Below are 57,671 nucleotides of genomic sequence, written 5' to 3'. Positions count from 1 at the left end.
GGAATACATTCGCGATGAAAAACAGAAGATTGAGCTGTACAAAAAGATTCGTGCGGTTACCACATTGCAGGAAGTAACTGATTTGGAAGAAGAAATTGAGGACCGTTTTGGAGATTTGCCCGAACCGGTACAAAATTTACTGCGTGTTGCCAGAATACGTGCTTATGCGATTCGGTACGGAGTAGAGACGATTGAGCAAAAAGGTACAGAGATTTCCTTAAAATTGCACCCGGAACAGAATGAAAAGATTGACGGGCAAAAACTTTTCCGGATTGCACAGGAATTTCCAGGAAAGATCCGCCTTTCTTCCGGTCAGCGGATTGGAGTCACCTTCAAGATTAAAGGAATGTCTTCCCGGGCCGCGCTAGAAATGGTTGAACAATTTCTGATAAAATATGAAGTGGTTCCAAAACGGAAAGGAGCAGTTCAAAATGCGGCGATGGAATAGAATGGTAGCAGGGGTTCTGGCAATATTTTTAATAGGTTCCGTGGTTATAACAGCTTGTAATGCCAAAAACGAAGAAAATGAAGCAAAGCAGGAATCTCCACCGCAAGGGCAAACATTTAAGCCATTCAGCACAACCAGCAAAAAAGTGGTAGCCGAATATAAGGGTGGAAAGATTACTGAAGGGGATCTTCATCTGTATATGAATATCTACAGCTTTCTTGATCCACAGTTTGCCATGATCGTGTCTGACCCCAGTCTCAAAGAAAAAAGCAATGAGATGAAAACGCAGCTCGCCCAGGAATTGGCAGGACAACTCTATATTGCAGATAAACTCGGCGGAGAAGAGAAGTATCGAAAACAAGCGGATCAGACCATGGTGGAAATCGAGAAGCAACTTAAAGCTGCTCCGCCTGCCGATGGAGGCAACCCTCCAAAGAATTTGGATGAAGCGATTAAGGGTAAAGGTTTTACCAAAGATCAGTTGCGTAATTTTTTTATCCGGACCAGCCAGTTGAACAGCTACTTTGAACAGAAGCTGAAAGATAAGCAATTTGATTATGTAAAAGTGAATCATATCCTTGTTGCGGTGAACGAAGGTGAAGCACAACCGGGTCAGCCTAAACGAACCGATGCAGAAGCAAAAAAACGCGCTGATGAAGTGAAGAAAAAACTGGAAACGGGCGGTGATTTTGCGAAACTGGCGAAAGAATATTCTGATGACCCCGGTTCCAAAGATAAAGGCGGTTTGATTGAAGGGTCACTGGAGGAAGGATTTTTTGTTCCGCAATTTACCAATGCCGCTAAAACCCTGCCCCTGGGTAAGATCAGTGACCCCGTTAAAACAGACTATGGCTATCATGTCATGAAAGTGATTGAACGGAAAAAACAAGCGATTGATAAAGCGCCGGAAGACGTGAAACAAGAATTGAAGAATAGGAGAAGTACGGAGATTTTTGAGCAGCTTGTGAAAAATGAACTTCAATTTAAGTCTTTCCTGCCGGCCCCAAAGCCCGAGAAAAAGTGATAAATTCTGGATGAAAGCAGAGCAACCACGCTCTGCTTTTTTATGTATCAGCAACCGCATAATATTTTGGCAGCAGAACAATACTATGGGCGTTAGGACATAAAGCACCAGGGCCTGATTGAAAAATTATATGAAAGAGAGGCAGTACCTAATATGAAAGCAACCGGCATTGTGCGTCGGATCGACGATCTCGGACGTGTTGTCATTCCAAAAGAGATTCGCCGGACGCTTCGCATCCGGGAGGGGGATCCGCTTGAGATCTTTGTCGATCGCGATGGTGAAGTTATCTTAAAAAAATATTCTCCCATTGGGGAACTAGGGGATTTTGCACAGGAATATGCAGAAGCGCTATACGAAAACCTGCAACATATAACTTTGATCTGTGACCGGGACGGTGTGATTGCTGTCGCAGGTGCCTCAAAAAAAGAGTATTTAGACAAGCCGATCGGTGAACTGGTTGAATCCTGTATGGATCAGCGGCGCACTCATGTAGAAACGGCTCCCGGCAACGCCGAGATTATCAAAGGTGCGCCGGAAGAATATCAATCGTATGTGATCGTACCCATCAATGCCGGAGGGGATCCGATCGGTGCTGTTATTATCCTCTCCAAAAAAGCCGGAGTAAAAATGGGTGATACGGAGATCAAGCTGGCCAGTACAGCTGCCGCCTTCCTTGGGAAACAGATGGAACAGTGAGGATTGAAAGCAGGTAAAAAGCCTGCTTTTTCTTTGCCAATTTCAAACACTCTTGTATAATGAAAAGCAATGTGGTGTTTGAAAGAGGGAAAATAATGGCACAAATGCAACAATCCTTTATCAAGGGAGCCGCTATTTTAGGCCTGGCTGCTTTCTTAAGTAAAATCTTAGGAGCTGTCTATCGGATTCCTTATCAAAATATCACGGGAAATGAAGGGATGTATGTATACCAACAGGTCTATCCTCTCTACAGCGCCCTGTTAATCCTGGCTACCGCCGGTTTCCCGATCGCGGTGTCCAAACTGGTTTCCGAGAAAGTTGCGGAAGGAGATTCTGCGGGGGCTGTGAAGGTTTTCCGCGTTGCCTCAATCACGCTGTTTTTAACCGGTTTTTTTGCGTTTATCATCCTGTTTTTTGGTGCCGGGCAAGTAGCGGAATGGATGGGAAGCCGAAAATTATTGACCCTGCCGATCCAATCGGTTTCTTTTGCTTTGCTTATTGTTCCCGTCGTGTCTTCCATCCGGGGTTATTTTCAAGGACAGCAGAATATGATTCCCACCGCCGTTTCACAGATTGTGGAACAGATGATCCGCGTGACAACAATTTTAGCTTTATCCTGGTATTTTATCGAAATGAATTACGGATTTGTGTATGCAGGTGCGGGAGCAGTCTTTGGCGCATTTACAGGAGCGGCCGGCTCACTTATCATACTGCTGCTTTTCTGGCGGAAAAACAATCAGCTTATGATGCCGTCACCGGCTCCCCTGAAGGGACAAACTCTTATAAAAACATCCTTCTTTGCAAAGTCGGAGTCAACAAAGCAAATTATTGTTAAAATACTAACCCTTTCCCTTCCAATTTGTATAGGTTCACTGGTTCTGCCTCTTTATTCGCTGGTTGATTCCTTTACAGTGGCTAACCTGCTGGTTGAGAATCATTGGACAACGGCTGCGGCGATTGAAGCCAAAGGTATTTATGATCGGGGACAACCTTTGATCCAATTTGCTGCCTTTTTTGCGACTGCCATCTCGCTGTCTATCGTTCCCGCTATTGCTGAAGCGAAAGCAAAAGGAAATGAGAAAGAGGCGAATGAAAGGGCTGCTCTGGCCTTGAGGTTAACCTGGATGATCGGGCTTCCCGCCTCGGTGGGACTTGCTGTGATCGCTTTACCTGCCAATGTAATGTTATTTAAAGATGCCGCCGGTTCGGATGCTCTGGCCATTCTTGCTTTTACGACCGTCTTTTCCACACTTGGCGTCACTTCAGCCGGCATTCTGCAGGGAGCTGGTTTGGTTTATGTGCCGGCCCGCAATTTATTCATCGGGGTTGTGGTCAAATGTCTGCTTAACTTATGGTTGATTCCCATCTGGGATATTCAGGGTGCAGCAATTGCAACGGTCGTCTCTTACGCGGCAGCCACTCTGCTTAACCTGGTCGCCCTGCGTTCAGTCTTGGCCGACTTTTTAGGAAATGGTGGAATCATCGGAAAAGTGTTTTTGGCCGTAGGCTGGATGGCTGTTGCCACCTATGCCACGATGGTGACGGTCCAGTCGCTGGGATCGGACTATCTTTCATACCGGTTGGCGATGACCGTTACCTCTCTCGCATCTGTAGCTGTAGGAGCACTGGTCTACTTCTGGTCTTTGTGCCGGCTGGGGCTGCTGACGCGGTCTGACCTGGAAAAAGTGCCGAAACTAAGAAAAAAGTTGCTGCCATTTTTAGATAAATGGCGTTTACTTCGTTCATAAAGGTGGGAAAACATGAGAGGGAAAATCTTTGTGGTTGGCCTTGGCTTTGGTGATGAACAGTCACTCCCTCTGGGAACCTTAAATCTCCTGGAGACGGGTGAGCGTGTGTGGCTTAGAACGGAGAAGCACCCGGTTGTCAGCTGGTTGAAGCAAAAAGGGATTGACTTCCGGTCTTTTGACCGGGTATACGAAGCACATGATGAGTTTTCAGCGGTTTATCGTGCTATCGCCGAAAAGCTGTTTGATATGGCGCGTACTTCTTCACCAGTCATCTATGCGGTACCGGGGCATCCCATGGTCGCCGAAAAAACGGTCCGGATTCTGCTCGCCGAAGGACCGGAACGGGGAATCAAGATTGAAGTCCGCGGCGGAGGCAGTTTTCTCGATGCCTCTTTTGCCCGGTTGGAAATTGATCCGATTGAAGGATTTCAGTTGGTCGATGGGAATGAACTGGATCCGGAACAAATCAACCCCCGTGTCCATGTTTTGGTGGGACAAGTATATGACCGTCTGGTAGCTTCCGATGTAAAGCTGGCTCTGATGGAAACATATCCCGACGAACACAGGGTTCAAATTGCCACGGCACTTGGTGTGGAAGGATTGGAACAGATCAAAACGGTTCCTTTATTTGAACTGGATCGAACTGACGATTTTACCGACCTCACCTCTGTTTATGTTCCCCCTCTTAAAGATGGAAAAGGGCTGTACCGCCGTTTTGACTTTCTGACCGGGATCATTGAACATCTGCGGAGTCCGGAAGGATGTCCCTGGGATCGAAAGCAAACTCATGAAAGCTTGCGGCCCTACTTGATTGAAGAGGCATACGAGTTTTTGGATGCCGTTGCCGGTCAGGATGCAGAGGGGATGGCTGATGAACTGGGAGATGTTTTGCTTCAGGTGATGTTACATGCACAAATCGCGAAAGAAGAGGGAACCTTTGATATTTACGAAGTGATTGGACGACTGTCGGATAAAATGATTCGCCGGCATCCTCATGTATTTGGAGATCAGGCGGCGGAAACGGCCGAAGATGTCAAGCGCAACTGGGAACAAATCAAAAAGCAGGAGCGGTCCGGGGAAGAAATGAAATCCCTTCTTGACGGTATTCCGAATCATTTACCTGCCTTGCTCAAATCTTACGAACTGCAAAAGAAAGCGGCCAAAGCAGGCTTTGATTGGGAGAAGAAAGAAGATGTACTCAGGAAAGTCCATGAAGAGTTAAAAGAGCTGATCGAGGCCGATACCGCCGAGGAGCAGGAGGAGGAATTGGGGGACTTGTTATTTGTCCTGGGTTCCCTTGCCCGCTTTTTCAATGTTCACCCGGAATTGGCCTTGTTGGGCGCTTGCCGAAAATTTGAGTGCCGCTTTCGGTATATTGAAAAACAGGCGCAACAACTGGGCAAACAGTTAGAGGACCTGACGATGGAACAGCTGGATGCCTGGTGGGATGAAGCTAAACAATCAGAAGGGTAATCATTTTCTAAAGAGAATGATCGGGGAATTTGCAGGACTTTTCCCTGCCACCCCGAATTTTTATTCGAGTTGACAAATGCAGGAAGGGAGAAGCAGGAAATGAGGCTGGATAAATTCCTGAAAATATCAAGGCTGGTGAAGAGACGCACTCTGGCGAAAGAAGTATGCGACCAGGGAAGAGTGACCATCAACGGAAAAGTGGCCAAAGCGGGAAGCGTTGTCGCTGTCGGGGATGAGCTCTCGATCCGCTTTGGCCATAAGGTGGTTACTGCCCGAGTGGAAAAGATTCAGGAAACGGTGAAAAAAGAGGATGCCAAAGATATGTTTACGATATTAAAAGAAGAGAAAGCGGGCGATCCGGAAGACGGCTCCCTCAGTTCTAATTTCTAACCTTTGTCCATATCATGTACCAAGAGAGGGGGTACATGCTGTGGTCGAAGAAACATTGGGTACAAGCCAGCATGAGATCGTGATGACCAATCGGAATACCATGGAGGTGTCCGGGGTGGTCAATGTTGAAAGTTTTGACAGTGAGGAATTTTTACTTCAGACCGATTACGGATATCTCGGGATCCGTGGACAGGAATTGCACATAAAAAATCTGGACTTAGATCAAGGGCGTGTCTCCATTGAGGGTCATTTTATGGATATCAGCTATCTGGATGTCCATATGCCCCGGACGGAAAAAAGGAATAGCTTCTTTGGAAGGTTATTTAAGTGACGCTTTATACTCAGTGGACAACGATGGCTCTCATGTTCAGCTCGGGATTGTTGCTTGGGGTCATTTTAGATACGTACCGGGTGTTAAAGGCCCGCTTTCGTCTGAGGGGATGGGTCGTCTCTCTCATTGATCTTCTTTATTGGACGGTCTCGGCAGGTCTGGTTTTTAGTCTGCTCATGTGGAGTAACTGGGGGCAGCTTCGGTTTTACATATTTGTAGCGGTGTGCATGGGATTTTTTCTCTACTATCACTGGGTGAGCAAGCAAATGATTCGCTTGATTCAACTGATCATTAAGGTGATAGAAAAACTGGTTCACTGGACCCTTCTTGCTTTACGCGCGCTCATATGGATTCCCCTTGTTACTCTGTGGGCATTTCTTGAAAATATGTTTCAATTCCTGTTTAAAATACTCCTGATCCTTGCAAAAGCGTTTTTGAAATGTTTAGCCCCGCTTGAATGGATCGCACGCCCTTTCAAGAAATATATCCAAAAAGGTACCGGACCTTTTATACAAAAGTTTCACCAAATCTGTCGTCGTTGGAAGACGTGGTTGTTTAAGAACAGAGAAAAGGGTGAATAACATGCCTGTTCAACGTTCTGCGGATAAGATTCTCGCTTTTAACCATCCGGGTGCAAACCGTCAATCCCGGTCATCTCCTTCGTCAAAGCAGGTCAAAAAATCACGTCAACCCAGAAACCAACTTCATCCGTCCGTTCGCCGCCGCCGTTTGCTCTGGCTCGGCGGGATGATTCTCTTCATCTGTTGGGCGGTTGTCCAGCTAGTCGTTCAAGAGTGGAGGATCTGGAAAAAAGAGGATCAACTTACTGCCAAACAGGAAGAGCTGAAAATTGTTCAAGCGGAAACGAAGGAACTTGAAACAGTGATCAAAAAGCTGAGAGACGAAGATTATTTGCTTGAGTTAGCCCATAAGCTGGGATACAGCAAGCCGGATGAGGAAGTATATACCACTAGGGAAAATTAATTGCAAATAACCTCTGTGCCAAGGAAGCCGGAGGTTATTTTTGCAGGGAAAACATCGCAGTGGGGAGAATGTAGTTATATCCTCTTAAAGAGGGCCACCCCCCTGTTGTCACCAGGAAATCTCACAAATCCAAAGGAGGGATCGTGGTGAATCGCAATCGATGGCTGGTATTGATGATGATCTTTCTCTTCACTTTCAGTTTTATAGGCTATAATTTTGCAAACGGTGAAACCGCTCATTATCCTAAGAAAAAACCCCGTGTCATGACCGGTTTGGAAGTGCTGCTGCAAAATCCGGACCAGCTGAAAGGGAAACGTGTGGGATTAATCACCAACCCGACCGGAATCACCAGTGACTATCAACATGCTCTGGATGCGATGTTAGAGAAAGGAATTCAAGTGACGCAAGTGTTCGGACCGGAACACGGAGTACGCGGAACGGAACAGGCGGGGGAATTACCTGGTACTCTCATTGATCCCAAGACGGGATTGCCGCTTGTTAATCTTTATGGAAAACAACCGGCCGACATGGTTCCTCTCTTTAAAGATGTCGATGTACTTGTTTTTGATATTCAAGATGTGGGAACCCGCTTTTATACTTACATCTACACGATGGCATATGCCATGGAAGCAGCCGCTATCGCCGATAAACCCTTTATCGTGCTCGACCGCCCCAATCCGATCGGCGGGGTAAAGGTAGAAGGGCCTGTGCTGGAGGAAGAGTACAGCTCGTTTGTGGGGTTGTTCCCGATTCCGCAACGCCACGGAATGACTGTTGGAGAATTGGCCAAACTGTTTAATGAAGAGTTTTTTCCGAAAGCAGGCAAGAAGAAAGCAGAATTGCAAGTTGTCAAGGTCAAAGGCTGGGTTCGCCACCAGATGTTTGAGGAAACAGGCCTCCCGTGGGTATTGCCTTCCCCGAATATGCCCACCCCTGATACAGCTAAAGTATACCCGGGAACGGGTTTGATTGAAGCGACCAACCTGTCGGAGGGAAGAGGGACAACACGGCCTTTTGAACTGATCGGGGCTCCCTATATTGAGGGATGGAAACTGGCTGAAGAACTAAACAAAGCTGGCCTGCCCGGTGTTTCTTTCCGTGAAGCTTATTTTACTCCGACATTTTCCAAGTACCAAAACACGGCTGTCGGGGGGATTCAGGTTTACGTTGAGGAACCGGACAAGTTTGACCCCATTTTGACCGGGCTTACCATCATTGAAAAGACAAAAAAGCTATATCCTGACAAATTTGCATGGCGGGAATCCAAGGAGCCTTACTGGATGGATAAATTAACAGGAACGGACCGGGTGAGAAAGCAAATCGACCAGGGCCTTTCCGCGAAAGAAATTGTCCGGGGATGGTCTCAGGAACTGAAGGAATTCTTGGCCTTGCGCAAGAAATATCTCCTCTACCCATCACGGGGAATCCCTCGATAAAAAACTTTTATTTCATCGCTTGACATCGCTGCGGATAGCCTATATAATAGGTTTTGTTCGCAGCGACGGCGGTGAAATGGCAACAATAAAGCGGGGTGGAGCAGTCGGTAGCTCGTCGGGCTCATAACCCGAAGGTCGCAGGTTCAAGTCCTGCCCCCGCAACCAGTGAAATGAGGCGGCGTAGCTCAGCTGGCTAGAGCGTACGGTTCATACCCGTAAGGTCGGGGGTTCGAGGCCCTCCGCCGCTACCAAACGGAGAGAGGAGAAGGCGAAGGACAGCCCTCGTCACAGGGCGGATAATCGCCTTTTTTTTATGGAATTTCCCTGAGAAGAGCACATAACGAAAAGCATCGGGGGAATGTGGGAGTGGTTGTGTGGATGTCGTCATTAAAAAAATTAAATTTACAACAATAAATAAGACATATACCGAATTGGTACGTGATTGGCGTGGACGACACTGCTTCGCTACTCAGTATGCCAACCCTGACGGGAAGAGGATTTTCCTTACCTACTATTTTGTGCGGAAAGGGTATACCATTTCCAAGGTATTTGCCCGGTCCGGGGAATTCCTCTATTACTATTGTGATGTCATGGAGATGCACCAGGTTGGGCGTTTGCGTTATGTGATGATTGACCTGCTGTTTGACCTGATTATCGACCCGGACGGCCATTATCATCTGATCGATGTGGATGAGTTTGCCGATTCCGTGGAAAAAGGACAAATCAAACGCCGGCAACAAGTTCATGCCCTGCGGACGCTGGATCAAATGATTCGCCTTCAGACCGAGCGCAAGCTGATCCCCTCTTTTATTCATGAAGCCAAGATGTATCCTCTACCTGACTAGTTTTTCCGGTCAGAGCCATTCCCGGTTCGACATCCACTGGATAATCAGCTGTTGTGTCTTTAGAAGTTTTGTCGATGCAGTTGCATTTCTGATGAAAAACGACATGGGTAGACGTGAATTGAGCGTGCCCCCTCCAATTAAGAGGGGGCACGTTTGTTTGTATACCAGCACCCCGCCTTCGTATTCACGGCAAAAAGCCAATTTGAAAAAATGTCGTAAAATTTTTTTTCCTGTTCAGCCAATCTGACAAACTTTCTGCCTTGCTGCCCGCTATAATGAGTGCCACAAAAGAAAAATGGGGTGGCAAGGATGCAATTAGGTACGCAAAAAATGAAAAATTGGTTCATTCGTCCGCTGGAAAAATGGCTGGGATGGGATCGGAGCCGCCAAAAACGATGGATGTACCGGTTTGTCCATATGTGGAACCTACCTGTGCTGGTGATTGGGTTCTTACTGGGCCGGGCGACGATCCTTGATACTGTCTCTCCGTTTGCAATCGCCTATCTGGCTGTAGCCTTTCATTTGGCCCGAAAGCAGTGGCCGGTGGTGATCATTTCTTTGATCGCAGGTGCCGCCAGTCTGGATATGATGCATATGATGAAAGTGTCCGGAAGTCTTGTTATATTGCTCATGATTCAAAAATTAGCCGGGTGGATGGGTAAGGGTCAATTGAACTACACCCCTTTTGTGGTAGGCATCAGCAGTGCCGGGAGCCAACTGGTCCGCTTATGGATCGATGGCTGGACCCTGTACAAAGGAATGGTCGCCGGGGTAGATGTTTTACTGAGCTTTATTCTCACTTTTATCTTCCTTCATTCCCTGTCGCTATTTACAGTTAAGAAAAAACGGATTGGTATCAGGCATGAGGAAGTGGTCTGCCTGGTCATTCTCATCGGCTCGGTGATGACGGGAATGATGGGGTGGGAAATATGGGATTTATCTGTTATTCATATTTTTTCCCGCTATCTGATCCTCGTTTTGTCCCTGGTAGGGGGCGCGATGCTCGGTTCATCCATGGGTGTTGTTACAGGGATGATTCTTTCTCTCTCCAATACAAAAGCCATGTTGCAGATCAGCCTGCTCGCTTTCGCCGGTTTGCTTGCCGGACTTTTTAAAGAAGGACGGCGGGTGGGAGTTGCGCTTGGTTTTATGCTGGGCTCTGCCATCTTAACTCTATATGATGGCGGAACTCCGGCGATGTGGTTGTCTTTACAGGAATCTGTCATTGCTCTGCTCCTCTTTTTGCTGACTCCGGAGCAAGTTTTTAAAGCTGTCTCGCGTTTTGTGCCCGGGACATTGGAAAACCAGGCTGCCCATCAGGATTATATCCGGCGGTTGCGAGATGTCACCGCGGCCAAGGTAGAACAATTTACAGAGCTGTTTCAAGAGCTGGCATTCAGTTTTCGCGAAGATACCAGCAAACAGCGAAGAGAGGATGAGGATCAGGTTCATCATTTTATCTCTGAAGTGATGAATCAATCCTGTCTTGGATGCAGCAGATACCAACATTGTTGGGAGCAAAATGTGGTAAATACCTATCAGGGAATCACCCATTTAATGGCTCTGGTAGAAACAGAGGGTACAGCGGCTCCGGTCCGGGTTCCGCCATCCTGGGCAAGCTACTGTATTCGTAGCGAAAAAGTAATGGAAACAATTCAGGAACAATATTCTTTCTATGAACAAAGTATGTTCTGGAAGGAGAAGATGAAAGAATCACGCCGGCTTGTTTCTGATCAATTAACCGGCCTGGCCGAAGTGATGTCAAAACTGTCGGGTGATATCCGTCACGAAACTCAGGTGTTAACTGCCCAGGAAGACCAGATTCATGAAGCGTTGGAAGAATTGGGACTGTCCATTCAACGGGTTGATATTATCAATCTGGAAGAAGGGAAAGTAGAGCTGGAAGTGACGATGCCACACAGGGACGGCCTGGATGAATGTAAAAAGCTGGTCGCTCCGTTGCTTACTGAAATCCTGGGCGAACCGATTGCTGTGTACCGCAAAGAAGTAAAAGGCCGCTCTACGGGTGCCGTTATTACTCTGGGTTCGGCACAGCGCTACGAATTAAAAACAGGAGCAGCTACAGCCGCAAAGGGCGGGGGATTTGTTTCCGGAGACAGTTATTGTTATATGAATCTGGGCACAGGTAAATATGCGGTTGCTTTGAGTGACGGGATGGGAAATGGGCAGCGCGCTCAGGAGGAGAGCCATGCAGCTCTAAAACTGTTAGGGCGCCTCTTGCAGGCAGGGATGAGCGAAGAAAGGGCAGTCGATACGGTTAATTCCATTCTCAGCCTGCGTTCAACAGATGAAATGTTTGCGACTATCGATCTGGCGATGGTAGACCTTAATACCGCAGAGGGACGGTTTATGAAGATCGGATCGACCCCCGGTTTTATCAAGCGCGGGAAAGATGTATTCACATTAACTGCCTCCAATCCTCCGATCGGAATTTTGAATGAAATTGAAATTGAACCGATTGAAATGAAATTGCAACCGGGTGATCTCATTATTATGGTCTCAGACGGCATTTATGACTCTCCCCGCCACGCTTTTAACAAAGATGCTTTTATGTGCCGTTTGATTGGCGAAATTGACACGAAAGATCCCCAGGACTTTGCCGATTGTCTTTTAGAAAAAGCGGTCCGTTATCACGGGGGCAGGATTGATGATGACATGACGGTGGTTGTCTCCAAGATTGAGCGCCATTCTCCGGAATGGTCAACCATTCGCCTGCCGGGAATGCGCCGGATCGAACGTTCACAAGCCATTGTTTGAGACTCCGCAAGCTTGAAAAGCGTGGGATTCTTGGGTAGTTAGCACACTCAATCCATTTCTGCTTTGTGCAACTCCCAAGCTAAGGGCTGTCTCATCAGCCCATCCCATGCAGTTCTACAACTCATGTTGCATGTACCCACAACGGCGGAACGCCTGCTACCAGCGTTCTAGTTCTTTTTCACTCACTCTCATGATTTTACCCAGTGGGAGAGATTTGTTCGCCACTAGAACCGACATTTGCTGTAAAGAAAGTTTGCTTCTCATCCGAAAAAGGAATAAGATGAGAAAAAGAAAATTCCTGAATTGTCTCAGGGAGTTCTTCTGTTTTTTTTACCTGTCGAAGGGAAGAAATCAAGTGTTTCTCGAACTGCTCAAACAAGAAATTGAACAGCATCAACTGCTCAAACAAGGCGAAACAGTGCTGGTAGGGGTTTCGGGGGGACCCGACTCCATCGCTTTGCTACATGGGCTCCACCAACTAAGTCCCGACTATGGGTGGAGCCTTTTTGTCATTCACGTTAACCATCAACTGCGCGGCAAAGAGAGTGATGAGGATGCCCATTATGTGGAAGATTGTTGTGAAAAGTGGAATATTCCCTGCCGGATTGAAAGAGTGGATGTCTCTGGTGTTATCGCCGCCGGGGGAGGAAATAAGCAAGCGACAGCCAGAAGGTTGCGTTATGAAGCCTTTCAAAATGCCGCGGAAAGCTTTAACGCAGATAAGTTAGCTTTAGCCCATCATGCTGATGACCAGGCAGAAACCATTCTGATGCGATTCATTCGCGGCACGGGAGTGGCCGGGTTAAAGGGAATGGATCGGGTGAGAAGTTGGAACGGCATTCAGCTAATTCGGCCCCTCCTCGGCATCTCGAGACAGGAAATTGAAAGTTATTGTGCCGAGAGAGACCTTCATCCGCGGTTCGACCAGAGCAATCTTTCTCTTACATATACGCGAAACCAGGTTCGCCTGCAGTTGATTCCAATGCTCACCACTTATAATCCACAAGTGAAAGAGGCTATATTACAGTTGAGTGAAGTGGTTCGTGAAGAAGAAAAAGTGTGGGATCAACTGGTACAGGATGCCTTTAAGGAAATTCTGGTAAAGAAGAGCGATTCAAGTATAACGCTTGATGTGTCAAGTTTTCTTCACTTCCCGGTTGCTTTACAAAGAAGGATAGTTAAACTAATATTAAGTTGTCTTTTGAGACAAGGAACAAGTGAGGCGACGCTTGACTCAATCGAACAAGTGAGAAAGGTTTCTATACATAAAAACCCTTCGGTCTCGATTGATCTTCCCGGGAGAATCAAAGTTGAACGGGAGTACCAGCTTCTTCGGATCAAGGTTTTAGGTCGGGCAAATGGACAGAAGCAAGAAAAAGCAGGTGCTGAGCCCGTTGTTCTTTCAGTCCCGGGAGTGACTTCACTTCCCGGTTTTGTGGGTAGAATAGAGATAATTGTTTCCGATCAGCCTATCCATTCTTTGCAGCCTTGCCGGGACTGGACCGTATTTGATGCGGAGAAAATCCGGCCGCCGTTGTTGGTTCGTTCACGCAGGCCGGGAGACCGCATGACATGCTATGGTCTGAACGGGACAAAAAAGCTGAAAAACTTGTTCATTGACGCGAAGATACCGAGGCAGTCCCGGGACTCTTATCCCATTGTGACTGCGGATGAAGATATTATTTGGGTTCCGGGTGTACGGCGTTCCAATAAGGCTATTGTTACACCAGAGACAAAGCATTTTCTGTACTGCTTATGGTATACAGATTGACTCCGGTTCACTCTGTTTACGATATGGGAACATGTATTTAGGAGGTTGCAAATGTATCAAGATATACAAGAAATCCTGATTTCGGAGGAGGAAATTGAAGCAAAAGCAGCCGAGCTGGGAAAAGCGATTGCCATTGATTATAAAGATCTGAATCCCTTATGCGTTTGTGTTCTGAAAGGTGCAGTCCCGTTTATGGCCGATCTGATCCGTAAATGTGAGATTCCGCTTGAAGTGGATTTTATGGCAGTCTCCAGCTATGGTAATTCTACAAAATCCTCCGGCGTGGTTCGGATTATCAAGGATCTGGAAGCCTCGGTTGAAAACCGGCACGTCCTCATCATTGAAGATATCATTGATTCGGGGTTGACGCTCAGTTATCTGATCGATTTGTTGAAAGGAAGAAAGGCGGCATCTGTAAAAGTGGTGACGATGCTCAATAAACCGGCGCGTCGCACTGTTGACTTAAAGCCTGATTATTGCGGGTTTGATATCCCCGATGCGTTTGTGGTGGGCTATGGGCTGGACTATGCGGAAAAATACAGGAACCTCCCTTATATCGGAGTGTTAAAGGAAGAGGTTTACTGTTCATAGTTTGGTCTATTGTGATCAAAACGCGGACTGTGATACAATGAAAAAAGTGGACTGAGAGGAGGCCAGGGATGAAAAACTTCTTCCTCAGGAACGGAGTACTATACATTATCCTCATCCTTGTAACCATCGGGGTTGTGAATATGATCGCAAACCCGGCTACGGATACAGTGCAGTTAAGTTATAACGAATACAGGCAAAAACTCCTGAAAAAAGAGCTAGCCGATATTACCGTGCAGCCTGAAGCAGGGACATACCATATTGAAGGAAAGTTAAAGACCCAGCCGGGCAAGAAATTTGTGGTTCGGGGACCGGACGACCCCGAGGGTCTTACTAGGGACTTGGAAAGTGCCGGGGTTAAATTTACTTTTGAGAAAGCCAAAGGCGATTCCGTATGGCTGACCTTTTTTACATCGATCATCCCCTTTGTGATCATCCTTCTTCTTTTCTTCTTTCTCTTGAATCAGGCCCAGGGCGGCGGAAGCCGTGTGATGAACTTCGGAAAAAGCAAAGCGAAGCTGTACAACGAAGAGAAAAAGAGAGTCACATTTGACGATGTGGCCGGGGCAGATGAAGAGAAGGCCGAACTTGTAGAAATTGTAGATTTCCTTAAGGATAACCGCCGGTATGCTGCCATTGGCGCCCGGATTCCCAAAGGGGTTCTTCTGGTGGGTCCTCCGGGAACCGGTAAAACATTGCTGGCCCGTGCAGTAGCCGGGGAAGCAAAAGTGCCGTTCTTCTCCATCAGCGGATCTGATTTCGTTGAGATGTTTGTCGGAGTGGGTGCCTCCCGTGTGCGTGACTTGTTTGAACAAGCGAAGAAAAATGCACCCTGTATTATCTTTATCGACGAAATCGATGCAGTCGGCCGCCAGCGTGGCGCAGGGCTTGGAGGGGGCCACGATGAACGTGAGCAAACTCTGAACCAGCTGCTCGTTGAGATGGATGGCTTTGATGCGAATGCGGGAATCATTATTATGGCGGCAACCAACCGTCCGGATATCCTTGATCCGGCCCTGTTGCGCCCGGGGCGATTCGACCGCCAGATTCTGGTGAATCGTCCGGATGTTAAAGGACGAGAAGCGGTATTAAAAGTACATGCCCGGAATAAGCCGCTTGCCGATGATGTTAAGCTGAGGGTTGTTGCACAAAGAACGACTGGCTTTTCAGGTGCCGATTTAGAAAACCTGTTGAATGAAGCGGCCCTTTTATCAGCTCGTCAAAATAAAAAGCAGATCACGATGGAAGAGATTGATGAAGCCATTGATCGCGTGATCGCAGGTCCACAGAAGAAAAGCCGTGTCATCAGTGAAAAAGAGCGTAAAATTGTGGCCTATCATGAAGCAGGACATGTGATTGTCGGATATTACGTGGAGAATGCGGATGTTGTTCACAAAGTAACAATTGTCCCCCGCGGCCAGGCTGGCGGATATGCGATGATGCTTCCAAAGGAAGACCGTTTTCTCGCCACCAAGAGTGAATTGTTGGACCGGGTAACCGGACTCCTGGGTGGACGGGTGGCCGAAGAGATTATCTTTGGCGAGATCAGTACGGGAGCCAGCAATGACTTTGAAAAAGCAACAAGCATTGTACGTGCGATGATCACCGAGTACGGAATGAGCGACAAATTGGCAACGATGCAGTATGGTCGTGCCCAGGGTCAAGTTTTCCTCGGCCGCGATTTAGGCCATGAACAGAATTACAGTGATAAAGTGGCTTATGAAATCGATATGGAAATGCAGGAAATGATCCGAAGCAGTTATAATCGCGCGAAAAGCTTGCTCACCCAGCATCGTGATAAGCTGGAACTCCTTGCCCAAACCCTGCTGGTTCGTGAGACTCTGGATGAAGATCAGATTAAACAACTCTTGGAAAACGGTAAAATAGACGATAACCATGAGGATGTTAAAGTGAATATCCAGGGAAAAAATGAAACAGAACCGGACGAACAGGAAGGCTCTTCTGAAGCCAAAGCAGAACCGAGATATACAAATGGCTCTGACGGGAACTTTGAAGCAGAAGCAGAACCAACGCGCGATAAATATTCTCCGCGTGATTATTCCAAGGAGTATCCGAAAAAAGAGGATGAAGATAAGTCGATTCAATAGATCAAGAGGCGTACAAGCGCCTCTTTTCTCTTGCCTTTTTTGCTTGTACTGGCAGGAATCAACTGCTATGATGAACTTGACTTATGAATAAAGCAGGTGGAACCATATGATTTCGGAGAATAAACTGCTGTTAGTAATGGATGCAGGAAATACCAACATTGTGCTTGGAGTATATAAAAAAGAGCAACTGCTCCATCATTGGAGGTTACAAACAGACCGGAATGCCACAGAAGATGAATACGGAATGACGTTAAAAGGGCTGTTGTCCCATGTAGGGTTTCAACTGAGTGATGTTGGGGGAGTGATCATTTCATCCGTTGTTCCGCCGCTTACCTTTGTCCTGCGAAAATTGACCGAAAAATATCTGGGGCAGACACCGCTTGTACTGGGACCCGGTGTTAAAACCGGTTTAAATATTAAGTATGAAAATCCCCGGGAAGTGGGGGCTGACCGGATTGCAAATGCGGTAGCTGCAATCAAATTATATGGTGCCCCTGTAATTATTGTTGATTTTGGGACCGCCACGACAATCTGCTTTGTGGATGAACAAGGAAATTACATCGGCGGCGCCATCACTCCGGGTGTAAATATTTCTGCGGAGGCTTTGTATCAACGTGCGGCTAAACTGACCCGTGTCGAAATCACTAAACCGGACAGCGTGGTTGGCAGAAACACCGTTCAAGCGGTCCAGGCGGGAATATATTATGGTTATGTCGGAGTGGTAGACGGAATTGTTTCCCGCATGAAATCTCTGTTAACCAAACGCCCCCGGGTTGTTGCAACAGGCGGATTAGCCCAATTAATCAGCGGCGATACCGAAACGATTGATGTAGTCGACCCGTTACTCACGCTGGAAGGGTTGAAAATCATTTTTGAGCGCAATCAAAAGTAGAGCTGATTGAAGGAAATTCCGTTTGAAGGAGTTTCCTTTTTGTATACGGATGAAAGCCATACAAAAAGTTGCGTTAAACGGTTTATGCAACCATCTGTGTAAGGGTAAGCTGAAAAATAACTGTTTGAAATCATATGTGTCCGATTTTGAGGAGGTTTATTGCTATGAGTGATTATACAGTTCGCGCTATTTCAGCCGATGGCCGGATCAGGGGTTTTTCGGCATTGACCACCGATTTGGTGCAAGAATTGCAAAGGAAGCACCAAACATTGCCGGTGGTTAGTGCCGCCCTGGGCAGAACAGCGACGATGGGCGCGATCATGGGATGTATGTTAAAGGAGGAAAAAGACAGAGTTACCATTCAGGTAGACGGGGATGGTCCTGTGGGCAGGATGATGGTTGATGCAAATGGAAATGGAGAAGTCAGGGGTACAGTAGACAATCCGGCTGTTCTGCTCCCGTTGAACCAGGCCGGCAAATTGGACGTTGCAGCCGCAGTCGGAAAAGGTTCCATCTATATTCTCAAGGACTTGGGCCTAAAAGAGCCTTATCGCGGCACCTCTCCGATCATTTCCGGTGAACTGGCGGAAGACTTTACCTATTACTTTACAGCGTCGGAACAGATCCCCTCTTCTGTCGGGCTGGGTGTGCTGGTAAACAGGGATCGCATTCTGACAGCCGGTGGTTACCTGATCCAGGTGATGCCTGATGCGGCTGAGGAAACCATCAGTGAACTGGAGCAGAGAATATCTTCACTTACTTCACTCACAGACCTCTTGCAAAATGGAGTTACCCCGGAAGAATTGCTGCTGCGATTAATGGGAGAGGGAGCGGAGATACTGGAACGACAACCCGTCAAATTTCAATGCAGATGCTCATATGAAAAAACGGAGGCGATGTTAAAGAGTCTGGGAGAAGGAGAAATCAGGTCGATCATTGAAGAACTGGGGCAGGCCGAAGTAATCTGCAACTTCTGCAATGAAAAATACTTATTTGACCGCAGCGAGTTAGAGAAAATGATATAAGAAAATTTATTGACAACTTCTTTCCTGAATTGCTAAGATAAAAACAATTAAATCCTACATTGTTACTCGGAAATGGAGGCTTTATCATGCGTGTAGCCGATAATATCCTTGAGTTGATTGGTCAAACCCCTTTAGTAAAATTAAATCGTGTCGTTGGTAAAACAGATGCTGATATTTACCTTAAATTGGAGTTTTTCAATCCCGGAGGCAGTGTGAAAGACCGGATTGCTCTCAGCATGATTGAAGAAGCGGAGAAAAGAGGAGAACTAAAACCGGGGGCCACAATTCTGGAGCCTACCAGCGGAAATACCGGAATCGGTCTGGCGATGGTAGCTGCCGCGAAGGGTTACCGTGCCGTGTTGGTCATGCCCGACACAATGAGCATGGAGCGCCGCAATTTGCTCCGGGCTTATGGAGCTGAGCTGGTATTGACCCCGGGTGCTGAAGGGATGAAAGGAGCTATTGCCAAGGCGGAAGAAATCGCCAGGGAAAACCCCGACTATTTTGTCCCGCAACAATTTAAAAACCCGGATAATGTAAAAGTACATCTTGAAACCACTGCTGTGGAAGTAGTTGAACAAGCAGGAGGACAAATTGATGGATTTGTTGCCGGCATTGGAACCGGGGGAACGATTACCGGAGTGGGAACCGTTTTGAAAGAAAAATTCCCCAATGCCCACATCGTCGCTGTAGAGCCGGCCAACTCTCCCGTTTTGTCTGGAGGCAAGCCCGGACCACACAAAATCCAGGGAATTGGAGCCGGTTTTGTTCCGGAAATTCTAAATACAGAAGTATATGATGAAGTGATGACCGTTGATAACGAAGAAGCATTTGAATGGGCCCGCCGCTTAGCACGTGAAGAAGGAATCCTGGTCGGAATTTCCTCCGGTGCGGCTGTAGCGGCAGCGATCCGGCTGGCCCGCCGCTTGGGCGAAGGCAAAAAAGTGGTTGCCGTTGCACCGAGTAACGGAGAAAGATATCTGACCACCCCCCTGTTTCAGTTTGAGGAAAAGTAAGCTTTCTGCCTTCCCCCTTAGTCACACACTTTTACAGAATCAAGCTATCCTGATCTGTCGGGGTAGCTTGTTTTTTGCTGATCAATATTATGAGATGAAGATTGACATGTCATATGTTAAAATAATGTGATGTTAGAAGAGCTTAGCCAGTTGAGACGAGAGGAGAAAAGAGAATGATCCTGATGATTGATAACTACGATTCTTTTACTTATAACCTGGTTCAGTATTTAGGAGAACTGGGTGAGAGACTGGAAGTTGTACGAAACGATGAAATCAGCATTGAGCAAATAGAAGAGAAACGCCCCCGGTTTATCGTTTTATCCCCGGGTCCGGGTACTCCGGATGATGCGGGAATTTGTTTGGCAGTCGTGCGTCATTTTGCGGGAAAAGTACCTATTTTGGGCGTCTGTCTCGGACATCAGGCGATTGCCCGGGCATTTGGCGGAGAAGTGGTGCGGGCACAACGTTTAATGCACGGAAAAACATCTCCCATCCTTCATGACGGGCAGACGCTTTTTCAAAATATCCCTTCCCCCTTTACGGCGACCCGTTATCACTCCCTTCTGGTCAATAAAGAAACATTGCCGGCCGATCTGATGATCAGCGCTGAGACAGAAGCGGGAGAGATCATGGGGATTCGACACCGAAACCTTCCCCTGGAGGGGGTCCAGTTTCACCCGGAGTCGATCATCAGCCAGCACGGCAAAAAGTTACTGGCCAATTTTATTGACACCTATCAAGCAAGGACAGTTTTTTCCTGATTGACCAATACAACTTAGGCGGCAAAGCAGGGTGGCTTTGCAGGAGGCAGCATCTGTGATGAATACGCATCAATTACAAGCGGGTCCGCACCAGTTGTCCTTTCAGCGGCGTACGCTGGTGATGGGAATACTAAATGTGACCCCTGATTCTTTTTCAGACGGGGGCCGTTACAATCGCATTGATCTCGCTCTGAAACATGCGAGACAACTGGCCCGGGACGGAGCGGATATTCTGGATATTGGCGGTGAGTCAACCCGTCCCGGGTCTGATCCGGTTTCACTGGAACAGGAATATGAACGTGTCATTCCGGTCATTGAAAAAGTAGCGAAAGAGATTGATCTACCGATCTCCGTCGATACCTATAAAGCAGAAGTGGCCAGAGAAGCGGTCAAAGCCGGAGCCCATATCATCAATGATGTATGGGGAGCCAAACGAGATCCAGATATGCCGGGGACAGCAGCCGAATTAGATGTTCCCATTATCCTGATGCATAATCGGACGGAGGCGAAGTACCGGTCATTGATGGAGGAAGTGATCTCTGATCTGCAAGAGTCGGTTCAGATTGTAAAACAGGCGGGAGTCAAAGAAGATAAGATCATCCTGGATCCGGGGATCGGCTTTGCGAAAAATGTTGATGAAAATCTAACAGTTATGCGCAATTTGAAACAAATTGTTTCTCTCGGTTATCCTGTTCTTCTGGGCACATCCAGAAAATCTATGATTGGTAACGTCCTTGGATTGCCCGTCGATCAGCGGGTAGAGGGGACCGCTGCAACAGTTGCCTATGGAATTGCACAGGGATGCCGGATTGTGCGTGTCCATGATGTGAAAGAAATGGTACGAGTCTCCCGCATGATGGATGCAATCCTCTATGGCAGGCAGAAGTAGAGGGGGAACCTTAGTGGATAAGATATTTTTCAAGCAGATGTACTTCTACGGTTATCATGGCGCTTATCCGGAAGAAAACAGATTAGGCCAACGATTTTATGTCGACCTGGAGCTGGGGTTAGACCTCCGTCCTTCTGCTTTGACCGATGACCTGAACAAAACAGTCAATTACGCAGAAGTTTACGGTGCCGTTCGCAAGGAAGTAGAAGAGACTCAGGTTCAGCTGGTGGAAACCCTGGCTGAGCGGATTGCAGACCGGTTGCTGCAGGATTTTCCCATTGAGCAAGTATTGGTTCGCGTAACGAAACCTGATCCTCCGATCCCCGGCCATTATCAAGCGGTCGGTGTTGAGATATTCAGGAGCAGAGCATGAGCCGGATTGTTACAGCTTACCTGGGGCTGGGGGCCAACCTCGGTGACCGGCTGAAACAATTACGGCAAGCGGTTGAGATGCTGCATCATACAGCCGGGATCAGCGTCATTCGCATCTCCACCGTCTATGAAACGGCTCCGGTCGGATATCTGAACCAACCGCCCTTTTATAACCTGGTGATTGAAGTGCATACAACATTATCCCCAATCGCTTTGCTAGCCACTGTCAACCAGGTGGAAAAAAAGCTTCATCGTGTTCGCGAAGTCCGCTGGGGCCCGCGTACGATTGACATTGATATTCTTCTGTATGAAAACCGTGTGATAAAGCAGGAAGATTTACAGATCCCTCACCCAAGGATGAAAGAACGGGCATTTGTACTCATTCCGCTTCGTGAGCTCGCCCCCCATATTGAGATTCCCGGTTCGGATCAGACCCTGGTTGATCTGATCAGGCAACTTCCCCCGGACCAGGAGATCAGGCCTCTTCAGGTTGATTGGAATATGGCAGGGTTGAGTTCAACCCCGAATCGATAAAATGATAACAAAGGATTGAAGGAAGGAGGCAGAAAGGATGTTAAAAATCGGCGATATTGAACTTAAGAATCAAGTGGTACTCGCACCGATGGCAGGTGTGTGCAATCCCGCCTTCCGCTTGATTGCCAAAGAGTTTGGAACCGGTTTGGTGTGTGCGGAGATGGTAAGTGATAAAGCGATCTTGCATGGAAACAAACGAACCAAAGAAATGCTGTATGTTGATGAAAGAGAAAAGCCGCTCAGTTTACAAATTTTTGGCGGTGACAAGGAAACATTAGTAGAAGCAGCCAGAGTGGTTGACCAGCAAACCAATGCGGATATTATCGACATTAATATGGGCTGTCCCGTACCGAAAGTGACCCGCTGTGATGCCGGTGCAAAATGGCTGCTTGACCCCGACAAAATCTATGACATGGTTACTGCAGTTGTGAAAGCGGTCAGTAAACCGGTAACGGTGAAAATGCGCATTGGTTGGGACGAGGAACACATCTATGCAGTCGACAATGCAAAGGCCGTTGAGAGTGCCGGCGGCAAAGCAGTTGCCGTCCATGGACGCACCCGTGTGCAAATGTACAAAGGCCGCGCCAACTGGGATATCATCCGCCAGGTCAAAGAAGCTGTCAGGATTCCGGTGATCGGGAACGGAGATGTATGTACTCCCGAGGATGCCAGACGGATGCTGGATACCACCGGGTGTGACGGAGTGATGATCGGACGGGCGGCACTTGGCAACCCGTGGATGCTGTATCGGACCGTCCATTACCTGACACATGGTGAATTGCTGCCGGAACCGACTGCGGCGGAAAAGATGAAAATTGCCATCCTGCATATGGACCGCCTGGTTGCCCTGCGTGGAGAACGAGTTGCCGTGCGTGAAATGCGCAAGCACGCTGCCTGGTATCTCAAGGGTTTACGCGGAGCATCGCGCATAAAAGATCTGGTCAATGAACAGGAAACCCGGGACGGAATGGCAAATCTTCTCTTAAACTTTGCCGCAGGAACCGGGGATAAACATTCTCAACATCAAGCCGCAGAAGCCGTATAAAATCTATGCGAAATAGAGAAGCCCACCCGAATCTGAAGGAGTGATTTTAGCATGACACAAGAGGAACATAATGAATTTTTGCAGGTGCGGCGAGATAAATTGGAGACACTGCGTGAGCGGGGGATTGACCCGTTTGGCCAAAAATATGTCCGCACACATACTGCCAGCGAAATAGAATCTTTATATGATGCTTTCACAAAAGAGGAATTAGAGGATAAGGCGGTTCCTGTTTCCATCGCCGGCCGCCTGATGACAAAGCGGATTCAAGGGAAAGCATCGTTTGCCCACCTGCAAGATATGTCCGGCCGCATTCAAATTTATGTTCGTTTGGATCGGGTGGGTGAAGAACAATATGAAACTTTCGGTACAGCGGATATTGGTGATTACCTTGGCGTATCCGGTGTCGTATTTAAAACCAAACGCGGCGAAATCAGTGTAAAGGCAAATGAAATTACCTTCCTGAGCAAGTCACTGCGCCCGCTGCCGGAGAAATACCATGGGTTAAAAGATATTGAACAGCGTTACCGCAAACGTTACCTTGACTTAATCATGAATCCGGAAGTCAAAGAGACGTTTATCACCCGCAGTAAAGTAATCCGGGAGATACGGCGTTATTTGGATGATCACGGTTATCTGGAAGTGGAAACTCCCACTATGCATGCCATTGCCGGGGGGGCGGCTGCTCGGCCGTTTACCACCCACCACAATGCACTGGACATGACCTTATACATGCGGATTGCGATTGAGCTTCACCTGAAACGGCTCATTGTGGGCGGAATTGAAAAAGTGTATGAAATTGGGCGTGTTTATCGTAACGAAGGAATTTCAACCAGGCATAATCCGGAGTTTACAATGCTGGAGTTATACGAAGCCTACGCTGACTTCCAGGATATCATGAATCTGACAGAAAGCTTGATTTCCCATGTGACTCAGGAAGTTCACGGGACAACCCGTATCAGTTATCAAGGGCAGGAAGTAGATTTAAGCCCCGGTTGGGTGCGCAAATCGATGACTGACCTTATTAAGGAACACGTTGGTGTCGACTTTAACCGGGAGATAAGTGATGAAGAGGCTCATCGCCTCGCGCGCGAGCACGGAGTGGAAGTGACTGAATCGATGTCCTTTGGGCATATTGTCAACGAGTTTTTTGAACAAAAAGTGGAGGCTAAACTGATCCAGCCCACTTTTGTCTACGGGCATCCTGTAGCCATTTCGCCACTGGCCAGGAAAAATGCACAAGATCCCCGTTTTACGGATCGTTTTGAACTCTTTATCGTGGGGCGGGAGCATGCCAACGCCTTTACCGAACTGAATGACCCGATTGACCAGCGGGAACGATTTGAAGCGCAATTAGCCGAAAAAGCAGCCGGCAACGATGAGGCCCACCCGATGGATGAGGATTTCCTGGAGGCCCTGGAATACGGAATGCCGCCAACCGGAGGGCTGGGAATCGGGATTGACCGTCTGGTAATGCTTTTGACAGACAGCCCCTCCATTCGTGATGTACTTCTCTTTCCCCATATGCGGGAACACAACGAAAAATAAATAAGTTATCCACAATATATGCACAATCTCAGCTATACTGTGTACAACATGTGGACATGTGGTTCCTGCCCAAAGAGGGGGAACCGTATTTTTTTGTAAATAAATATCATAATTGTAATAAAAGGAGGAAAAAAGGATTAATTGTATAAATTGTAATATTGAATGGGAAATCCTTTCATGTGGAATCTTACTTCATTCTTTTACATATTTTTCAAGGAGGTGAAACCTGGTTGGATCTATAGAGACCGCGAGCGGGAGATCCGTAACAAAAGGGGTTTCTTTTTAGACCAATCCTCAACAGTGAACCCGGTCCCCTTCCGGCAAGGTGAGTGGGAGAGAAACACCTTGTTCAGACGGGCGGATGGGAAAAACGTACGGGGGCAAATGCTTTCCAGGTGAGGTTGCGGGTGGAAGGTTTTTATAGATATTTGATAACCAGGCTGGATAATGAGCGAAATCAAATGTACCAAATGCGAACAGAAGACAAATCGACCTTGGTTTCATAAAGGTAAAGTTTATTGCCCCTCATGCTATGATAAAGTGAGACTGGAAGATTATAAAAAATGGAAAGCAGAGTGATTAAAACAATTGTCGACTGAAAGCCCATGGTTTCAATCGTGGGATGAAAGACGAGGTTGCTCTATGCAATCCCTTTATGTGATTGCATAGAGCAATAATTTTCTGTATAATCGAACATGTGAGCGGTGCTCATCCCACTGGTATGGGTTTTGTTCCTCTGTACGTCATGATATGGGGTTCCAGTGGCGAACAAATCTCTCCCGCCGGGTAAAATCATGAGAGTGAGTGAAAAGGAACTAGAACGCTGGTAACAGGCGTTCCGCCCATGTAGGTACATACAACATGAGTTGTAGAACTGCATGGGATGGGGCTAATGAGACAGCCCTTAGCTTGGGAGTTGCACAAAGCAGAAATGGATTGAGTGCGCTAACTACCCAAGAATCCCACGCTTTTAAGTGTGTGGAGTCTCAACCGGGCCCTTACCTGAATAGGGGCCTTCTTTTTTTGCAGGCCGGATTAACCGAAAACGGCAAATATTGCTTGTCTAATTGGTAGAAACCTACTATAATGACCGTGAGGTTGTATTGTACACAATGTGATAAAGGATAAATACTAAGAAAATATCATCCGGACAGTTTGTCTGTTTGTCTGGTATCTTTGTTAAGATCCTGAAACGGCCATACTTCGGGATCACACACTACATATTACCTTTCCTTTATTTTCCGTATTTTCTACCGCCTTGAACCCATGGCCGGATCACTTTTCTGCAATAAATATATCATTCTCCGGCAACAGACTATTTTTTTGCGTCTGCACTCTTTCTTTCCATATTTCTTATTTCTCACATACTTGCAGCATTCTCAATGTTACTAGTAAAATTAGATTAGTATAAGATGTGAAAAGAGATGCGGAACTCTCACATGTTTGTTCTTTTTGCCAGATTCAATTTTCACAAATAGTTTAACATTATCAGGGTTCATGTAACCATATGTGCGCTAGTCAGGGGGGTAAAGGTATGAGTCCCAGGAAAGAGAACCAAAAACATATGGATCAGGTTAACCAACCTTCATTGCCGGAGCCTCGCTACAGCTTTCTCAGCAGAGAGCGCGGGGCAATCCGGGAAATGAAAGAGGCAAAACCATTAGACCGTCAACATCAGCAGGTTCTCTCGATGTTATCCGGTTTGCAGCAGAACTTTTCTTCTCTCCTGCAAGTGGTAACGAACCGCCTAAGCTATGATAAGACCAAAGAGGCTGCTTTTGATAAACTTTATAAAGAAATGGAGGAATTAAAGCAGGACCAGGAGCTTAATCAGCTTCGACCGTTATACATTGACTTAATACTTCATTTCGACCGCATGGAAAGTATTTACCGGCACGGCTCGGTTTCCCCCGAGTTGACGGAAATCCTGAAAACACTTAGCGGCGAATTGATTGAAATTCTGTACCGGCGCGGGGTTGAACCATTGTATACCCAGTCTGATTACTTTGACCCCAAGACGCAACAAGCGGTTAAAGTAGAACCTACTTCCAACCCTGCCGAAGATAATAAAATCGTTGGCATTGTCAGGCATGGATTTAAGTATAAAGAAGTGATATTAAGGCCGATTGAGGTTGTGGTTAAAAAATACCAGCCCTAGTTGAAGCGTAAAACGGTTAGTCGAAAGGAGCGCGTTCCAATGAGCCAGGATTTAATCATAGGAATCGATTTGGGGACAACCTTTTCGGCTATTGCCTATATCAACTCTTACGGAAAACCGGAGATTATCCCCAATCGAGAGGGTGATCGGACCACTCCTTCCATCATCTTTTTTGAACGTGACGGAACCCCGGTCGTGGGGAAGGAGGCCCGGAATTTAGCGATGACCGATCCGAGCCGGGTAATTTCTTTTTTGAAAAGAGAGATGGGCAATCCATCTTTTCGTTTTAATGTTGATGGCCGTGACTACTTTCCCGAAGATCTTTCAGCTATCATTCTGAAGAAATTGAAGCGGGATGCGGAGGAGTATCTGGGACAGGAGATCAAAAAAGTGGTGATCAGCGTGCCGGCTTACTTTAAGGATGCTCAGAGGGAATGCACCCGGCAGGCCGGAGAGATCGCCGGCCTGGAAGTTCTGCGGATCATCAATGAACCGACCGCCGCCGCTTTGGCCTATGGCCTGGATCGAGGCGACAGTGAACAGACTGTTCTGGTGTATGACTTTGGCGGGGGCACCTTTGATGTCACCCTGATGCGCCTCCAACAAAACCATTTTAAGATATTGGCCACAGACGGGGATGCCCGTCTGGGCGGGAAAGACATTGATGAAGCGATTGTGGGTTACCTGGCCCAGGAGTTTTTGGATACATACGGAGTGGATCTTCGGCAGGATCGCCGGTCCCGGCAGGACCTATGGGATAAAGCCGAGATTGCAAAGAGGGACCTCTCGTTCCGCAGTTATCTGGCAATTACCCTGTCCCATCAACAACAAGCATTGCGTGTAGATCTTGACCGGAAAATTTTTGGAGAGCTGATCGCCGATATCATCGAAAAAACAGAAGAGTACATGCATAAAGTTGTGGATGCTGCCGGACTTACATGGGCCGAAATCGATACAGTACTGTTGGCCGGGGGCTCAAGCCGGATCCCGGTGGTTCAGGAGATGATCAAACGCGTTACCGGGAAAGAAGCGGCACGCAATTTAAATCCTGATGAATGTGTAGCGATGGGAGCTGCATTACAGGCGCTGGTTACTGCTGTGGAAGAGAAGGATGACACGCTTATCACGGAGGAGATGTTGCAAACAGCCGGAGAAATTACTGTTACGGATATCGCAACCCACAGCCTGGGTGTAAAAGCTCTTGCCTCTGATAAAACCGATTTTGTCAACAGCTTGATCATTCCCCGCTATACCCCGCTTCCCGTAGAACGAACGCGCTGTTATACGACAAATCAGGATAATCAGCAAAAAGTGGAGATTGAAGTTTTGCAAGGGGAGGATGAAGATCCCAATTCTCCAAATGTAGATCTGATCGGCAGAGTAAGCTTGGATGATTTGCCCCCTCATCATGCCGGTGAGCTTGTCATTGAAGTAACTCTGAAATATGACCTCAACGGAGTGATTGAAGTTATTGCCAAAGAGCTGAACAGCGGGCAACTTACCCGTGAAATTGTCATGCAGAAGCCTGGTAGCTTATCAGAAGAAATTCTTGCAGAGCGAAAAAGGTTGCTGGAACTGATTCAACCTTAAAATATATTGAAGGAAAGAGGATCAAAGGAGTGAATTTGCATGGGAAAAGTCGTGGGGATCGACTTGGGAACGACTTACTCTGCGGTCGCTATTGTCAATAAATACGGTAAACCTGAAATGCTTACAAACCGTGAAGGGGAGAGGATAACTCCTTCGGTTGTTCTTTTTGACGGGGAAGACCCGATTGTCGGAAGTATTGCAAAACGTTCAGCTGTAGCAAGTCCTTTTAACGTCATCCAATTCGTAAAAAGGCAGATCGGCGATAAAAACTGGAAGTTCCGTACGGAAAATGCGGAAGCCTATACCCCTGAAGAAATTTCTGCCATGATTTTAAGGCGCTTAAAAGAAGACGCCGAAATGCTATTGGGTGAAAAAGTTGAAGATGCAGTGATTACCGTACCTGCCTACTTCGATGATGCCCAGCGGAAAGCGACCCAGGATGCAGGAAGGATTGCCGGAATCAATGTACTCAGAATCATCAACGAGCCAACAGCAGCCGCTCTGGCATACGGGTTAGACAAAATGGATCAGGAACAGACAATTCTTGTCTATGACCTGGGTGGGGGTACGTTTGACGTCACCATCATGCGGCTATCTCCGCAGGGACTCCGTGTTCTTTCTACAGGCGGGGCCAAAAACCTGGGTGGGTTTGACTGGGATAACGCAATCATGAACTATCTGAATGAAGAGTTTAAAAAACAAGGCGGCATTGATCTGCTGGATGATCCCATGCTGGAACAAGATCTGCGGGATAAAGCGGAGATCGCCAAAAAAACCCTGTCTTCCCGGGATCGTACCAATGTCTTTCTGTCCGCTCAGGGGATCAACCTGTCTATTCCGCTGACACGGATTAAATTTGAAGAACTGACCGGACATTTACTTAACCAAACGCAAAAAATCATGGAATTCGTTCTTGAAGATGCCGGTTTGGAATGGAAAGATATTGACCGGGTACTCCTGGTCGGGGGTTCAACCCGGATGAAAGCAGTGCCTGCTTTGATTGAACGTGTCACAGGAATCAAACCGTCACTTGATGTAAACCCCGATGAGGTAGTGGCGATGGGAGCCGCTATTCAAGGAACCATTCTCCACCTGAAAGAAGGAAAAGCCAGCCTCCATCTCAGCCAGTCATTTCCAATCGTTGAAGTACAGGATGTGAATTCCCATAGCATGGGTGTAGTCGCTCTTGATGAAAACGGTAAAGAAGTCAACTCAATCGTATTGAAAAAAGACACGGTTATCCCAAGCCGGGTGAGCGGCCATTACACCACCACCATTGATCGGCAAACCCAGCTTCATCTCCAGGTTACAGAAGGAGAGGATACCGATCTTGACTATGTCAAAATTGTGGGTGAAGGAATTATTGGTCTTCCGGAATATCCCAAGGGTGCGCCGCTGGAAGTTATTTTTGAATATGACAGCGATGGTATCATTCATGTTTCCGTCATCGATTCAACCGCGAACACCCTGCTGGGAGAATTAGATATTGAGCGCACCTCCAACCTGACGGAAGAAGAAGTGAAAGAAAAGCAAATTCGTGTTGGCAAACTTGCTATTAGCTAAAACTTGGATAAAGGAAAGTTGGAGTCATGCAAAACTACTATGAAATGTTTGGCATCTCTCCTTCTGCTTCAACAGAAGAGATCAAAAAACTGGTTCTGCATCAACTGCGCATATGGAACCAGCGGACCAACGCTCCACAAATTGAAAGGCGCCAAGAGGCGGAGCGAATGATACGTGTCTTAGAGGAAATGGAAACCATTTTGCTCGACGAACAAAAACGAACCGAATATGATCAAAGATTGCAGATGGAGAGAGTAGAGACTATTTCCATCGACGATACTGACGAAGAGGAAGAATCAGCAGGAATCCCTGTTTCCGACCGGGAAGTCGCTGAAAAAATCGGTGAAGGCTGGTTGCTCCTCAAGCAGGGAAAAGCAGCTGATGCCCTGCTCCTTGCACTCCGGTTGACAGACAGGGTCACCGACCATCCGGAGGCGTGGGCTCTGTTGGGCCGTGCGCGCTTTCAGTCTGGAGAAGCTGAAGAAGCAATCCAGCCGCTGGTGAAAGCATGTGACCTCCATCCGAAAAACGCTGCATACGCGTTCTCGCTCGGTGAGATTTTCGAAAGCTTGAACCGAAATGACCGGGCTGAAGAGCAATATAAACTGGCTCTCACACTCTCTCCCGAAAATACGCAATATAAATATCGGCTGGGAAGCTTTTACGTAAAAACAAACAGAGCGCGGGAAGGGCTACGTTTGCTTGAGCACTGTTTAAGTGAAGAGCCAAACAATCCCGACTACCAAAAAGAGCTGGCAAAGGGATATCTGGAAATTGCCTGCAGCAGTTGGACCGTTATTTCACCTGGCCATCCCTACTTACCAGCCGGACGTTATCCGACAGACAAAATCGATATGACCATGGCTGAAGTTTATGTCAGCCGTGCCAACGCCATCCCGTTTGATGACCAGGAATTGCGAGAAAAGCTGAATCTTGTCAGGGCGGACATTGAAAAGAAAAAAGGCCGCAAATTTACAGGTAGTTGGACCGCCGTCATCATTAGCATCCTTTCTCTTATTACAATCGAATGGATTAATCCAAGCTGGCTTAATTTTCTTTTCATGTTCTTGCCGGGTCTTTATATCATCTCTGCTCTTACACCCCAGTACCGTATCTATCAAAAGGGGATTCAAGGAGAAAGCAGCTATACCGATTTCGCTTATCTGTTCAGACGGCTTAAAGATCGGTTTGGCGATACGGCTTATCTGCTCATGATATTGTTTTATCTCGTATACAGCACGATTTCTCAATTGGTGTTAAGCATCGTTATCATATATAATTTTTACCGCAACTATCTTGTGGGGAACTCTAAAAAATGACCGGGAAGGGCAGCCTTCCCGGTTTTTATTTGTGCGCCCGGATGGGCATAGTTATAGGGTTCAAGTCCCGGTGCGACGTGAAGTCGCTTAAATAATTGCTTCACAAATGATGAAGCCTACTGTTCCACCAGTAGTATCCTAGGCAGTAAGGTAACAAGCTGTCAAAAGCCTGCTGACAATGTATCCCGTGGTTATAAGACCACCACTAGAACTGTAAAGGGAAAGTGGTTCTACCAGCATCAAGTGGATAAGGGCTAGGATGGATGGTATGGTTAACACATGTGAACGTTCGGCAAGCGTCGTCAGAACCAACAAGCCAAGATGCTGAAAGGCTTGAACCAAAACGGTATTGTGGTCAGGAATAGAAGATCGACGGATGCAGCTCATCGCATCCCGTTCACCAATCCGAGCGGGGGAAGAAACCGCTTGCCCTGTTCCGCCGTGTCGCGGCTCCATCAAAATCGGACTTACCCCAAAACCAGCTCCCGCTCCATCACCCAGACGACCCGTTCTCCCTCATGGTCTTCCGGCAGGTTGAATAGTTCCTTCATCTCCACCTTGCGGAAGCCGAGGCGTGTCCAGGCGGCTTGGGCGGGGTGGTTGCCGAGCAGGACTCCGAGGCGGACGGAGGTCCAGCCAAACTGGCGGCGCGCGAGATCCAGGAAGTGTTCGGTGACTTCGCGACCCAGGCCTTGGCCGTGCAGATCCCGCCGGAAGATGAGGAAACCGATCCAGGGGAAGCCGTCCCTGGGGTTGCGCTTCAGGTAGGTCAGGATGCCGGCGGGCGTTTCCGTCTCCTTTTCAAACAGACCAAGCATAGATTCGTCGGGGTTCTTGTTCGCTTCTTTCCAGTCTTTCTCCAGCTTGGACAGGGGATAGTCAGGGCTGCCTTCCGACACTTGCAGGAAGAAGCGGTTGCTGCGGATCACGTCGAGGAAGGCGGAGAGTTCACCCTCGCGGATGGGTCTGGCCAAGATGCGTTCAGTTTCAAACTGATCGATCATGGTGTCCTCCTTTTTTGGGTTCCTTCAAAATACACCTGAAAAATAATCATTAGATCATCATAAGTTAATTTATCAAATAATGGGTTATAGAAATTGAATTGACTTGCCAATTTTCCGATCTTTTGCCATCTTCAATACCATCTTGGCGACAGAGACATCTTGAATGGACAAACCAGTTGAATCAAATATGGTGATTTCTTCACTAGAATTTCGCCATGGCTTTTTTCCTAGAATGATATCGCCCATTTCAGCATAAATATCTTGTTCAGTAATGAGTCCTGTTTGTAGTGCGTGCTGGATCTCGCCACGTTCACGACATTGTGAGAGACTATCTACTACAATCGTTGCACCAGAAAAAATTTCGGGGTCAATTTCTTGTTTCCCGGGCATGTCCGTTCCAATACAAATAAGATGAGAGCCTTTGTCAATCCAACTCTTTTCAATCAAAGGTGATTTACTAGGTGTAGTAGTAATGATGATATCAGCACCTTGGACGCATTCTTTTGGGGTATCAGAAGGGATAAGTTTCGTCTTTACTTTTTCTTTCATTTCTACTATATAATCTTGGACTTTCTCTTTGTTACGCCCCCAGATTCGTATTTCTCCGATATCGAAAATACAAGATAGAGCCAAGATTTGCATCCTGGCTTGTGTACCGGTACCGAGCACTGCTACTTTTTTTGAGTTTGTGCGTGCCAGATATTTTGCAGAAACCGCTCCTGCAGCTCCAGTACGCAAATCTGTAATGAGACCACCATCCATAATAGCCAGTGGAATTCCGTTTCTTCCGTCTAGTAATACAATCGTTGCCAATCCAGAGGGTAATCCATATTTTTCTGGATTATTCCAATAACCAACGGCTAATTTTACTCCAATTATCTCACTTGATTGATCATATCCCGACTTGATATCCATTTCTCCATGATGATTTTCCACTTCAATAGAAACAACAGGAGCGAGCTTTACCTTATTCATTGAAAAGAGTGAATATGCCTCTTCAACGGCAGAGATGACAGACTCCATCGATAGCAATTGTTCTATTTCTGGTTTGGTTAAGATTAATGTATTGATAGTAAGCCCTCCCTATTTATTTTCTGACAACAAAGTAGCTAAACGTTTCGCGTCTACATTACCACCGGTTATAATATTAAGAACCTTCTTTCCTGACACATCTACTCGATTATGAAGCAGAGCAGCAATTCCCACAGCCGCTGAACCTTCGATCATAAAATGATGCTGGATAGCCATCCAACACATAGCTTCTGCAACTTCTTTTTCTTCAACCAGCACAAAGTCGTCCACATATTTCAAAGCCAATTTCAAATTTTCCTCTCCAATTGTCCCATGTAGCCCGTCTGCGAGGGAATCTTTATATTCCACATCAACCATTCGTTTCTCTTTAAATGAGTAATACCATGGAGGGGAAGCATGGCTTTGTACACCAATCACTTTGATTTTGGGATTGATTGTTTTTGCCGCAATGGCAATTCCACAGATAAGTCCCCCGCCACCACTTGGGACTAGAATAATGTCCATATCAGGATGGTCCAGCAAAGCTTCTAAACCAACTGTACCCTGACCGGCGATGATATAAGGATCCTCATAAGCATGGATATAGGTTCGGCCAGTTGTTTCGGCAAGCTGATTAGCATAATCCTCAGCTTCATCGTAATTGGAACCATGTATGACGAGTTCTGCTCCCAGTTGTCTGATCCCCTCTTTTTTTGTCTCTGGTGCCTTTTCTGGTACAACAATGAGAGCGGAGGTTCCCACCAGGTTCGCGGCTAACGCAACCCCCTGCGCATGATTTCCTGCTGATGCTGTAATGACACCATTCTGTTTCTCGTGTGTATGAAGGGAAAAGATTTTGTTCAGCGCGCCCCTCGGTTTAAAGGAGCCCGTTTTTTGTAAATTTTCCATTTTGAACCATACATTCGCATGGGTAAACTGGGAGAGGCAATTCGAATGGATTAAGGGAGTTTTTACAAGATGATCCTGGATTCTTGTGTTTGCGATCAAGATATCGTGCATAGTGATTTGCATAGAAATCGCTCCCTGCTCTTTAAGATTTTAAAATTTTCATTTGTGAGTCCCTTGAGCCCTTATTCCCGCCCAATAGATTCCCCAGACATTATGCAGTTTTGATTCCATATTAGTTCGACTGCCATATAGCATCTGTGTAAATAACCCATCCAGAAGGCAATAAAAGGAAGTTAACAAATGTTCGATGGGGATGTTCCTGATTTTTTGTTGTTGAATACCTTCTGAAAACAGAGAACGCAATAAATTGGAGAACATCTCTTCTGACTCGTAAAATTTCTTTTTTATCTCTTCTTTTAGTTCTTGGGGCGGAAAGATCATCGTATGTTTTAAGAAATGGATCTTTTTCTCATCATGTGTATAATACAAAGCAGCTTCGCAAAGGATTTGAAACAGTCTTTGTTCCACATTCATATTTTTCGTTTTTTCCGCTACCTTCTTTATATGATGGACATGTTCAAAAATGACCTCTTCAAAAATTTGAAGAAACAAATCTTCCTTGTTCTTGTAGTGGGAATAGATAGTAGGCGCCTTAATCCCGACTTCTTCTGCAATTTTCGAAATAGTGGTTTGTTTGTATCCATATTGAGAAAAAAGCTTTATCGCCGCTGTTTTTATATCATTGGCTGTACTCACTTTATCACCTCCGCATTTCCCTAACGAATATTCGTTAGGGAAATTATATAATAATTATGAAACGGAATCAACCCGATACGATGTCCAGCAGTATATGAAACATCTACATAACCAAGGGAATAAAGCAACCACTATGAACCCAAAGTTTATTGCTATTGTAGCCACCCGGTACATAGGACAACCTTAAGTCTGGTCTTTTTATTGTGTTATAGGAAGGGGATAGGAATTACGTGTCTATGCCGGGGCTTTTTTATTTATCTGAAAATTTGGGTTTTGGGGCAAGGGAATTAAATTTCAGTTTATATTGGAATGAAGACAGAGTTTATACTATGAACCGTACACGCTTAATGGCACAATACCAGCGTAGCCATCATGTAGGGCAAAGTAAAATTACATTTTCTTACAACACCTTTGTCTTCAAGGCTTTTTGCTATCTTGCAAAGCATCCCCAAAGATATCTTTTTAATTTTTCTTTACAATACAGGCAAAAAGACAAAAATTAACCTTATCCAACACACTGACAATACTTCTGTAACCCATGAAAACAAAAGGTTTAACATTCATTGGAAATTACTTTGCACCTTATAGCACTTACGCTGGTATTATCCCTTTTCAAAACAGAATATCTCCAGTATGCCTCAGGACATTAATTTTTGAACAGGACCGGTGTTTGAAACGTAATAATATTACTTCTGTTCTTCCAGTTCCTTCATAGCTTGTTCCCTTAATACCCGTTTCAGAACTTTCCCCATGCTGTTCTTCGGAAGAGCTTCCACAAAAACGACTTCGGCCACTTTATAATTCGCCAACTTTTGATGGCAATGATTTAAAATATCCTCTTCAGTCAGGCTGGCTCCGGGTGTCTTAACAACGTAGGCTCTTGCCAATTCTCCCCAAATTTCATCAGGTACGCCAATAAGCGCCACTTCTTGAACTTCATCCAACTCCAGGATGACCGGTTCGACTTGAGCGGGATAAATATTTGTCCCCCCACAGATAATCATATCCTTATATCGATCCACGACATATAAAAATCCATCCTCGTCTAGTTTTCCTGCATCCCCTGTAAACAGCCAACCATTCCTTTTCACCTGCTCCGTCGCTTCTGGATTGTTCCAATAACCCTGGAAAATTTGAGGCCCTCCCAAAACAATTTCCCCCACTTCACCCGCGGGAAGATCCTGGTGTGTTTCAGGGTCTACAATCCTGACTTTTGCCTGTAGAATTGGTTTCCCGACAGATCCACATTTATCAAAACCCATCTTAGGGGACCAAACAGTAAAACAACTTGCAACTTCCGTGCAGCCATAACCTTGTATCACATCATATCCTAACTGATAAAACTGCTCAATGAGTTTATTAGGAACTTTGGCTGCACCGGAAGCAAGGGTTCTCAGGGAATGAAACTCTTTTTCACTCTGAATGATTTCTGCTAGCAGGTAGATGAGTGTGGTTGGAGGAGCAAACATCGTAGTGATTCTTTCGGCTTCTATCATCTCCCAAATGTTAGAGGTATTAAAATCGGACATAATCACCATGGTCATTCCTTGTAAGATCGCACTTAACATCACCATCATTCCGCTGACGTGAAACAGAGGGGACACGGCAAGATAGCGATCGCCATAACGCCAATCCAATGCATTTGTCGTAGCCCCGATGCTGAAAAACCAGTTTCCATGAGATAATATGACTCCTTTGGGGAGACCAGTGGTTCCCGAAGTATAGATAATAGCAGCCGGATCATTCTCCACGATTGAAACATCTGGCTCTGTTGTAGGACGGTTGAGCAAGAGTGCTTCAAAAGAGGGATGAGCGTCCATATTAGAACCTGCCCGAATCGTATTAAAAATTAGACCCGATTCTCTGGCTGCGGAGAGTTTGGAATCCAAATCGTCATCATAAAAGAGAAGCTTTGGTTGACTGTTTTTAAGTATATATTCCAATTCGAGGGGATTTAACCGCCAGTTCAACGGAACGGTAATCGCTCCCGCTTTGATTATCGCCAGGACAATAATAGGGAAAAGATGACTGTTTCTGCATAAAACCGCTACCCGATCTCCTTTTTGAACTTTGGACTCCATTAAAAAATGGGTTAATTGGTTTACACGGTGATTAAACTCCTGATAGCTGTATCGTTTGCTTCCACACACCAGTGCTTCCAGGTTGGGAGAAAATTCAACTCGATACCTCATCATATCAACAATCGTATTCATAACATCCTCCTCATTCTGCTTTAAAAATAAAAGTTGATATTTTAATTTAATCTTATATTCAATAAAGTTATTCAATAATCCTCTTGATTTTATATAGTAAGAGGTCCGGTCACATCAAAAATAGAATACCCCCAAGAATAGTAAAGATATTATCCCTGATAAATGGAGAGAACATGTCATTGAAAATGATTCAAAAGGGAATGAGAAAATCAATCGGATGAACGATGAAATTTGCGTTCAGCATGTGATCATGCCATCTTAGCAGATAATTTGGAAGAGGTTTACGAACCTCATACGAGGCTAGCGCCTATTGGATGAGTCTGCAAAACAAGATAAAGTCTTGCACCAAAGGTGGGCGAGAGTAAATGAGGCAGATAGATGGAGTGAAAGACTACACTCTTACCCGGGGAGGTCTGACCGAAATGCCATGCCCACTTGGTAACCCTTTCCGTGAGGAAAGGCTGAGCGGTCAGAAGTCAGCAGACGCTATATTTCCTGAGTAGAGGACGCTCGAAAAGGGAGGGGTCGAACACTTAGGAAGAACGATTCACTAGGCGTTCATTCTTTACGATGAGGCAGACAACCCAAAAGGGGCCTACTTGAAGGAGGAAGTGGTGAACCCCACGGGGGACTGCAGGAGGGTGGAGTAAAAGGATGGTACAAGTAGACTGAAACGTTCACGAGGAAGGTATATCTATGTTAATGAAAAGCACTCCACCAAGTGGAGAAAAATAAAGGAAGCCATGGAGTGGATGATATGCCAGTAGAATCCCTGCGAGTGCACATCCAAACTCACTGGACTTCTATTCGTGTTTCCATCGAAGATGGAACCTATATACCGTCGCCAGTCCGACGAATCGAAATCCCGAAACCGAACGGTACGTACGGTGGTGGGAGAGGACGGGGGTTAGTCACCCCCTCCTGCTCAATTATATCTTAATTTATGGAAATTTGACTATTGCCTATATAGTGTCAGCTTGCTAAAATTGCCTTAGCAAGAAATCAATACTAGAATTTAATCTTTATATTAGGAAATCAACTGTAAAGTTTTGCCGAGCTGACCATCCTTTACAGAAGAACATGTATTTTCCTGCCGTGACATGATTGGAAATGGAGCTGTGGTACTGGATCGATGAGCAGTTCCAAGCGGACATCCTATTTATCCGACATAAAAGATGTTGCACTGTCAGCGGATATCAGGGATCGGGTCAGCCATTTGTTTCCCCAGGTCACACATATTCATCTTCAACTGGCGCAGGAGACCCCGATCCTCTACAGGTCGGGGAGGAATGCGCCTTTTTCTCCCTCCTTCTTCTTATGAGTAATTAAGCGTAGGCGGTGAGTAGTTGACGGATGTATCATTCAACTTTCTTAGATAAAATAGAAGTTAACCATTTTCTTAGTTTACAGGTAAAATGGAAAGGTGGTTGGATTTAGGTAATGCTACTATCGTTATATAGCAGGCAGATCAATCGAAGCTTCAGAATACGGATGAAACGGGGAGTAGTATGTTAAGGAAAAGGCTGTCTCTCATAATCAGTGGCTGTTTACTGCTTTTTCTCTGTTTTCATTTTTATATGACTGCTGTCTATTTATCTCCGCAAAACTATTACAAGCAAAAAATAGAGTCGCTCATTACTGCATACATAAATCCCTTATTTAAACAAAACTGGCGTTTGTTTGCTCCAAATCCTGTGAATCAACATAAGGATTTGCAGGCAAGGGTGAGGTATACGGATCGTACGGGGAAAGTGCGGGAGTCGGAGTGGTACGATATATCGAAGAGTCTGGTTCGGGGGGTTCAAACCAATCGGTTTTCTTCCCAATTTCGCCTTTTGGAATATCGGGATTCTTTAATTAGTTCTTTTCTGAGCAAGAATGAAAAGAATCGTGAGCGGGCAGAAGAATTGCTCGGTGGTTTTGCCTCTTATGTGGTGCAGAAAGATTGGAAAGTGGACGGCAAGGTAAGCGAGGTACGGGTCCGGGTAGTGACAAATACGTTCCCGAGGTTTAAAGAGCGGCAACAGCCGGATTCAAAAGGGAAGTTGCACTACTACTACACTGACTGGCTACCTTATGAACCGTTATTGCCCGGAGGAAAGGGGGGAACACCATGATTGATAAGGGGCTTCGCTTTCTCACACGGGAACATGGGCTGATCGGATTAAGTGTAGTCCGGATATTTTTTGGAATCGCTATCTTATATGAGCTGTTGGTAAATTGGTCAACCCGCCATCTGCTCTGGGGGCCGAACGGTCTGTATTCCTATGGGGATTATAAAGAGTATGTTTCCTCACAGGGTATTGTGACATTATTTGACCTCAGCAATGCTCCGTGGATGGTAGATGCTGTATTTATCGGCGGTATTATTGTAGCTCTGGCGTATATACTGGGGTACCGGACCCGGTTAGCCGGGGTGCTGTTGCTGATTTTATTCTGGTCGCTCTACTTCCGTAATGTGTATATCACTCATGGCGGAGATAATATCATGCGCTTACAATTAACCTATTTGGTGTTTGCCAATATGGGTGCTTATTTTTCTTTGGACGCAAGGGGGAAGAGAAAAAAAGGAAACAAAGAGTCCTGGCTTGCAAGCAAACCCATATTGCAGGATTGTGCGGCGATCTTTCATAACTTTGCCTGGATGGCGGCTATGGTTCAATTGGCATTTATGTACTTTGCTTCAGGGACCTATAAAGTGATGGGGTCGATGTGGCAAAATGGAAGTGCCTTATATTATGCCACCCGGGTCCAGGAATTTTATACTCCGGGACTGAGTGATTTGCTGTGGCAAAGTGAAACTTTCCTGGTGTTGATGGCTCATATGACTGTTATTTACCAAGTGGCGTTCCCCTTTTTGCTGTTAAACCGATACACCAAATATATAGCGTTGTTAACAGCATTTACCTTTCATACCGGTATCGCCGTTGTGATGGGGCTTTATGATTTTTCATGGATTATGATCGGGTGCGAGTTCCTGTTGTTGACGGATAAGGATTATCGGGCGCTAGATCAGGGATGGAGCAGGTTTACTTTATGGGCCGGCTCAAAATTTAAAAAGAAGCAGAAATATGCGCTTAAAGGGGACCATGCTTAGGTGTTGCTGATAGAGTCTACTGTTAACACAAGCAAAAGAAAAGGGCCTGTTCCGGCGGAAATCAAAGCTGAAATAAAAAAATAGACCAGAAAAAATAAAGCTCTTCCTCTGTGGCTATATCCACAAAGGAGGAGCTTTTGTCTACATGTCAAGTTTAAACACAAAACCCCGTTTCTCAAATCCCATATGGTTTTCCCAAAAATGATGCGCCTGATGCCGGGCCAAGCCTGAAAAAAGAATAATCTTTTTGCAGTTTTGTTTTACAGCAAATTCTTTTAAGTAGTTCATCATTACTTTTCCATAGCCCTTTGACCGCTCAACGGATGATGTTACAAGTTCAGAAATCCATAAATGTCGGCCGTTTGACAAATCAGTCCGGATGGAAACGGTGGCAACCGAAACAATTTTTCCATTTATTTTCAGAGAGAAGAGACGGTGTGCCTCGTTTATCATTTCTTGTATGTAATCAAGGTACTCATTTTGGCTTAAGTCCGGGCAAAAATCTATCATCACAGGATATGATGCCAGAAGTTCATTTTTGGTTCTCAACTCCAAAAATTCCATAACTTTTATCCCCTTTTATGCTAACATGAGCCCTGTTGGAATGCTCATAAACCTTTCCTTACGGCTGTTTGCGCTGTTCTTTTCATAGTATTTCATTCCACAAAACCTACACAGCCCCGGACTGGCCGTAATCACTTTGCTCTCCGGACATCGCCTGTTCTTTACCCTTTTCCGGATTTACGATCAGTAGCAGAAGAATCCCCACAATAAAAAAGATCGCGACGGAAAGGATTCCTGCCCGGCTGGAGTTCATCAGTTGTCCGGCGAATCCGAAAACTGCGGGCCCAAAAACGGAAGCGAATTTGCCGGACAGTCCGAAAAATCCGAAAAACTCTGCGTTGCGATGAACCGGAACCATCCGGCTGAAGATGGAACGGCTGATGGCCTGACTTCCTCCCTGAACCAGTCCGACCATAATGGCCAACAGATAAAAATGGAAGGAGGAGGTCATGAAGAAACCGAGGGAAACAATCACCAGGTAGAAGACTAAGGTGATCAGCAGGGTATTTTTTGAACCCACCTTTTCCGCTACCTTCCCAAACAACAGGGTACAGGGAAATCCGACAAATTGGGTAATAAGGAGAGCGGCGATCAGGTCGGTTTGTTCGATTCCGATTTCCCGCCCGTATATAGTAGCCATTTTGATGATCGTATTAATTCCGTCGCTAAAGAACCAGTACGCGATGAGGAATTTTAGTAATTCGGGATACTTTCTAATTTCTTTTATCGTTTTGGCTACACTTCTAAATCCGTTAAGGATTTGGGACATCGGTGTTTGTTTGATCCCATTGTCCCGTTTTTTCTCGTGGACGTTTCGGAATAGGGGCAAGGAGAAGAAAAACCACCAGAGCCCGACAGAGAGAAACGATATTTGAGTTGCTGCCAGTTTGCTGAGGGAAAAGCTGTCGTGGTAGGTGATCATGGCCAGGTTAATGGCCAGGAGAATCCCGCCTCCAATATAACCAAAAGCATAACCCCGGGAAGACACCATATCCCGCTTTTCCTCCGGAGCGATATCTGTCAAAAAAGCATCATAAAAAACATTGCCCCCGGAAAAGGCTAAGGTTCCCAGAATGACAAGGACAGAAGCCCAAAGCCATTCTCCTTCACCAATAGTGAACATGAGAAGGGAAGAAAGGACTCCCATATAGGTAAAAAAGCGAAGAAATTGTTTTTTTGAACTTGAAGCATCGGCGATAGCGCCGAGAATAGGGGACAGGATCACAACGAAGATGAGAGCAATCGACTGAGTATATCCCCAGTAAGCGGTGGAGGTGGCCGGATTCAATCCCTTTGAGGCGACATCAAAGTAGAAAATAGGCATGACTGCAGCCAAAATAGTTGTTGCAAAGGCGGAGTTGGCCCAATCATACATGACCCAACTCCGGACAGCTTTGTTGTTCATGGGAACACCTGCCTGTGTTATTTATCTGAAAATACTGTTGTTAACAGTTTATCATAGCAACTTGAAGCTTCCTATCTATTTTGTTAAAGCTTTCATTAACAGGCGGGGTGAAAGTCACCTGTAAAAATAATGAAGAAAAACCCAATGTCTACACGCTTTAACGGGATCATGATAGAATAAAACATAGTTATATAACGATGTGTTAAAAAAGGGCAACATATTCTACGATCCGGAGAATAGAAAAATATATTTTATCAACAGATTTGATTAGGCTGATTGGTAAACTTTCATAACTCGTCGGTACAATCGGGAATAAAAGTGTGAATCATGCCGGGGAAGCAGAATTCTTGGGAGCGATCTTTTAGCGACTGGCCGGGAGCGAGACAGAAGTCTGCCTTCCCCCGTTTGACACACTTTCACAGAAAAGAAAGGATTAAAGGAGAATTGCAGCATGGAAATGAAAGTACAGGGAGAATGGATACGAAATACATACCGTGTGCTGAAATCCTTTCCATTTGTTATCGGAATTTTATATTTTACAGAAGTGAGTTCGCGCACAAGGGGACTGCAGACCCGGTTTATTCATGCGCTTGATGTGAGAGCAGTCAGTGACAAAATTCAAAAGGAACAGATCCTGTCCCGGGATGATGCGGTATTTTTTCCTGTACGCGAAGTTTTTATAGAGAATGATATACTGTACCAGGTATTCCATCGCCTTGAAGGGAAACTGCTGGCCCATTATCTGCATCAGAATACCCCTCTGTCTATTTCGGAAATGTGCTGGATTGTTCGAGGTATTACCAGCCATTTGTTGCGTCTTTATGAGGAACATCAATTTACCTTGGTTCATCCGCAGAATATTGTCCTGGCCCCGGGGAAAGCAATCCGTTTTCTTTACGGAGGCCCGCTCGGTGCACTGCCTAAAGGAGTGGGGAAGGGGATGGGCGACTTTTTAGATGATCGTGAAACAGATTACCTCTATGACTCTTACACACTGGGCGTGATGATCTACCATATGTTGACAGGGAGAAACCCAATGGCCAGCGGGCTGTTCATCCCGCCCGTTTCCACCTATTGTCCCAATTGTCCTCCTGAACTTGATGAATTGGTTACCCGGGCGATCTCGTTCGATATCAAGAAACGCCCTAAAATAAAGGAAATCGCCCGATTTTTAGACCGGCTGGCGGAGCGGGTCTGTTGACCGCTTCCCGTGAACTGCGAGGTATGAAGTCTCGGAGAAGCTCCTTGGAACCAGTTGTAGGCGGTTGCATCAATTAGCGGTAAGTATAAAAGTTTGAAGTTTCCCTGGAAAAAAGGTTTTGCGGTGAATAGTGCGAAAACAAAGTAAAAGGGGAAATGAACCGCACAGGGGAGTGGATGGGTATGAAACCGGTACAAGTGGCTGAAGAGTTAGAAAAACATGTTCGACCGGATACTTTTCCGCTGGCCATTCGTGTCATGAACAGTGAGGAACCCTTGCCGGAACGAGCGAAACGCCCCTTTCGCGATTTTGGTGTACAATTAAGTATTTGCCAGGCGATTACGAAGGAGGAACTCTTGCCTGCGGGATGTATACAGAGACGATGGAAGCAGGGAAGGAAGCGGAAGCCGCCGTTCCAGAGTTTACGGATGAGGAGAAGGGAACCGTGTTGATCAGTCCGTTGAAAAGAGCGGCGTTTCAACCGGACTTGGTGTTAGTGTATGGGAATTCCGCACAAGTGATACGCATGGTAGCCGCCGCCTTATATAAAAATGGAGGGGCTCTTACCTCCCATTTCAGTGCGAGGGCGGACTGTGCCGACATTGTGATTCGCACCAAGCAGAGCGGGGAGCCGCAGGTAATCCTTTCCTGTTACGAAGACCGGGTTTTCGGGCAAACCCATGATCATGAGATGCCCTTTTCTTTTCCGTATAAACGGGCACAAGAAATGGTAGACGGCCTTAACGGAACGCACAAAGGGGGAGTCCGCTACCCAATCCCCACCTTTTTGCAGTATCAAGCCGAGTACCCGTCTTCGTATGAAAAGTTGAATCGCATGTGGAAGGAGATGTCGGATACAGATCAATAAGCAGGCCTATCGTCATTAAAATGCCCGCAATTCTTAAAAGTGAGGCAGACTGTATAGAAAGCTAAACTTGACTTTGGTTTTTCTATTGTATACTATAGTCCCAGTGCAGCAGAATATGGGGCTATAGCTCAGCTGGGAGAGCGCCTGCCTTGCAAGCAGGAGGTCAGCGGTTCGACCCCGCTTAGCTCCACCAAAAATCCAACCTACATCCGAAGCGGTGTAGGTTTTTATTTGTGCGCCCGGCATGGGCGTAGTCTATAGGGTGAAAGTCCCGAATGGTGAAGGTAGCAGTAGCCATTAGCTTAAGGCAAGGGTGTCCGCCGCGAGGCGGAATATGAAGGAAGCCGGCGGCAAATCTCCGGTCTGAGGAACACGAACCTCATACGAGGCTAGCGCTCATTGGATGAGTTTGCAAAACAAGATAAAGTCCTTGCTACCGAAGGTGGGCGAGAGAAAATGAGGCAGATAGATGGAGTGAAAGACTACGCTCTTACCCGGGGAGGTCTGACCGAAATGCCATGCCCACATGGTAACCCTTTTCGTGAGGAAAGGCTGAGCGGTCAGAAGTCAGCAGACGCCATAGTACTCAAGTAGGGGACGCCTGAAAGAGGAAGGGCTGAACACTGAGGAAGAACGATTCACTAGGCGTTCATTCTTTACGATGAGACAGACAACCTGAAATAGGCTTACTTGGAGGAGGAAGTGGTGAATCCCACGGGGGACTCCAAGAGGGTGGAGTAAAGAATGGCACAAATAGACCGAAACGTTCACGAGGAAGGTTATGTCGATGTTAATGAAACAACTGTTGTCACGGGAAACAAGTGGAAAAGAACAAAGGAAGCCATGGTGTGGATGGAATGCCGGTAGAATCCCTACGAGCGCACATCCAGCACTACTGGACCTCGATTCGGGCTTCCATCGAAGATGGAACCTATGAACCGATGCCTGTCCGTCGAGTCGAAATCCCGAAACCGAACGGAAGCGTTCGGCTATTAGGTGTTCCTACCGTGACCGACCGTTTCATACAACAAGCCATCGCCCAAGTTCTTACCCCGATCTTTGACCCAAACTTTTCTAACCATAGCTACGGATTTCGCCCAAAGAAACGAGGACATGACGCAGTTAGAAAAGCAAAGGAATACATCGAGAGTGGCTATCGATGGGTTGTCGACCTAGACCTTGAGAACTTCTTTGGTGCGCCGGGCTAAGCCGGGCACTTTCAGCAGGTGAAATTCCTGCACGGGAAAAGGGAACGAGCCGCCCTACCCGTAATCGAGTCTTGGGTCTGTGAAGGTAACGACACAGACTAAGCGTAGACAGAGCGACGTTCAGGCCGTAACGCAAGTGAAGCGATTGAGCCTCGTGATTCAAATCCGAGGGCCGACAAGGTCGAAAACTTGGAAGGCTACAGTAGATTTCCGTTAAGGGCGAGGAAATCGGAGACCTCGGCGGGGTCTGAGAGCACGGCATGACGGAAAAGGAAGTGTCACGGAACCCGGGAGATCCACTATGGTCTTCGGAAACGGAGTACGCCGACTGAAAGGACCATCCATAGGGGAGCGGATGCCATAGTGGAAGTCGGACCTGCTGATAGTACTCGGAGCGTGGGAAAGCCATGTACAGGGGGAAGCGGCAGGACAGGATGAATGCCTGGCAGGGAAACATACCCTACACACAGAGGTAGAAAAGTATGTCAACAAAACTGAACAGGATAGCTAAGAAAGCTCAACAAGATAGGAAAATACGTTTTACATCTCTTACCCACCTGATCACACCTGCGTTTCTGCAAGAAACGTGGCGCATGCTGAACAGGAAAGCCGCAAGCGGTATAGACGGTGAAACAGCCAAGAAATTCGAAGAGCAGATCGTTGAAAGAACTCAGGACATCTGGAAAAGATTGAAACGGAACCAGTACAAAGCTCCACCTGTCCGACGAGTAGACATTCCAAAGGGAGATGGGAAAACTCGACCACTCGGAATACCTACGGTAGAGGACAGGCTGGTACAACGAGCAGTAGCGAGAATCCTGGAAGCTATATTTGAACAAGACTTCCTGTCCTTTTCCTATGGCTTTCGTCCAGGACGTAACCCGCATCAAGCACTCAAAGAGCTGCGTACTTGTATTGTGACCCGAAAAGTGCGACATGTATCTGAGGCTGATATTCGAGGATATTTCAACCACATCAATCATGACTGGATGATGAAGATGGTAAAACACCGGGTCGCTGACCCGGTAATCCTTCGTCTCATTGGCAAATGGTTAAGAGCAGGTGTCATGGAGAATGGAGTGGTAAGGAGAAACGATGAAGGCAGCCCGCAGGGCGGACCTATTAGCCCCATCTTGGCAAACATTTATCTCCATTTTGTACTTGACCTCTGGTTTGAGAAACGGTGCAAGAAATGGTTCCAAGGAGAGGCATATTTGATTCGTTTTGCCGATGACTTTGTAGTCTGCTTCGAATACAAGAGGGATGCGGAAGGATTTCAACTTTTGCTCGAAGAGCGAATGAAGAAATTCGGACTGGAACTGGCCAGAGAAAAGACGCGACTGATTCTCTTTGGACGGTTTGCGAAAGAACGTAAAGCCCAATTTGGTGAACGTCCAGAGACTTTCGATTTTCTTGGGTTTAAACATGTATGTGGAGTAGATAGAAAAGGAAAGTTCGCACTAGTGAGGATACCAACGACGAAAAGCTGTCGGAAATTCCTGGACCGCGTACACCAATGGCTAAAGAAACACAGCCGTTGGAAACGTCGAGATCAACAAAAACACCTGACCACGATGCTGAAAGGTTTCTACCAATACTTTTCTCTTTACCATTGTCTACCTAAACTGAATTACATCTTCAGAGAAGTGCAGAGACAATGGATCCGATCTCTACGGCGACGAAGTCAAAGACACCGTTTGTATTGGAGTTACCTCACCAGCAGGGAATGGTTTAAACTACCCTATCCAAAGCTACTCCATACAAATATCTGATGAGCGAAATTAGTGAATCATCTTGGGGAGCCCGATGCGGGAAATCCGCACGTCGGGTTCTGCTAGGGGCTGGCAGTACAAGGGGGAACCCAAGGCTGCCTTCTACCAACCATCGGGTAAACCATGATAAACTCATGGGACTACTCGCAAAGAAGATTCCAGATAAACGGATTTTAAAACTCATTCGCAAATACCTGGAATCTGGAATCATGGTGAATGGCATAAAAGTTGCCAGTGAAGAGGGTGTCCCGCAAGGAGGGCCCCTGAGTCCGTTACTGTCCAACATCATATTAGATACGTTAGACAAGGAACTCGAAAAGCGACTGCAATATCTATGTCAGAACACGGAAAGCTGGCGAGAGAGTCAAACAATCGATCACCCAATTATTGAGCAAAAGCTTAAACTCAAGGTCAACCAAGAGAAAAGCGCAGTAGATCGTCCTTGGAGACGAAAGTTCTTAGGATTTAGTTTCACTTACCATCTTCAACCGAAAATTCGTATAGCAAAGGAAGCATAAAGCGGGCAAAACAAAGGGTTCGGAAGATCACCTCTCGTTCCAAACCTTTGACCATACAGCAAAGAATCGAGCAGCTCAACGTATTTCTGGTAGGATGGTGCAATTACTTCTCTCTTGCGGACACCCCATCCCCATTCCAACAACTGGATGAATGGCTTCGCAGAAGGCTCAGAATGTGCCTTTGGAAGCAATGGAAGAAGCCAAAAACAAAAGTAAAAAGGCTTATTTCTTTAGGAGTTCCCAAAGAAAAAGCCTATGAATGGGGTAACACACGTAAGAAATATTGGCGAATCGCTTGTAGCCCTATACTGCATCGAACACTAAACTCTGCCTACTGGCAGAGTCAAGGTTTAAAGAGCATAAAGGCAAGATATGACCTAATTCGTCAGACTTAAGTGAACCGCCGTATACCGAACGACGTACGGTGGTGTGAGAGGACGGGGGTTAGTCACCTCCTCCTACTCAATTTATTCAATTCTTTTTCTGTTTATTTATAACTTTATATGTTTATTGTCAGAAGGATAAGGGTATAAGTGTTACAATGCCCCGCATAGTTATAAATTTCTATTATTATTTATAAGGTAAGGAGGTTTTGCAGATTAGAAAACTACGCTTTATTTGGGTGTATGCCTGTTTAATCATGATTCTTTTATTGATTGCGTGTACCCCGCAGAAATCCGGAGATCAGCTGACTTTGCAAGAAGGAACATTTACATTTGCCATGAGTGGGTTGTATAAGCCATTTAATTATAGAGATTTTAAAAATGGCGGGGAGATCTCAGGTTTTGATGTGGAGATTGGCAAGGCGTTAGCCAAAGAAATGGGTCTGAAGCCGGTACCGGTTACAACACCCTGGGAAACGATTATCGCCGGTTTGCAAGCAAGAAAATTTGACGCCATTATCGGGAGTATGGGCATCACGGAAAAAAGGGACCAGGCTGTTGATTTTACTCAGCCTTATTACCGCTCCGGCGCCCAGATTTTTGTAAAGGAGGGTAATACCTCAATCCGCTCCGATAAAGATCTGAAAGGGAAAAAGATTGGTGTGGTCAAGGCTTCTACCTTTCTTGATGTAGCCAAGGAATACTCACCTGATATTGTGGAGTACACCAGTGATATTACCGCTCTTCAGGACTTGCCGACAGGCAGGATTGATGCTGTGATTACTGATCAGGCAGTAGGATTGTATGCGATGAAAAGTATGGGATTCCCGATCAAAGATGTCGGGCAGCCCCTGACGATGGACGAAATGGGAATTGCTGTCCACTCGGGGGATAAAAAATTACAACAAAGGCTGAACCAGGCCTTAGAACAAATTATTGAAGACGGAACTTATGAGAAAATCAGCCGTAAATGGTTTAATCGCAATATTTTGACAGACGGACAGGGGAATCAGTTTGAATAAGATTTATCAAGATTATAGGGGGGATTATCAGCGAAATGGACTTTTTTGATATTTTTCAGACAACAGTAACAGGCTTTTCGGAAGCAGCGTGGAAAACGATTCAACTCACTTTCTGGTCTTTGCTTTTAGGGACTTTATTCGGCCTAATTATCGCTTTTTTAAAACTCTCCAAAAACCCGGTTTTCAGCTGGGTTGCAAACATTTATATTACCGTCATCCGGGGGACTCCTTTGATTGTGCAGGTTGTGACCATCTATTTTGGATTGGCTGAAATAGTGGCTCTCGACACATTTACCGCAGGCGTAATTGCCCTTGCCATTCATGCGGCTGCGTATATTGCGGAGATTTTCCGGGGAACGATTCAGTCGATCGATAAGGGTCAGACCGAAGCGGCTCTCTCGCTGGGAATGACCGAGCGCCTGGCCATGAGGCGAATTATACTGCCGCAAGCGTTTCGGCGTTCGATTCCTCCATTGGGTAACCAGTTTATTATCGGTTTGAAAGATTCTTCACTTGTCGCTTACATCGGTGGAACGGAATTATGGTCTGCAGCTTTAAGTGCGGCTGCCGATAATTTTAAGCCATTTGAGACCTATGTGATCAATGGCCTTTATTATTTGGTCCTCGTGTTGATCTTTTCTTTCCTGGTTCAATGGTTGGAAAAACGGCTTGATGTAGAACAAAGGGGTGTCAAGTTTGATTCGAGTAAATAAGTTAAATAAATCGTATGGCGACCTTCATGTGTTGAAGGATATCGACCTGCATGTGCAAGAAGGAGATGTTGTTGTCCTGATCGGGGCAAGCGGATCAGGAAAAAGTACCTTGCTGCGATGCCTCAATTTCCTGGAGATTGAGGATAGCGGGGAGATCTACCTGGAAGGGAACTTGATTAACCCCAGACAAAGTGATTTGACCCGGGTCCGGCAAAATGTGGGAATGGTATTTCAACACTTTCATCTCTTTCCGCACATGACTGTACTGGAAAACATCATCGAAGCTCCGGTACATGTGAAGAAAACAGCAAAGAATGAAGCGAAAAAGCTTGCCATGGAATTGCTTGAGAAGGTGGGGCTGGCAGATAAAGCAGATCAGTACCCCTATTCGCTGTCCGGCGGACAGAAACAGCGGGTCGCAATTGCCAGAGCCCTCGCAATGCAGCCAAAAGTGATGCTTTTCGATGAACCGACTTCTGCCCTGGACCCCGAGTTGGTGGGTGAAGTTCTCGCGGTGATGAAAGAATTGGCCATGGAAGGGATGACGATGGTCGTCGTTACCCATGAGATGGGCTTTGCACAGGAAGTGGCTGATGTGGTTGTCTTTATGGATGAGGGGAAAATTATTGAAACAGGGACTCCTGAGCAGATCTTTGAGTCTCCCCGGGAAGAGAGAACCAGACAATTTCTGAGCCAGGTTTTATAATTTTTTTCCGGTTCGATCATCCTTTAGCTGACCCTCGGCCACCAAAAGATTAAAATATCCTTAACCGGTTCCTTTTTAAAAGGAAGATGAACCAAAAACATTCATAATTAGGGCTATCCTGGTTATGAATGTTTTTTTATATAAATAAAATCAAAATAGCTATCAAAATTAAATTTGTATACAAATTTGTCACACAAATCGGTAGTTTTTGTATGTTAGGTTAGATATATAAGGAAAAGTGTGGTTAAAGGAGTGGGTTTTTTGGAGGCACATATTCAAACCGAAAAAGGTTTGAGTGAAAAGCCGTCATTAATTGGGATGATCGTAAGCCCTGAGAAGCAGTATCGGCGTATTAAAGAAAACCCAACCATCTGGCTGCCGATGATCATTTTAATGGTTTTGGCAACAGCTTTGATCGGCTTACAGATGTATTTGTTGGTCAATGATCCCCAGTACCTTCAGCAAACGCTCAGGGGTGCGGGGAATGTTTCACTGGATATTGAAACGATGAAAATATGGACCATCGGTATCGGAACCGCTGTTGGATTCCTCACCGTTCCCTTCTCGTCGCTGCTCGCTGCATTTTTCACCTGGATTTTTGTGATGTTGATGCAAGGGGAGGCTAAATTCCGGCAGTTGTTCTCTTTTCAACTCCATCTCTATGTGATCAGTCTGTTATCTTTGATTGTCTCAGTTATTCTGTTTTCGGCATTTGATTTGGACCCTAATGTTCCAGCGACCAGTCTGGCCAGTATCATTCCTGCTGAAGGGGCTGTAAAAGGGCTGTTGAGTGCGATTGAAGTATTTGCAATTTGGGGTACGGTTTTGACAGCCAGCGGCCTGCAAGTGATTGCCAGTCTCTCGCGCGGGAAAGCCTGGACCATTGCAATTATCTTCTGGTGTGTGGTTGCTGTATTTTCTGCCGTCTCATCATTGTTTCAGAGCTTTGGGGCTTAGAAGTTAAACCGGAGGAATGATAAGTGAAGAAAAAGCTGTGGATCGGTGCAGGGATCGTGGCTGTCATCGCAGTGCTGGTTACTATATCAGTCTATCAAAAGTCACATGCAGAGGAGACCGTCCAGGTAACTCGCCTGCAAGAGCGGGTGTTGGAAGAAAAGTTGACCACCTCGGGGACACTATCTGCCGGAAATCAGCAGATGGTTTATCTGCAACCGGATCGTGGTGAACTCAAGAAGATCCTTGTCAAACCCGGGCAAAAGGTGAAGAAAGGGGATCGATTAATCGAATATGAAAACCCGACTCTGAAAGGAGAGAAAGAGCAGGCGGAATTACAGGTTCAGACAGCAAAAGTAAAGCTGAACAGCTTGTACCGCCAGAAAAAACAGCTGGGCAAATCAACCGTTACTCCTTCCCCTAATCCGGGGCAGGGTGCTCCCGGCAGTCCAAATCCTGATCCGGGAATGGCTGCTTCCAAAGAGGAGATCGATCAGCAGATCCAGTTGACCCGTTTAGAGTTGAAACAAGCGCAAAAACAATTGGAGCTTGCCAAAAGCAGGCAGAATCGCTTATTTGTCAGAGCCGAAAATAATGGTACGGTGGTACAGATCAACGAAAATCAGGGAGCTGGCCAATCAGCTTCAGAACCGGTTGTAGTGGTGGCTGACCTCGGCCAGTTGAAGGTGACGGCAAATATCTCCGAATACGATGCCCTGAAGGTAAAGGAAGGACAAACAGCTGCGATTAAAACGGATGCACTTCCCGACAAAAAGTGGTCGGCACAGGTGGAGAAAATAGGACTCCTGCCCAAAAAAAATCTTGCTGCAGAAGCGGCAAATGAAGATGCACAGGTCACCTACCCCGTTGAGCTGAATGTGAAGGAATCGGTACCGATGAAGTTAGGGTCACGCCTGATTCTGGAAATTGTTACTTCGGCAGCAAAGGTGAAGGCGCTCCCGCAATCAGCAATCAAAGAGCAAGGGGAGCAAACGTTTGTATTTGTAGTGGAAAAGGGAAAAGCGGTCCAAAAGACGGTAAAAGTGGGCAGAAGCAACGAACAGTTTGCCGAGATTGTCTCGGGCATCACCGCTGATCATCAGGTGATTGTGAATCCCACGTCAGAACTGGCTTCCGGGGCGGAAGTGAAAATACGATGATCGAGTTAACAGGCATTTACAAAACATACCAGGCGGGTCATCTCACTGTACCGGTTTTAAAAAATATTAATTTTACAGTTGAACAAGGAGAATATGTAGCAATCATGGGGCCGTCAGGCTCAGGGAAATCGACGCTGATGAATATCATCGGATGTCTGGACCGGCCGACAAAGGGACATTACCTGTTAAACGGGAAGGATGTTTCCACGGAAGATGAGGTGGCCCTTGCCTCTATAAGAAACCGCACGATTGGTTTTATCTTTCAGCAATTTCAACTGCTGCCACGGATGGATGCGCAAAAAAACGTGGAGCTGCCTTTAATTTATGCGGGCCTGTCCAAATCAGAACGGCAGCAACGCTCCCATGAAGCACTGCAACGGGTCGGACTTGCCGATCGCAAGAACCACCGTCCGGCGGAGCTTTCCGGAGGGCAGCAGCAACGGGTCGCAATTGCCCGGGCCCTTGTCAACCAGCCTCTTGTCCTTCTGGCGGATGAACCTACAGGTGCACTGGATTCTCACTCCAGCCGTGTCGTGTTGGATCTCTTTGACGCGTTGCATGACGAAGGAAGAACGATCGTGATGATTACCCACGACCCGGAAGTGGCGGAACGGGCGCAGCGACAAATCGTAATCAGGGACGGGGAAATCATCGCAGATGAGGCAGGGCGGGGAGGAAGACTGTCTTGACAATTTGGGAGAACATTAAAATGGCGACGGACTCCATTTTCGCCCATAAGCTGCGCTCCATTCTTACGATGCTGGGAATCATCATCGGTGTCGCTTCCGTCATTATCATCGTAGCCATCGGGCAGGGAGGAACAGCTCAGCTTACAGAGGCGTTTGCCGGCTCCAGTAATACAGTGAATCTGATGCCGAAGCGCGATGAAAATGCCGCTTTTTTTATTCCGGAAGAAAATGTGTTTACACAAAAGGATCTTGATGATTTAAAGCAGATCTCTGAAGTCAAAAGTGTGATTGCGTCCAGTTTTGACATGGCTAACATTCAATACCGGGATAAAAAGACCGGCGGAACCTTTGTGTTCGGTGTGAATAGCAACGTTTTCCTGGAGACATCAGGACTTAAAGTCAGGCAAGGGCGTATTTTTCAAAGCGGTGACTTCCACAGCAGCAGCGGTGGAGCCATTTTATCTGATAGTGTCGCTAAAAAATTGTTTCCTGACAAAGACCCCATCGGAGAAATTATCCGGGTGAAGTCCCAGCCTGTCCGGGTGATTGGCGTATTGCAAAAGCCCGAAGGCCTTCAGGGATTGGTAGAAACTTCGGAAATATACCTCCCCTCGCAGACTTGGCGAACCGTCTTCGGGTCGATGAAGATTGATCAGGTTGTACTACAAGTAAAAGAAGCCGGCCTGATGGAGAGTGCCGGAAAAAAAGCGGTTGATATACTCAATCGCAATCATAACAAAGACGATGGATATGAAGTGCAGAATATTGAACAATTAACCCAGGGGATTAAGCAAGTGGCCAATATCATGACGATTGTGATTGGCAGTATTGGCGGAATATCCCTTCTGGTCGGGGGCATCGGAGTCATGAATATCATGCTGGTCTCTGTCACTGAACGGACGAGGGAAATTGGAATCCGCAAAGCGATGGGCGCGACCCGGGGCAATATTCTGATGCAGTTTTTGGTTGAGTCTGTCACATTATCCGTGATCGGCGGAGGAATCGGTATCCTCATCGGTGCAGGAGTCTCGGGAGTTCTCAAGGCGATGGATGTTTGGCCGGCAACAGTTTCCATTCCTGTTGCGATTGGCGGGGTTCTTTTTTCGATGCTGTTTGGAATCGTCTTTGGGATCCTGCCGGCAAATAAAGCGGCTCGCCTTAATCCGATTGAGTGTCTGAGATATGAATAAAAAATATTTCCATTTACTGCAAGAGGGCTCTTTTCAGAAGCCTTCTTCTTTTATTTAATGGAGGTGAATAGGTCCATTTATGCACCTTTTAGGACAATCTGAGATTTAATCAGGATAGAATAAATCGTAAAAGGGAAAAGGTGTAGTAAGTTGTTGATAAAGGAGGCCCTCGGGTGGATCAGGATAAACGAAAAAAGTCCGGTCGCAGAGTTTCTTGGCTGGGCTGGATTACTGTTTTGCTTGTCAGTGTGGGCGGCAAGTTAAAATCGATCATTCCTCTTTTAAAGTTTGGAAAGTTTGGCGGAACGCTCATCAGCATGGCTGTTTCCGTGGGGGCTTGGGCCTTGTTATACCCGCTGGAATTTGCGGTGGGACTTGTGATTATGATTTTTATTCATGAGATGGGGCATGTGTGGGCAGCAAAAAGAAAGGGATTGCCTGTCTCAGCCCCTGCCTTTATTCCTTTTTTGGGTGCCTTGATCACGATGAAACGGCAGCCGAGTGATGCGGCGACCGAAGCGTATATTGCATACGGAGGTCCGTTGGTCGGCACATTGGGGGCCCTGGCTTGCTACGGAATGGGGGTATGGACACAAAACGAACTTTTTTTTGTCATTGCGATGGTTGGTTTTTTTCTGAACCTCTTTAACTTGATTCCGATTCATCCGTTAGACGGAGGAAGGATTGCAACTGCCATCACCCGCTGGCTATGGGTAGTCGGACTTGTTGTCGGGCTGGTGCTTATCATTTATTTAAGAAGCCCTTTATTAGCCCTGATCTATCTGTTATTCGTGTGGGAGTTGTGGGCAGTCTACGTTAAACGCAGACGAAAAAGAAAAGTAAAGCCCAAGCTGTTTACGATAAAAGCAGAGATCGATCCCCATCGGTTTGAGGAATCCGGAATGTGGATTCCGGGGGAAGACCATCGCCGTGAGCTACCTTACCGGCAATATTGTGTGATGGAAACGCGGGAACATGTGCTGGAGGTAGGATTCCCAGGAGTGGGAACCCTTACGAAGGTTGAGGGGATTACAGGACTGGTCCGGAATATCCAGTTGGTAAAAACGATTCGCCCCGGCCATGAGAATCGCAATGTACGTATGTACCTGGAAGGGGAATATATTCCGCCGGAGCATGAAGCAGTCGGGGGCATTCAGCGGGATGACAAATATTATAGTGTTCCCCCGAAAACCCGCTGGGCTTTTGGGCTTGCCTATGTTGGATTAGCTGTATTTCTTATATATATGCTATTTGTGCTCGGACAGTATTCCATCACAAATCCGACGGTCATCAGTTAAAAAAAGACGAACCTGCGGACTCTGCAGGTTCGTCTTTTTAAGTGGATTTAGCTCTCTGTCATACCAGTATATATGCAGTGAATAGAAAGAACAACGTCAAATTATTTCACAACTAAAGTCTCCTCTTTATGATCATGGAGCTTACCTTTTTCAACATGCAATTTCACATGATAGGTTCCGGGTTGTGGAAAGCGAATACTGGTATAGTATTCTCCCGGCTTTCGCTCAGCCGTATCGGTATATTCGTGTTTTTTCTCCCCCTCTCTCCAGTATTCAAACTGAACTTCTGCTCCGGTAACAGGATTCCCTCCCTGCATCACATGAGCTGTGATAGGTGCAGACTGTCCACTTGTTGCCCGCGGTGGCAACACCACGTGCATGGTGAGTCCCTTTCCGTGGCCCTGATGAGAATGGGGCTGTCCGACTGTAAATTTACCGCTGATCATCTGATGTACTTTCGATGTGGTGACATGGACGATCACCAGATATTCTCCCTGATCCTGAAAAGCTGTAGTGGCAGTATAAGTTCCCTTTCCGTCCAGCTTGCTGTCAATTTTTTGGTGATCCTTCTCTCCCTGTTTCCATACTTCAAATTCCACTTTTGCATCATCCACCGGTTGACTGCCTTCTTTAACCGTTGCCTGTAAGGTTACGTGTTTCCCGACTGCCGGGCTGGCGGGATTGGTTTGGAAAGAAAGTTTTAGTGTTTCGGCTGCGGGAGTGTTTTGTTGGCCGTTATGATTTTGGTGCTGGTTTGCCGGTTGGTTACAGGCGGTTAATAAAAGAGCGAACAGAGCGAAACAGATCGCCAATTTCCTGTATAATAATTGTCTCACTTTAGAAACTCCTTTCACTAATGCAACCCCATTTGAAAAGTTCTGCTCTTATCTTAATGGCGGTGAAGGATTTGCACCATCCCTCTTTCGGACTATAAATGGTCATTTCCGGGAAGCGGCGGTGATACCCAGCCCTGTTCATAAGCATAACGGGTTAACTGAACCCGGTTGTTCAAATGAAGCTTTTGCATGATATTTTTTAGATGGTTTTTCACCGTATATTCAGAGATGGATAGTTGTGCGGCGATTTCTTTGTTGCTGAGTCCTCTGGCGACAAGGCCCAGTATTTCCTGTTCACGGGCCGTTAGTCCAGACTCCCGGGGCGGGGACGGTGCCTGGCTGAACTCGTTGAGAATCCGGCGGGCCACCTCCCTCGGCATCGGGGCTTCATCAGCGGCCAATGACTGTAGGTATTCTAACCAGATGGAGGGATTTAAATTTTTTAACAGGTAACCCTGCGCTCCTTTTTTTAAGGCTTCAAAAAGATCGGAGGCATCATCAGATACAGTGACCATCACAATTTTTACATAAGGGAAGCGCTCCTTGATCAATCGGGTTGCTTCTAAGCCATTCAGATCCGGCATGTTGATATCCATTAAGATCATGTCCGGCATCATTTGCTCGGTGAGACAGATCACTTCCTGACCGGTCCTGGCTTCCCCGACAATCTCAAAACCCGGATCGCTTTCCAGGATCATTCTCATCGCTTTTCGGGCATCTTCATGATCATCTCCAATCAGGATCCGGCAATGGTTTCTCATCTATGTCCCTCCTCGTATAGTAAGTTTAAATCCTCAAAAACAATCCATTTCCAGTTAAAACTCGTTCTTTGAAAAGTGAATATCCATCATTCATAGGGGGTGGA

Annotated in this window: 53 protein-coding genes, 3 tRNA genes and 3 pseudogenes (1 of these 59 running past the window's edge); 49 read left to right on the top strand and 10 right to left on the bottom strand. The window is 46.4% G+C overall.

Annotated features, from left to right (window positions below; genetic code table 11):
- From mfd to I8U27_RS15805, 30 genes are all read left to right on the top strand, one after another.
- On the top strand, window positions 1-448 hold the 3' portion of the coding sequence (gene mfd, locus I8U27_RS15950; protein WP_181753674.1) for a transcription-repair coupling factor. The gene continues 3,098 nt to the left of window position 1, outside the view; only the last 448 of its 3,546 coding nucleotides appear in the window; its start codon lies off the left edge, out of view; it ends in the stop codon at window positions 446-448.
- Window positions 432-1,472 (top strand): peptidylprolyl isomerase, encoded by a 1,041-nt coding sequence (locus tag I8U27_RS15945; protein ID WP_232345569.1) that lies wholly within the window; start codon window positions 432-434, stop codon window positions 1,470-1,472. The genes mfd and I8U27_RS15945 overlap by 17 nt, the downstream gene beginning before the upstream one ends.
- 153 nt (window positions 1,473-1,625) lie before the next feature.
- Window positions 1,626-2,168: a stage V sporulation protein T gene (gene spoVT / locus I8U27_RS15940; protein WP_181753672.1), complete on the top strand. Its 543-nt coding sequence runs from the start codon at window positions 1,626-1,628 to the stop codon at window positions 2,166-2,168.
- A gap of 95 nt (window positions 2,169-2,263) precedes the next feature.
- Entirely contained in the window at window positions 2,264-3,916 is a 1,653-nt protein-coding gene (locus tag I8U27_RS15935; RefSeq protein ID WP_181753670.1) for a putative polysaccharide biosynthesis protein, read from the top strand.
- 12 nt (window positions 3,917-3,928) lie between these two features.
- Window positions 3,929-5,389 (top strand): bifunctional methyltransferase/pyrophosphohydrolase YabN, encoded by a 1,461-nt coding sequence (gene yabN, locus I8U27_RS15930; RefSeq protein WP_181753668.1) that lies wholly within the window; start codon window positions 3,929-3,931, stop codon window positions 5,387-5,389.
- A gap of 99 nt (window positions 5,390-5,488) precedes the next feature.
- Window positions 5,489-5,779: an RNA-binding S4 domain-containing protein gene (locus I8U27_RS15925; RefSeq protein ID WP_181753666.1), complete on the top strand. Its 291-nt coding sequence runs from the start codon at window positions 5,489-5,491 to the stop codon at window positions 5,777-5,779.
- 82 nt (window positions 5,780-5,861) lie between these two features.
- Window positions 5,862-6,110: a sporulation protein YabP gene (gene yabP, locus I8U27_RS15920; protein WP_181753722.1), complete on the top strand. Its 249-nt coding sequence runs from the start codon at window positions 5,862-5,864 to the stop codon at window positions 6,108-6,110.
- Window positions 6,107-6,691 carry a spore cortex biosynthesis protein YabQ gene (yabQ, locus tag I8U27_RS15915; protein WP_181753664.1) on the top strand — a complete coding sequence of 195 codons (585 nt, stop codon included), beginning with the start codon at window positions 6,107-6,109 and terminating at the stop codon, window positions 6,689-6,691. Before yabP ends, yabQ begins: the two co-directional genes overlap by 4 nt.
- A 1-nt stretch (window position 6,692) precedes the next feature.
- Window positions 6,693-7,094 carry an FtsB family cell division protein gene (locus I8U27_RS15910; protein ID WP_181753662.1) on the top strand — a complete coding sequence of 134 codons (402 nt, stop codon included), beginning with the start codon at window positions 6,693-6,695 and terminating at the stop codon, window positions 7,092-7,094.
- Between the two features lie 173 nt (window positions 7,095-7,267).
- On the top strand, window positions 7,268-8,530 hold the full coding sequence (locus I8U27_RS15905) for an exo-beta-N-acetylmuramidase NamZ family protein (RefSeq protein ID WP_181753721.1): 1,263 nt from the start codon (window positions 7,268-7,270) through the stop codon (window positions 8,528-8,530).
- 89 nt (window positions 8,531-8,619) lie between these two features.
- Window positions 8,620-8,695, top strand: a tRNA-Met gene (locus I8U27_RS15900).
- A 9-nt stretch (window positions 8,696-8,704) separates the two neighbouring features.
- A tRNA-Met gene (locus tag I8U27_RS15895) sits at window positions 8,705-8,781 on the top strand.
- Between the two features lie 123 nt (window positions 8,782-8,904).
- The gene (locus I8U27_RS15890) at window positions 8,905-9,375 is read left to right on the top strand and encodes a DUF402 domain-containing protein (protein ID WP_181753660.1); all 471 of its coding nucleotides are present in this window, start codon (window positions 8,905-8,907) and stop codon (window positions 9,373-9,375) included.
- A gap of 309 nt (window positions 9,376-9,684) precedes the next feature.
- Window positions 9,685-12,153, top strand: a complete 2,469-nt coding sequence (gene spoIIE, locus I8U27_RS15885) for a stage II sporulation protein E (RefSeq protein ID WP_181753657.1) — start codon at window positions 9,685-9,687, stop codon at window positions 12,151-12,153.
- 355 nt (window positions 12,154-12,508) lie between these two features.
- Window positions 12,509-13,924, top strand: a complete 1,416-nt coding sequence (tilS, locus tag I8U27_RS15880) for a tRNA lysidine(34) synthetase TilS (protein WP_181753655.1) — start codon at window positions 12,509-12,511, stop codon at window positions 13,922-13,924.
- 51 nt (window positions 13,925-13,975) lie between these two features.
- Entirely contained in the window at window positions 13,976-14,515 is a 540-nt protein-coding gene (gene hpt, locus I8U27_RS15875) for a hypoxanthine phosphoribosyltransferase (protein ID WP_181753653.1), read from the top strand.
- A 68-nt stretch (window positions 14,516-14,583) separates the two neighbouring features.
- Window positions 14,584-16,620: an ATP-dependent zinc metalloprotease FtsH gene (ftsH, locus tag I8U27_RS15870; protein ID WP_181753651.1), complete on the top strand. Its 2,037-nt coding sequence runs from the start codon at window positions 14,584-14,586 to the stop codon at window positions 16,618-16,620.
- Window positions 16,621-16,744: 124 nt separating this feature from the next.
- Entirely contained in the window at window positions 16,745-17,512 is a 768-nt protein-coding gene (locus I8U27_RS15865) for a type III pantothenate kinase (protein WP_181753720.1), read from the top strand.
- A gap of 164 nt (window positions 17,513-17,676) precedes the next feature.
- A complete protein-coding gene (gene hslO / locus I8U27_RS15860; RefSeq protein WP_181753649.1) occupies window positions 17,677-18,537 on the top strand; it encodes an Hsp33 family molecular chaperone HslO in 861 nt (286 codons plus the stop codon).
- Between the two features lie 86 nt (window positions 18,538-18,623).
- Window positions 18,624-19,553 carry a cysteine synthase A gene (gene cysK, locus I8U27_RS15855; RefSeq protein ID WP_181753647.1) on the top strand — a complete coding sequence of 310 codons (930 nt, stop codon included), beginning with the start codon at window positions 18,624-18,626 and terminating at the stop codon, window positions 19,551-19,553.
- Window positions 19,554-19,726: 173 nt separating this feature from the next.
- Window positions 19,727-20,314, top strand: coding sequence for an aminodeoxychorismate/anthranilate synthase component II (gene pabA / locus I8U27_RS15850; RefSeq protein WP_181753645.1), 588 nt, complete (start codon window positions 19,727-19,729; stop codon window positions 20,312-20,314).
- 58 nt (window positions 20,315-20,372) lie between these two features.
- Window positions 20,373-21,203: a dihydropteroate synthase gene (gene folP / locus I8U27_RS15845; protein ID WP_181753643.1), complete on the top strand. Its 831-nt coding sequence runs from the start codon at window positions 20,373-20,375 to the stop codon at window positions 21,201-21,203.
- Window positions 21,204-21,216: 13 nt separating this feature from the next.
- A complete protein-coding gene (gene folB, locus I8U27_RS15840) occupies window positions 21,217-21,576 on the top strand; it encodes a dihydroneopterin aldolase (RefSeq protein WP_181753641.1) in 360 nt (119 codons plus the stop codon).
- 5 nt (window positions 21,577-21,581) lie between these two features.
- Window positions 21,582-22,109, top strand: coding sequence for a 2-amino-4-hydroxy-6-hydroxymethyldihydropteridine diphosphokinase (gene folK, locus I8U27_RS15835; protein ID WP_181753718.1), 528 nt, complete (start codon window positions 21,582-21,584; stop codon window positions 22,107-22,109).
- Between the two features lie 37 nt (window positions 22,110-22,146).
- A complete protein-coding gene (dusB, locus tag I8U27_RS15830; protein WP_181753639.1) occupies window positions 22,147-23,154 on the top strand; it encodes a tRNA dihydrouridine synthase DusB in 1,008 nt (335 codons plus the stop codon).
- 51 nt (window positions 23,155-23,205) lie between these two features.
- Complete coding sequence (lysS, locus tag I8U27_RS15825; protein WP_181753636.1) at window positions 23,206-24,699, top strand: lysine--tRNA ligase; 1,494 nt, start codon at window positions 23,206-23,208, stop codon at window positions 24,697-24,699.
- 1,534 nt (window positions 24,700-26,233) lie between these two features.
- Window positions 26,234-26,857, top strand: a complete 624-nt coding sequence (locus I8U27_RS15820) for a nucleotide exchange factor GrpE (protein WP_181753634.1) — start codon at window positions 26,234-26,236, stop codon at window positions 26,855-26,857.
- Window positions 26,858-26,896: 39 nt separating this feature from the next.
- Entirely contained in the window at window positions 26,897-28,447 is a 1,551-nt protein-coding gene (locus tag I8U27_RS15815; protein ID WP_181753632.1) for an Hsp70 family protein, read from the top strand.
- A 39-nt stretch (window positions 28,448-28,486) separates the two neighbouring features.
- Window positions 28,487-30,010, top strand: coding sequence for an Hsp70 family protein (locus I8U27_RS15810; RefSeq protein ID WP_181753630.1), 1,524 nt, complete (start codon window positions 28,487-28,489; stop codon window positions 30,008-30,010).
- Window positions 30,011-30,036: 26 nt separating this feature from the next.
- Window positions 30,037-31,329 (top strand): J domain-containing protein, encoded by a 1,293-nt coding sequence (locus I8U27_RS15805; protein ID WP_181753628.1) that lies wholly within the window; start codon window positions 30,037-30,039, stop codon window positions 31,327-31,329.
- A gap of 138 nt (window positions 31,330-31,467) precedes the next feature.
- On the opposite strand, the gene I8U27_RS15800 is transcribed toward I8U27_RS15805, so the two are convergent.
- The 5 genes from I8U27_RS15800 to I8U27_RS15780 all read right to left on the bottom strand — a co-directional run bounded on the left by I8U27_RS15800 (window position 31,468) and on the right by I8U27_RS15780 (window position 35,009).
- Window positions 31,468-31,788: a hypothetical protein gene (locus I8U27_RS15800; protein WP_181753626.1), complete on the bottom strand. Its 321-nt coding sequence runs from the start codon at window positions 31,786-31,788 to the stop codon at window positions 31,468-31,470.
- 8 nt (window positions 31,789-31,796) lie between these two features.
- A complete protein-coding gene (locus I8U27_RS15795; protein WP_181753624.1) occupies window positions 31,797-32,333 on the bottom strand; it encodes a GNAT family N-acetyltransferase in 537 nt (178 codons plus the stop codon).
- A gap of 84 nt (window positions 32,334-32,417) precedes the next feature.
- The gene (locus tag I8U27_RS15790; protein WP_309506167.1) at window positions 32,418-33,392 is read right to left on the bottom strand and encodes an ornithine cyclodeaminase family protein; all 975 of its coding nucleotides are present in this window, start codon (window positions 33,390-33,392) and stop codon (window positions 32,418-32,420) included.
- Between the two features lie 24 nt (window positions 33,393-33,416).
- Window positions 33,417-34,376, bottom strand: a complete 960-nt coding sequence (locus tag I8U27_RS15785; RefSeq protein ID WP_181753620.1) for a threonine ammonia-lyase — start codon at window positions 34,374-34,376, stop codon at window positions 33,417-33,419.
- Window positions 34,377-34,412: 36 nt separating this feature from the next.
- On the bottom strand, window positions 34,413-35,009 hold the full coding sequence (locus I8U27_RS15780) for a TetR/AcrR family transcriptional regulator (RefSeq protein WP_181753618.1): 597 nt from the start codon (window positions 35,007-35,009) through the stop codon (window positions 34,413-34,415).
- 230 nt (window positions 35,010-35,239) lie between these two features.
- Here I8U27_RS15780 and I8U27_RS15775 point away from each other — a divergent pair, with 230 nt between their 5' ends.
- Window positions 35,240-35,512: a hypothetical protein gene (locus I8U27_RS15775; protein WP_181753616.1), complete on the top strand. Its 273-nt coding sequence runs from the start codon at window positions 35,240-35,242 to the stop codon at window positions 35,510-35,512.
- 183 nt (window positions 35,513-35,695) lie between these two features.
- On the opposite strand, the gene I8U27_RS15770 is transcribed toward I8U27_RS15775, so the two are convergent.
- A complete protein-coding gene (locus tag I8U27_RS15770; RefSeq protein WP_181753614.1) occupies window positions 35,696-37,222 on the bottom strand; it encodes a class I adenylate-forming enzyme family protein in 1,527 nt (508 codons plus the stop codon).
- Window positions 37,223-37,943: 721 nt separating this feature from the next.
- Between I8U27_RS15770 and I8U27_RS15765 the strand changes: the two are divergent.
- The 3 genes and pseudogenes from I8U27_RS15765 to I8U27_RS15755 form a co-directional block, all read left to right on the top strand.
- Window positions 37,944-38,102 (top strand): annotated as a pseudogene (locus I8U27_RS15765) (group II intron reverse transcriptase/maturase); the annotation flags it as partial.
- A 628-nt stretch (window positions 38,103-38,730) separates the two neighbouring features.
- Complete coding sequence (locus tag I8U27_RS15760) at window positions 38,731-39,339, top strand: DUF5819 family protein (RefSeq protein WP_181753611.1); 609 nt, start codon at window positions 38,731-38,733, stop codon at window positions 39,337-39,339.
- Window positions 39,336-40,319 carry an HTTM domain-containing protein gene (locus I8U27_RS15755; protein WP_181753609.1) on the top strand — a complete coding sequence of 328 codons (984 nt, stop codon included), beginning with the start codon at window positions 39,336-39,338 and terminating at the stop codon, window positions 40,317-40,319. The genes I8U27_RS15760 and I8U27_RS15755 overlap by 4 nt, the downstream gene beginning before the upstream one ends.
- Window positions 40,320-40,460: 141 nt before the next feature.
- Here the strand turns inward: I8U27_RS15755 and I8U27_RS15750 are convergent, their stop codons facing one another.
- Window positions 40,461-40,883 (bottom strand): GNAT family N-acetyltransferase, encoded by a 423-nt coding sequence (locus I8U27_RS15750; protein WP_181753606.1) that lies wholly within the window; start codon window positions 40,881-40,883, stop codon window positions 40,461-40,463.
- A 106-nt stretch (window positions 40,884-40,989) separates the two neighbouring features.
- Window positions 40,990-42,288, bottom strand: a complete 1,299-nt coding sequence (locus I8U27_RS15745) for an MFS transporter (RefSeq protein WP_181753604.1) — start codon at window positions 42,286-42,288, stop codon at window positions 40,990-40,992.
- Between the two features lie 451 nt (window positions 42,289-42,739).
- Here I8U27_RS15745 and I8U27_RS15740 point away from each other — a divergent pair, with 451 nt between their 5' ends.
- The 15 genes and pseudogenes from I8U27_RS15740 to I8U27_RS15675 all read left to right on the top strand — a co-directional run bounded on the left by I8U27_RS15740 (window position 42,740) and on the right by I8U27_RS15675 (window position 55,970).
- Window positions 42,740-43,489 (top strand): protein kinase family protein, encoded by a 750-nt coding sequence (locus I8U27_RS15740; protein WP_181753602.1) that lies wholly within the window; start codon window positions 42,740-42,742, stop codon window positions 43,487-43,489.
- A gap of 328 nt (window positions 43,490-43,817) precedes the next feature.
- Window positions 43,818-44,357, top strand: coding sequence for a DUF169 domain-containing protein (locus I8U27_RS15735; protein ID WP_232345563.1), 540 nt, complete (start codon window positions 43,818-43,820; stop codon window positions 44,355-44,357).
- A 117-nt stretch (window positions 44,358-44,474) separates the two neighbouring features.
- Window positions 44,475-44,550, top strand: a tRNA-Ala gene (locus tag I8U27_RS15730).
- Between the two features lie 551 nt (window positions 44,551-45,101).
- On the top strand, window positions 45,102-45,224 hold the full coding sequence (locus tag I8U27_RS21420) for a hypothetical protein (RefSeq protein ID WP_374057950.1): 123 nt from the start codon (window positions 45,102-45,104) through the stop codon (window positions 45,222-45,224).
- Window positions 45,179-45,550, top strand: a pseudogene (locus I8U27_RS15725) (reverse transcriptase domain-containing protein); the annotation flags it as partial. The gene I8U27_RS21420 and the pseudogene I8U27_RS15725, both read left to right, overlap by 46 nt.
- A gap of 497 nt (window positions 45,551-46,047) precedes the next feature.
- Entirely contained in the window at window positions 46,048-47,337 is a 1,290-nt protein-coding gene (gene ltrA / locus I8U27_RS15720; RefSeq protein WP_269751023.1) for a group II intron reverse transcriptase/maturase, read from the top strand.
- Between the two features lie 113 nt (window positions 47,338-47,450).
- Window positions 47,451-48,250: pseudogene (locus I8U27_RS15715) on the top strand (group II intron maturase-specific domain-containing protein); the annotation flags it as partial.
- A gap of 245 nt (window positions 48,251-48,495) precedes the next feature.
- Complete coding sequence (locus tag I8U27_RS15710) at window positions 48,496-49,260, top strand: ABC transporter substrate-binding protein (protein WP_181754969.1); 765 nt, start codon at window positions 48,496-48,498, stop codon at window positions 49,258-49,260.
- Between the two features lie 35 nt (window positions 49,261-49,295).
- Entirely contained in the window at window positions 49,296-49,973 is a 678-nt protein-coding gene (locus I8U27_RS15705) for an amino acid ABC transporter permease (RefSeq protein WP_181754962.1), read from the top strand.
- Window positions 49,957-50,679: an amino acid ABC transporter ATP-binding protein gene (locus tag I8U27_RS15700; RefSeq protein ID WP_181754960.1), complete on the top strand. Its 723-nt coding sequence runs from the start codon at window positions 49,957-49,959 to the stop codon at window positions 50,677-50,679. The genes I8U27_RS15705 and I8U27_RS15700 overlap by 17 nt, the downstream gene beginning before the upstream one ends.
- Before the next feature lie 261 nt (window positions 50,680-50,940).
- Complete coding sequence (locus I8U27_RS15695) at window positions 50,941-51,636, top strand: Yip1 family protein (protein WP_181754958.1); 696 nt, start codon at window positions 50,941-50,943, stop codon at window positions 51,634-51,636.
- 23 nt (window positions 51,637-51,659) lie between these two features.
- Window positions 51,660-52,793, top strand: a complete 1,134-nt coding sequence (locus I8U27_RS15690) for an efflux RND transporter periplasmic adaptor subunit (protein WP_181754956.1) — start codon at window positions 51,660-51,662, stop codon at window positions 52,791-52,793.
- Window positions 52,790-53,482 carry an ABC transporter ATP-binding protein gene (locus I8U27_RS15685; protein ID WP_181754954.1) on the top strand — a complete coding sequence of 231 codons (693 nt, stop codon included), beginning with the start codon at window positions 52,790-52,792 and terminating at the stop codon, window positions 53,480-53,482. The genes I8U27_RS15690 and I8U27_RS15685 overlap by 4 nt, the downstream gene beginning before the upstream one ends.
- Complete coding sequence (locus I8U27_RS15680; RefSeq protein WP_181754952.1) at window positions 53,479-54,672, top strand: ABC transporter permease; 1,194 nt, start codon at window positions 53,479-53,481, stop codon at window positions 54,670-54,672. Before I8U27_RS15685 ends, I8U27_RS15680 begins: the two co-directional genes overlap by 4 nt.
- A 173-nt stretch (window positions 54,673-54,845) precedes the next feature.
- The gene (locus I8U27_RS15675; protein ID WP_309506189.1) at window positions 54,846-55,970 is read left to right on the top strand and encodes a site-2 protease family protein; all 1,125 of its coding nucleotides are present in this window, start codon (window positions 54,846-54,848) and stop codon (window positions 55,968-55,970) included.
- A 101-nt stretch (window positions 55,971-56,071) separates the two neighbouring features.
- Here the strand turns inward: I8U27_RS15675 and I8U27_RS15670 are convergent, their stop codons facing one another.
- Window positions 56,072-56,806 carry a FixH family protein gene (locus I8U27_RS15670; RefSeq protein ID WP_181754950.1) on the bottom strand — a complete coding sequence of 245 codons (735 nt, stop codon included), beginning with the start codon at window positions 56,804-56,806 and terminating at the stop codon, window positions 56,072-56,074.
- A gap of 92 nt (window positions 56,807-56,898) precedes the next feature.
- Window positions 56,899-57,567: a response regulator gene (locus I8U27_RS15665; RefSeq protein ID WP_181754949.1), complete on the bottom strand. Its 669-nt coding sequence runs from the start codon at window positions 57,565-57,567 to the stop codon at window positions 56,899-56,901.
- Window positions 57,568-57,671 lie beyond the last annotated feature (104 nt).

The organism is Paenactinomyces guangxiensis, assembly GCF_016055185.1.
Taxonomy (GTDB): domain Bacteria; phylum Bacillota; class Bacilli; order Thermoactinomycetales; family Thermoactinomycetaceae; genus Paenactinomyces; species Paenactinomyces guangxiensis.
Note: the sequence above shows the minus strand (reverse complement) of the source record. Positions and strands in the feature narration are given on the sequence as shown.

What these genes read in the sequence shown, in the direction of transcription:
- hpt (WP_181753653.1), top strand. Translation starts at nt 13,976, where the DNA reads ATGTATCAAGATATACAAGAAATCCTGATTTCGGAGGAGGAAATTGAA.
- I8U27_RS15755 (WP_181753609.1), top strand. Translation starts at nt 39,336, where the DNA reads ATGATTGATAAGGGGCTTCGCTTTCTCACACGGGAACATGGGCTGATC.
- I8U27_RS15810 (WP_181753630.1), top strand. Translation starts at nt 28,487, where the DNA reads ATGGGAAAAGTCGTGGGGATCGACTTGGGAACGACTTACTCTGCGGTC.
- I8U27_RS15750 (WP_181753606.1), bottom strand. Translation starts at nt 40,883, where the DNA reads ATGGAATTTTTGGAGTTGAGAACCAAAAATGAACTTCTGGCATCATAT.
- I8U27_RS15665 (WP_181754949.1), bottom strand. Translation starts at nt 57,567, where the DNA reads ATGAGAAACCATTGCCGGATCCTGATTGGAGATGATCATGAAGATGCC.
- ftsH (WP_181753651.1), top strand. Translation starts at nt 14,584, where the DNA reads ATGAAAAACTTCTTCCTCAGGAACGGAGTACTATACATTATCCTCATC.
- spoIIE (WP_181753657.1), top strand. Translation starts at nt 9,685, where the DNA reads ATGCAATTAGGTACGCAAAAAATGAAAAATTGGTTCATTCGTCCGCTG.
- I8U27_RS15805 (WP_181753628.1), top strand. Translation starts at nt 30,037, where the DNA reads ATGCAAAACTACTATGAAATGTTTGGCATCTCTCCTTCTGCTTCAACA.
- I8U27_RS15905 (WP_181753721.1), top strand. Translation starts at nt 7,268, where the DNA reads ATGATGATCTTTCTCTTCACTTTCAGTTTTATAGGCTATAATTTTGCA.
- spoVT (WP_181753672.1), top strand. Translation starts at nt 1,626, where the DNA reads ATGAAAGCAACCGGCATTGTGCGTCGGATCGACGATCTCGGACGTGTT.
- dusB (WP_181753639.1), top strand. Translation starts at nt 22,147, where the DNA reads ATGTTAAAAATCGGCGATATTGAACTTAAGAATCAAGTGGTACTCGCA.
- lysS (WP_181753636.1), top strand. Translation starts at nt 23,206, where the DNA reads ATGACACAAGAGGAACATAATGAATTTTTGCAGGTGCGGCGAGATAAA.
- I8U27_RS15945 (WP_232345569.1), top strand. Translation starts at nt 432, where the DNA reads ATGCGGCGATGGAATAGAATGGTAGCAGGGGTTCTGGCAATATTTTTA.
- ltrA (WP_269751023.1), top strand. Translation starts at nt 46,048, where the DNA reads ATGTCAACAAAACTGAACAGGATAGCTAAGAAAGCTCAACAAGATAGG.
- I8U27_RS15705 (WP_181754962.1), top strand. Translation starts at nt 49,296, where the DNA reads ATGGACTTTTTTGATATTTTTCAGACAACAGTAACAGGCTTTTCGGAA.
- I8U27_RS15760 (WP_181753611.1), top strand. Translation starts at nt 38,731, where the DNA reads ATGTTAAGGAAAAGGCTGTCTCTCATAATCAGTGGCTGTTTACTGCTT.
- I8U27_RS15745 (WP_181753604.1), bottom strand. Translation starts at nt 42,288, where the DNA reads ATGAACAACAAAGCTGTCCGGAGTTGGGTCATGTATGATTGGGCCAAC.
- I8U27_RS15740 (WP_181753602.1), top strand. Translation starts at nt 42,740, where the DNA reads ATGGAAATGAAAGTACAGGGAGAATGGATACGAAATACATACCGTGTG.
- I8U27_RS21420 (WP_374057950.1), top strand. Translation starts at nt 45,102, where the DNA reads ATGGCACAAATAGACCGAAACGTTCACGAGGAAGGTTATGTCGATGTT.
- I8U27_RS15770 (WP_181753614.1), bottom strand. Translation starts at nt 37,222, where the DNA reads ATGAATACGATTGTTGATATGATGAGGTATCGAGTTGAATTTTCTCCC.
- hslO (WP_181753649.1), top strand. Translation starts at nt 17,677, where the DNA reads ATGAGTGATTATACAGTTCGCGCTATTTCAGCCGATGGCCGGATCAGG.
- yabN (WP_181753668.1), top strand. Translation starts at nt 3,929, where the DNA reads ATGAGAGGGAAAATCTTTGTGGTTGGCCTTGGCTTTGGTGATGAACAG.
- cysK (WP_181753647.1), top strand. Translation starts at nt 18,624, where the DNA reads ATGCGTGTAGCCGATAATATCCTTGAGTTGATTGGTCAAACCCCTTTA.
- I8U27_RS15710 (WP_181754969.1), top strand. Translation starts at nt 48,496, where the DNA reads ATGATTCTTTTATTGATTGCGTGTACCCCGCAGAAATCCGGAGATCAG.
- I8U27_RS15935 (WP_181753670.1), top strand. Translation starts at nt 2,264, where the DNA reads ATGGCACAAATGCAACAATCCTTTATCAAGGGAGCCGCTATTTTAGGC.
- I8U27_RS15815 (WP_181753632.1), top strand. Translation starts at nt 26,897, where the DNA reads ATGAGCCAGGATTTAATCATAGGAATCGATTTGGGGACAACCTTTTCG.
- I8U27_RS15685 (WP_181754954.1), top strand. Translation starts at nt 52,790, where the DNA reads ATGATCGAGTTAACAGGCATTTACAAAACATACCAGGCGGGTCATCTC.
- I8U27_RS15785 (WP_181753620.1), bottom strand. Translation starts at nt 34,376, where the DNA reads ATGCAAATCACTATGCACGATATCTTGATCGCAAACACAAGAATCCAG.
- yabP (WP_181753722.1), top strand. Translation starts at nt 5,862, where the DNA reads ATGACCAATCGGAATACCATGGAGGTGTCCGGGGTGGTCAATGTTGAA.
- I8U27_RS15820 (WP_181753634.1), top strand. Translation starts at nt 26,234, where the DNA reads ATGAGTCCCAGGAAAGAGAACCAAAAACATATGGATCAGGTTAACCAA.
- I8U27_RS15925 (WP_181753666.1), top strand. Translation starts at nt 5,489, where the DNA reads ATGAGGCTGGATAAATTCCTGAAAATATCAAGGCTGGTGAAGAGACGC.
- I8U27_RS15910 (WP_181753662.1), top strand. Translation starts at nt 6,693, where the DNA reads ATGCCTGTTCAACGTTCTGCGGATAAGATTCTCGCTTTTAACCATCCG.
- folP (WP_181753643.1), top strand. Translation starts at nt 20,373, where the DNA reads ATGAATACGCATCAATTACAAGCGGGTCCGCACCAGTTGTCCTTTCAG.
- I8U27_RS15795 (WP_181753624.1), bottom strand. Translation starts at nt 32,333, where the DNA reads ATGATCGATCAGTTTGAAACTGAACGCATCTTGGCCAGACCCATCCGC.
- pabA (WP_181753645.1), top strand. Translation starts at nt 19,727, where the DNA reads ATGATCCTGATGATTGATAACTACGATTCTTTTACTTATAACCTGGTT.